Genomic DNA, 55781 nt, shown 5'->3' on the forward strand with positions numbered 1-55781 from the left:
AGACGACGCAGGTGACGCTTCACCGCGGCAGCGCGCTTGCGCTTGCGCTCCTGGGTCGGCTTCTCATAGAACTCACGCTTGCGCGTTTCAGCCAGGACGCCGGCCTTCTCGCAGGTACGCTTGAAACGACGCAGTGCAATCTCGAACGGCTCGTTCTCGCGAACTTTTACGTTGGGCATGGAAACTCCGAGTGGTAATCTGCCCGCATGTACGGGACTGTCAAATAGGGCGAGCCGCGAATTATACCGTGGATATCACAGAATTTTCAAAGGTGGCGAACAAGTCGGTAACCGGCCCGGTGCTGGGCATCGAGACTTCGTGCGATGAAACCGGGGTAGCCCTGCTGCGCTGGGAGCCGGATGCGCCGGGCCGTGGGCTGCTGGCGCACACCTTATATAGCCAGATCAAGCTGCACGCCGACTACGGCGGGGTGGTGCCGGAACTGGCCAGCCGCGACCACGTACGCAAGCTGCTGCCGCTGATCCGCGAGGCGCTGGCCGAGGCCGGCCTGACCGTGCAGGACCTGGCCGGGGTGGCCTATACCGCCGGTCCCGGCCTGGTCGGTGCCTTGTTGGTGGGTGCTTCGGCCGGGCGCGCGCTGGCCTGGGCGCTGGGTGTCCCGGCGATCGGGGTGCACCACATGGAGGGTCACTTGCTGGCGCCGCTGCTGGAGGAAAACCCGCCGGAGCCGCCGTTTGTGGCGCTGTTGGTGTCCGGCGGCCATTCCATGCTGGTCGAGGTCAAGGCGATCGGCCAGTACACCATCCTCGGCGATACGCTGGATGATGCCGCCGGCGAGGCGTTCGACAAGACCGCCAAGCTGATGGGATTGCCGTATCCCGGCGGCCCGGCGCTGGCCAAATTGGCCGAACAGGGTCGGCTCGGGGCGTTCCGCTTCTCGCGTCCGATGACTGACCGGCCGGGACTGGATTTCAGCTTCTCCGGCCTGAAGACCCAAGTGCTGCTGGCCTGGCAAAAATCGGATAAAAGCGATCAGACCCGTGCCGACATCGCCCGCGCGTTCGAGGAAGCGATCGTCGACACGCTGATCATCAAATGCAGACGCGCCCTGCAGGCCAGTGGTGCGCACCGGCTGGTGATTGCCGGCGGCGTCGGCGCCAACCGAAGGCTGCGCAGCGAACTGGCTGCGGCCGGTGCGAAGGATGGTTTTCAGGTGTATTTCCCGCGGTTCGACTTCTGCACCGACAACGGCGCGATGATCGCCTTGGCCGGCGCGATCCGGCTGGCCAGCGGCCAGCACCAGGACGCCTCGGTGCAGGTTTATCCGCGCTGGGACCTGCAGAGCCTGCCGGCGGCATAAGGCCACCGGGTCACACTCACCACTGCGTGCGGCCGGGCAACAGTCCTTTCAGCTCCGCTTCGGTGAGATTGCGCCACTGGCCGACCTTCAGGTGGGCGAGCTTCACGTTGACGATGCGCACGCGGCGCAGCTGGGTCACGCGATAGCCGAACGCGGCGGCCATCAGGCGGATCTGCCGGTTCAGGCCCTGGGTCAGCACGATCGAGAAGCCGAACTTGGCGATGCGGCGTACTCGGCACGGCTGGGTCATCTGGCCGTGGATGCGCACGCCCTTGGCCATGCCGGCGAGGAATTCGTCGGTGACGGACTTGTTCACCGCGACCAGGTATTCCTTCTCGTGGTGGTTCTCCGAGCGCAGGATCTCGTTGACGATATCGCCGTTGCTGGTCAGCAGGATCAGCCCTTCCGAATCCTTGTCCAGCCTCCCGATCGGGAAGATCCGCTGCGGATGGTCGACGAAGTCCACGATATTGCCGTCGACGCCGTGATCGGTGGTGCAGGTGATGCCGACCGGCTTGTTCAGCGCGATATACACCGCCTTCTTCGCCGCCGGTGTGGCAGCGAGGATGCGTGCACGCACGATCTCGCCATCGACGCGCACTTCATCGCCTTCCAGCGCCTTGGCGCCGGTCGAGACCACCTCACCGTTGATGGTGACGCGGCCGGCGAGCAACAGCTCATCCGCCTCGCGGCGCGAGCACAGGCCGGCTTCGCTGATGTATTTGTTGACGCGCATGCGTTACGAACGCAGCCCGACGCCGCGCTTCAGCAACTGCAGCGCCACGATCGACAGCCCGACCACGAAGCCCAGCATCACCACGAACGCGACGCCCACATCCACGTCACTGATGCCGAGCACACCGAAGCGGAATGCATTGACCATGTACAGGATCGGATTGGCGTGCGAGATCGCCTGCCACGGCTCGCTGAGCATCTTCACCGAGTAGAACACGCCGCCCAGATAGGTCAGCGGGGTCAGGATGAAGGTCGGTACCAGCGCGATGTCGTCGAACTTCTTCGCGTACACCGCATTGACGAAGCCGGCCAGCGAGAAAATCGTGGCGCCGAGCAGCACCGACAGGAAGGTGATGAAAGGGTGTGCCACATGCAGCGAAGTGAACAGCAACGCGATGCCCAGCACCATCGCGCCGACCACCAGTCCACGCGCCACCGCGCCGGTGACATAGCCGAGCAGGATCACCCAGTTCGGCATTGGCGACACCAGCATCTCTTCCACCGCGCGGCTGAACTTGGCGCCGAAGAACGAGCTGGAAATATTCGCGTAGCAGTTGTTGATCACGCTCATCATGACCAGGCCGGGCACGATGTACTGCATGTAGCTGAAGCCGCCCTGGATCGTGCCGATGCGGCTGCCGATCAGTTTGCCGAAGATCACGAAGTACAGCGTCATGGTGATCGCCGGCGGGATCAGCGTCTGCGTCCAGATCCGCACGATGCGCACGATCTCGCGACGAACGATGGTGTTGAGGGCGACCAGGTTGGCGGCGGTATTGCTCATGCTGCCTGCTCCTTGCCGTTGCGGCCGCCTTCGACGAGGCGCACGAACAACTCCTCGAGCCGGTTGGTCTTGTTGCGCATCGAGGTCACCATGATGCCGTGCGTGGACAATGCCGCGAACAGCGAATTGAGGTCATGCGAGCGGGCCATCTCGGCCTCCAGCATGTGTTCGTCGCGGCGACGCAAAGTAACGCCGGGCAGGCTGGGCAGTTCGTCGGGCATGGCGGTGACATCGAGCACGAACGTCTCCACGTCCAGCGTCGCCAGCAGGCGCTTCATGCTGGTGTTCTCGATGATCGTGCCGTGGTCGATGATCGCGATATTGCGACACAGCGACTCGGCTTCCTCCAGGTAATGCGTGGTGAGGATCACCGTGGTGCCGGCCGCGTTGATGGCGCTGACGAACTGCCACATCGAGCGGCGGATCTCGATGTCCACGCCGGCGGTCGGCTCGTCGAGGATCAGCAGCTTCGGCTCGTTCATCATCGCGCGGGCGATCATCAGGCGCCGCTTCATGCCGCCGGATAGTGTTCGCGCCTGCATCTGCGCCTTGTCCCACAGGCGCAGTTCCTTCAGGTATTTCTCCGCGCGCTCGGCGGCGATCTTGCGCGGAATGCCGTAGAAACCGGCTTCGTTCACGCAGATGTCGAACGGCTTCTCGAACTGGTTGAAGTTGATTTCCTGCGGCACCAGGCCGATCAGCCGCATCGCCTCGCTGCGCTGCTTGTTCACCGACACGCCGAACACCTGTGCATCGCCGCCGCTGGAGTTCACCAGCGAGGACAGGATGCCGATCAGGGTGGATTTGCCGGCGCCGTTGGGGCCGAGCAGGGCAAAGAAATCGCCGGGCTGCACCGTCAGCGAGATGCCCTTGAGGGCCTCCACGCCGTTGCTGTAGGTCTTGCGCAGGTTGTCGACAACGAGTGCAGGTGTGGAGGTCATGGATGGCGCCGGGTGAGGGAAAGCCGAGGAAAACCAGCTGCATGGGCAGGTCTGGCACCGGCAAAACAGGTACTCGAGCGTGCCTTGCAGCTTGGTCGGTGGCTCGCAGCCACCTATTATAGCGGGCTTGATGCCACCGCCCGGTCCCTGCCGGTGCACTCACTGTCCCGGAATCCGTTACATGGCCGACCACTTCCAGCTCCGCCTCGTCGACAGCCGCATGCTTGTCCCCACGGTGCGCCACCTCGTGTTCGAGCGCGCCGACGGCCAGCCGCTGGCTTTCGTCCCGGGCCAGTTCCTGCAGGTGCACTTTCACTACGACGACGGTACCGCGACCAAACGCAGCTACTCGGTGGCCACCGTAGGCGATGGCAGTTCACCGGTGCAACGCATCGAGATCGCGGTGAGCTATGTCGAAGGTGGCGCGGCCACCAAATTGCTGGGCGAGCTCGAAAACGGGGGCGTCATCGACGCCAGCGGCCCGTACGGCCGATTCTGCCTGCAGGACGCCGACAGCCATCCGCGCTACCTGCTGCTCGCCACCGGCACCGGCGTCACGCCGTACCGCGCGATGCTGCCGCAGATCGAGAAACTGCTGGCGAAAGGTGGTCGTGAAGTAGTGCTGCTGTACGGCGCACGCACCGAAGCCGAGCTGCTCTACGGCGAAGAATTCGAGGCGTTCGCGCAGCAACATCCCGGCTTCATCTTCCACGGCTGCCTCAGCCGCCAACCGCGCGCCACGCCGCGCAGCACCGACCGCAGCGGCCACGTGCAGAACGTGCTCGCCGAACTCGGTCCCAGTGCCGAGCGCGACATCGCTTACCTGTGCGGGAACCCGAACATGGTCGATGCAGCGTTTACGGTGTTGAAGGAATTTGGCCTGCCAGTGCCACAGATCCGGCGCGAGAAGTACATCAGCTCGCGTTGATGTGAGGTACGCGTGGGTGTGCTCGCCACGGGCGGAATAGCGAGCTTGTCGTAGGCCAATGGGCCGCATGAAGACGATCGCGTGCGTTGACAAGCAAGGTATGCAATCGCCTGAACAAGAAGCGCGCCTGCTCCGTAGTTCTCGACCAACCGAGCAATCAGCGACTTTTCCTTGTCGCTCAACGTAGGTGGCTCGATATAGCGCGAGTTCCGTTCTTATAAAGCCAGCGCTTCCTCTTCGTCGACGACATCATCGTCGCGCCGATTCCATGTGATTCGATACAACTGAGGATGGTCGGCCAGCCGCACGCCCTGCGTGCGAGGGGACGCGCGAGGTACACATGCCTTGGGCTGGGTGTCTTGCTGGGTGTTTCCGTTTGAGGGGCCGGGAGCAGGGTTTGCCGGCCATCCAGTCGGTCGAGTTGGCGCAACAGACGAATCAGATTCGCCACCGTGGCTTGCCCGAGTGACTGCCGCCGCCGCACGGTCGGCGGCGATACCTCGGCTGTCCTGGCCAACGCCTCTTGCGACATGCCTCGCTCAAGCCGGACCGCCTTGAGGCAATGGCCAATATCGACAAGCACTTGGGCGTCAGCGAAGCCTTTCCGCATGGAAAGGCGCTCCCAGCCCGATCGCAGGCGACCGATCACACCTTATATGGCGTGGCATGTCTGCTTTTCCGGCCATCGCGTGGCTGGAGTTGGATCGGACAGGCCGGATCGTGAATCGACGCCAGATCGCCTTGGCTTTCGCCAGTGGTGCAAGACAGATGACACGGCCAAGGCAGCTTGGACCTGTCCTTCGTCCTGTGGCAGCGGGCACAGATTCCTGGGTTGAAGCACCTACCCTGTCAGGGTCTCGTGTTTGATGGTGTGCAGGTCAGCCGGCCAAGTCCACGTAATGAGCGCAATCCCATCCCTGGCCGAAGCCAAGGCAAATCCGTCAAGGCATTCCTCAGCCTGTGGGCCGGTGCTCGATCTCGTCGGGCTAACACATGTCAGTCTGATAGTCACCTGTGGGAAGTATGTAATTTTGCCGACACAATGTGACGTAGTATGCAAATGTGCTTGCCTAATTTGGTCACTCGAGCCTGATACACCGCGGCAGGCTTTCGTTGTCGGGGGTTTTCAATCCTGTCGTCCGTAACTGTCCATCGCTTGGCATGGAAGCTGCTTAACGCCCTGTAATCAAGAATTTCCAAGGGTTCCGCTCCCATAACCACGCCGCCATGACTATTGACGCAATCTCCACCATGAAAGTGAAAACCGCCCGTCGGCATATCGCTGCGGTGTGCGTCATGGCGAGCTTTCTCTGCGCGTCGTTCTTGCAGGGTGCATTTGCAGGGAGCGTGAGCGGGACTCTGGACGTGCGGCTGCAGTTGACGCCGAGTTGTGATTTCGCGATCGGCAATATCGATGATGGCTTGCTGGATTTCGGCCGTGCGGCTGGTGGCGGGCAGTTACCGGTTGACGGCATGTCCGACTCGAGAAAAAGCGCCGCGTCCTTGAGTATCGCTTGTTCCAGCTCCTACACGGGCGCGAATGCGCCGGTTCTGACCGTCAACAATGGCCTGCATGCCATAGGTTCACAGCGCTACCTGATGGGGCCAGGTAGCGAGCGGATTGCCTATGACCTGTATGCCGATCCCGCGCATCGCGTGCAGTTGGATGCCATTGCACCACTGCAGCTTGTGATACCGAATGCCGGAGTGACGACGGTTATACCCATCTATGGACGGATCCCCCGCATCGGAAATCCCGTCGCGGGGCATTACTCCGATGTTGTTTGGCTAACCCTGTCCTATTGACCGAGTCGGAATACTGATCATGAAGAAATCCATGCCGCTGCTGGCACTCGTACTGGGACTGCTGGGTGCTTTGGCGCAACAGGCTGAGGCCGCTTCATTGCGGATCTCGCCCATTGGCATCGACATGTCAGCCGCCGAACGTGCATCTTCGATGACACTGGTGAACACGGGCACGGACCCGGTCAACTTGCAACTGCGCATTTTCAAGTGGAGTCAGGTAAACGGCGAGGAAGTGCTGGTGCCTGCCACGGACATGCTGGTCAGCCCGCCTGCTGCGACCATTCCTGCAGGCGTGTCGTATACGGTGCGGATTGCCCGGCAGTCAGTCACCTCTGTTCAGAATGAACTTAGCTATCGTGTTTTCATCGACGAGCTGCCCAAGCCGGTCGATCCCCGCACGCTGGGCCAGGGCGTTTCCATGGTGTTGCGCACTTCTCTGCCGGTATTCGTGGTCGACCCCAAGGCATTCGCCAAGCTCTCTTGGAAGGTTTGGCAGGACGGCAGCGGCCTGCATGCCGAAGCCACCAACAGCGGACAACGTCATGCCAAGATCATCGGCTTGGCCGTGCAGCCTGAGGGCGGCTCTCCGCTGGTCTTTGGGAATGGGCTGAACGGCTATGTGCTGACCGGCGCGCATAAACGCTTCGATCTGAAAATGGATCCAAAGGCCAAGCCACTGGTTCCTGGAATGGTCGTGAAGCTCACCGCGCACGATGGTAGCGAAGCGATCCAGGAAAGCTTGCATGTCGAGAACCACTAACCGACGTGCATGCCGCCTCGTACGCGCTGTCGTTACCTTCAACTTCAGCGTCGTCGCGTTTTCTGCGATGGGGCATGCTGCGCTTCTCCAATCGACGCCGCCTGAGCCTCCGTCAGTTGCCAGTGCTTCTAGCACCGGGCAGCTCATGGTGCTGGAAGTGGTACTCAACAACACCGATACCCACGAGCTCCTAAATGTCGAGCGCGCCTCCGATGGTGGTTTCAGCGCCAAGGCCGACGATCTGCGTCATCTGCGCCTGAAGATCGATCCGTCCGTCGCCGCGGAAGCGATGGTGCGTCTGCAAGACCTGCCCGGCTTGGTGATTCATTATGACGAGGCCGGCCAATCGCTGACCCTGCAGGCGCCGGCATCCATGCTGGAAAGCTATGGGGTGGATCTGGCCGGCGAACCACAGCTCACCGACCTCAAGGCCATGCGGCCGATTTCCTCGGCGATCCTCAACTACGGGCTGTACGACACCTGGCAGGGCGGCAGGAACTACATGTCCGGCAATTTCGAAGGGCTGCTGAGCAACCGTGCCGGCATCTTCTCGACGACTGCGTTATACAACCAGAACGCAATGACCGGCTACAGCAAAAGCGTGCGCCTGGACAGCAGCTGGCGCTACATCGATCCCGAGAAAATCCGCTCATACACCATTGGTGACTTCGTCAGCAACGCGCTGTCGTGGAACAACAGCGTGCGCCTCGCCGGCTTTCAGATCTCCAGCGCATTCGACCAACGCCCTGACATAGTGACCGCCGCATTGCCGCAGTTCTCCGGCTCGGCGGCGCTGCCGTCCACGTTGGATCTTTATGTGAACCAGCAGCAGGTTTTTTCCGGCAGCGTGCCGTCCGGCCCGTACCAGCTCAAGTCGCTGCCCTACGTATCGGGTGGCGACGTGACCCTCGTCGCCACGGACGCGACTGGTCGCCAGGTCACCACAACCCAAGCGTATTACTACAACGGGCAGCAGCTGCGGCAGGGACTGTTTGAGTACTCGCTGGACGTTGGTGCGCCGCGGCTGAACTACGGCGCAAAATCGTCCGATTACGACGATACGGTTTTTGCTGCCGGATCGTTGCGCTATGGCTTCACCAACAGCACCACCCTCGAAGGCCATACTGAGTCTTCGGCCGATGGTCTGGTCAACTTTGGCGGCGGCATCGTGCAGGGTCTGGGCGGCTACGGCACCGTCACTGCCTCGCTGGCTGGCAGCCACTACAAAAGCTGGTCCGGTGGCCAAGCGGCGCTCCAGGTGGAAGGACTCGTCGATGGCATCCACCTGTATGCAGGCACCCAGCGCACCATCGACGACTATTTCGACTTGGCGCGCGTATCCAGCTACCGCTACCTGCAGCACAACCCGCTGCTCAGTGCTGCTAATGCCGACTACCCACTCTCCACGGCCCAGGCAAGCGCGATCGATCGCGCCGGTATCAGTTTCCAACCATGGTTCGACAAGACGACGGTGGACATCAGCTACAACCGCATCAAGTACGCCGACAACACGATGCGCACGGTCAACTTGTCGCTTTCCCGTTCGCTCTCCAAGCGGGTCAGCCTGTTCGCCAACGCCTTCACCGACTTAGACAACCACGACGACCGTGGCGTCTATCTGTCGGTGAACATCAACCTGGATCACAACATCACGGCTCAGGCCACCGTTACAAGCGACGACGGCCACATCGGCTTCACCCAGCAAGTCAACGGTCTGGCGGGACAGAAGCAGGGCGATGTCGGCTGGGGTGTTTCCAATACCGTCTACGCCGATGCGCCCGATCAGGGTGGCGCCTATCTCAGCTGGCGCACCCCCGAGGCTCAGCTACGCGCGCAGGTCTACCAATACGGCAGCAGCATCAGCACCAACCTGTCAGCCGAAGGTTCGCTGGTGGCGGCTGGCGGTGGTGTCTTCGCCGCAGACCAGATCGGCAACGCCTACGCGATTGTCACCAACGCAGGTCCCGGCGCGGAAGTGATGCAGGGCGGTGTGCTCATCGGCCAGGCGAACAGCAGCGGGCGAGCCTTGCTGCCTAACATCACGCCGTACTACGAGCAGCATGTGTACCTCGATCCTTCCACCCTGGCCGACGGCTGGGTGCCTGCGGTCACCGAGCGCGTCGCCATTGCCGGCTACCGCCAAGGCACGATCATCGACTTCGGCGCCAAGTTGGTCCACGGCGCCGTGCTGATCCTGCGCGGCAGGGACGGCAAGCCCATCGCTCCGGGCTACACCGCCCAGTTGCAGGGCGGCGAGAGCTTCGTGGTCGGTTACGACGGCGAGGCCTATGTAAGCGGGTTGAAGCCACATAACCGCATCAGCGTTGATCTCGGTCCCGCAGGTACCTGCTCGGCGAGCTTCGACTACGACATGAAAGGCCCGGCACAACCGCAGATAGGACCACTGACATGCCAGTGAAAACACAAATTCTGATGGCTGTCGGCTTGGGGCTGCTGGCGCCGGTGCTGTCTGCGTATGCGCAGAACCTGATACCGGACAACACCGGTGCCCTGTACCCGCTCGGCTCGACGGCGCGTGGTGCACTGGGCCGGCCGCATACCCTCGGGCGACTGTTCGTGCAACTGGACGTAGTGCCCACCTGCACGTTCGAGACCGGCGAGATCACGCAGCAGGTCCTGATCCGCTGCACGCGCGGCGTGCCCTACCGCATGCAGATCCGCAACGATGCTGACGCGGCTTTCGGCTTGACCCGGGTGTTCGCACCGAGCCTGCATGGTAGGCCTGGCGAACTCGTGCGCATCGAAGCGCAACGCCTGGACGTGGAGTTCTGATCATGACGACACGTTCATCATCGTTGTTGCGTCGTTGCCGCCAAGGGCTGCTGACCCTGCTGACCTGCGGCAGCGTCTTGAGCAGTTTGCTGATGGCGGGAATGGTCGGTGTGCCGTTGGCGCTGGTCTCGCCGGCTGTCATGGCGACCTGCACCGAGTCGGGCGCTACCAACCTGACCTACAACTACACCGCTGCCAACATAACCCAGGCTGCTCCGTTGCAATTCCCAAACACTTGGCAGTGCAAAGACGGCACCACCAAAAGCAATAGTGCGAACATCTGCTACGAGTCGGTATTCGATGGTACGGCCGCCAAAGGCGCCACCACGATGACGTATACGGTAGGACTCAACGATACCAGCAACAACATACCGAGCATGACCAGCGGCACCGTATATGGCCTCTATACCAACCCGGTGGGTGGAACCGCAAACCCGCTGGCAGTGACGCTCACTGTCACGGTTCCTGCCGGGCAGGCCACCACCATGGCCCCTGGCACCTACATCGATAACAACATCCTGTTCGAGTTTGACGAGCAGGGAAATGGCGGCGCTTGCGAACACAACTTTGTCCCTAGCACCAGCAATTGGGACGCCGCAACCGTGACCTATTCCGTCAACTATGTCATCCCTTCCGTGTGCACCCTGGTTTCAACCTCAACGGTCAACTTCGGCAACATTTCGGGCAGTACCGTCGTTGCCGCGGGGGGAGTGCCCGCTACGGGGGCAGTCACCGTGAATTGCACCTCGACTACGGCATATACGGTGTATCTGGGCGACGGCAACCAGCGGCTTACCGGCGGCGGCAATCGCCAGATGGCGAACGGCACGGCCCTGCTTCCGTACCAGCTGTACAAGGACAGTGGCTACACCAAGATATGGGATGCCACAGGCGGCACCAGCGCTACAGGCGGCTCGGGTGGCCAGAACGGAACCGGTAGCGGTGTTAATCAAAGCCTGACCGTATACGCCCGAATTCCGGGTGGCGCGGCCGTTCCCGCAACTATCGGCAACTACACCGACACCGTCGTCGTGACGGTGACGTATTGAGGATGGCTGTCATGTCGACAAACTGCCAGGAATTCAAACTGTCGCATCACCAGCCATCTTCGACTGGACCGCCTCCCGTCGGCGGCCGCTGTCGTCCGGACGGGGTCACCGGACGAGGCAATCTGTGCCCCGGCTATCTGCGTGTCATTGCAATCAATTCATGCTTCATCTAACGCTCCATCATCAATCATCAGAGGACATCATCATGCGTAAGACAACTCTCAGCCTGGGCTTGGGCCTGCTCGCCAGCGTGCTGGCCGTGCCGGCTTTCGCCGCCACCACCATTACCGGCAACCTGACCGTTCAGGCAACGGTCGTATCCACCTGCACGCTCAACTCGGCCGCTGCCGCTGGTGCTGGTAACGGCCTGCTCAACTTTGGCAACGTCACCTCTACCCTCGCCAATGTGGATGTCGACACGACCGCGGGCGGCAACTATGGCGTGTCGGTCATCTGCACCAACACCACGCCGTACACGGTGTTCGCAAATAACGGTGCGAATGCCGCTGGCAGCCAGAACAACATGAAGCTCGGCGCAGCGCTGTTGCCGTACAACCTATATACGACGGCGGGTCGGACGATTCCGTTCCCCACCACCAGCGGTGCGGCGCTCAGCTTCACCGGTAACGGTACGGCCCAGACCATCCCGTTTTATGGCCGGATTCCTTCAGGCACCACCTTGCCGGCAGCGGGTCTCTATACCGACACCGTGGTCGTGTCGATCACTTACTAATCGGCCGCGCCGCATCGCTCAAAACCGGTCTGCCTGCATGTCGTTCGCAATGAACGTCATGCAGGCGGCGGCTGCGAGCCATGCAGCTCATTCCATGTCGTGTATCGGAAGCCCGCCATGATGCGATCCGCCATAGTCTTGGCCCTGTTTGTAGGTGTCCTGAGTTGTCAGGGCACCTTGCTCGACGGCGCCCATGCCGGTGAGGCTCACAGCAGGCTTTCCATCGAGGCGAGCGTGTCCGATTTCTGCGATATCGGAGGCGGTCCTTCGCTGAAAGTGGCGCGCGGCCTGCTGGATTTCGGCAGCCACAGACTGGTGGATACTGCGACGGGTCTGAACGATCTTGATCTCTCGCAGCCGGTCAAGGGGACGATGCCTTTGCTGTGCAGTGAAGGCAGTGTTTTTCCGGAGGTTTCCTTTAGCAACGGTCTTCATGCGACCGGCAAGCAGCGCAATCTGCAAGGCCCTGGAGGTACGCTGATTCCCTACGAACTTCTGCGTGGAAGCAGTCCCAGCCAAGGACTGTGGGATGACAACGCCTATCCGGTACACCTCATCGGAGGCAAGCTCGGCGATATCCCCTTGTACGGTTACATTCCAGCATTGCCTGCTGGTGCCAAGGATGGGTTTTATACCGATACTGTTACTGTGCGAGTCGATTTCTAGGCATGTCTGTTTCGGTCAATGCCGCGCGCTGGCATGCGCCGGACGTTCACGATCCGATACGCCATTTCTCGACGCGTGCCTATCATCTGATTTCGTGCGCGGGCGTTTATGTAAAGCTTGCTTGACATGCAAATGATCATTACTCTACGCTGCACTTGTCAAGGATGCTTGACATTGATTGGCACGGGAGAGTGGTCATGGCAAGGCATTGTTGGTTCTTTCGGGTGGTCGCACTGCCGCTGGCGTTGACGCCGCCATGAGCCGTCAAATTTACCGCCGCTATCAGCGTGAGTTCTGGCCGGCGATGCTGGCCTATATCGCAATCATGTTCCTGCTGTGGCCGTTGCTGCCGCGGGTGCACAACGAACTGCTGAAGATTGCACTGGCGCTTCTGCCGGTGCTGCCGGTGCTGTTCGTGGTGCGCGCGATGGTGCGGCTGGTGCTGGGCAGCGACGAGCTGGAGCAACGCATCCATCTGATCGGTCTGGCGATAGCGGCCACCGTGGTGAGCACACTCAGCCTGGCCGGCGGCTTTCTCGCCGCGGCCGGCGTGGTCAAGCTGGATGGCACGATCCTGATCTGGGTGTGGCCGACCCTGGTAGTGGTCTACACCGCCGGGCGTGGCTGGGCCAGCCGCCGTTACGGCGGCGCTTCAGATGTGTTGTGCGACAACAGTGTGGCGCTGTATTGGCGCGTGCTGCTTGTGGCACTGGCGATTGCCGCGCTCACCGCGCTCGGACGCCATCAGCTGAGTGACCACCAGTTGGGCATGCTATGCGGCATGAGCTCCGCGCTGGCGGCATGGGGGCTGGTGCTGGCGATCCTGCATTGGCGCAGGCGGCAACGCGGCGACCGCGAGGCATCGTGATGCCGAGCCGGTGCCGGATATCGGCAGACGCCCATGAATAACCACGTACGCGAGTTGCGTGGCGAACAAGGCTGGTCGCAGGCCGATCTGGCCGAGCGGCTGGAGGTGTCGCGGCAGACCATCAACGCGATCGAGACCGGCAAGTACGATCCCAGCCTGCCGCTGGCATTCAAGATCGCGCATTTGTTTGGCCGTCCGATCGAATCGATTTTTGACCCAGGGAGCAACATGTGAGCATGAAACCCAGAGCACGCATGGGCGTGGTGGTCGCCATCGCGGTCGCGATCTACGTGGCCAACCAGAGCGCCCATCATCGCGGGCAAGAAAAAGACCAGGTAGCAGCATCCGCGACGGTGGCTTCGCCGGCTGCTGCCACGAAGGTGACACCGAGCAAGCCGGCCACGTGGAAACTCGGCACCGTGACGTTGACCGCGTGCCAGCTGGGCCAGCCAAACAGCGGGTTGAGCACGGCGGCGTGGTGCACGATGTTTCCGGTGCCGGAGAACCGCGCCGATCCGCACAGCCGCACGATCAAGCTGAAGCTGGCGCTGCTGCGCTCCAGTGCGCAGGTGCCGAGCAAGGACATGCTGGTGTTTCTCGCCGGCGGCCCGGGCCAGGCAGCGACCGATTCGGCTGGCGCGATCGCCGCGATGCTGGAACCGTTGCGAGCTCACCGCGATGTATTGCTGCTCGACCAGCGCGGCACCGGTGGTTCCAATGGGCTGAGCTGCAAGCCGTCCGATGTAGCGGCTGCGCCGGACGACGAGAACAGCTTCGATGCCGACAAGATGCGCGCGGCGGCGGCGGACTGCATGAAGCAGCTGGCCAGCCATGCTGACCCACGGTTCTACACCACCACGATCGCCGCGCAGGATCTGGAGGATGTGCGCAAGGCACTCGGTTCGCCGCAGTTCGATCTGATCGGCGTGTCGTACGGCACGCGGATGGCTCAGCAGTATCTGATGCGTTATCCCGATGCGGTGCGCAGTGTGGTGCTGGACAGCGTGGTGCCGAATTCGTTGGCGTTGGGCGAGGACTTTGCACGCAACCTGGATGATGCCTTGAAGGCGCAGTTCGCCCGCTGCACTGCCGAGCCGGCATGCCGGAAGCAGTTCGGCGATCCGGACCAGACGCTGTATCAGCTGCGCGATGCGTTGCGCGCGAATCCGCATGAGGTCAGCTTCCGCGATCCGCAGAGCTACCAGACCGTCAAGCGGGTGCTGAACGAAAATTCGCTGGCCAGCGTGGTACGCATGTTCGCCTATACGCCGGCGACCGCGGCGTTGTTGCCGTTGTCGATCGACGCGGCCGCGCATGGCGATGTCGGCCCGCTGCTGGGCCAGGCAAAGATCCTGTCCGGCGATCTATCCGAGCTGATGGGCAGCGGCATGCAGTACTCGGTGATCTGCAGCGAGGACGCTGACCTGCTCACGCCACGCCCGCAGGATGCCGAGACCATCCTGGGGACGCACATGATCGACGCATTGAAGGCGGTCTGCTCGGTGTGGCCCAAGGGCACGCGCCCGGCGGATTTCCATCAGCCACTGAAGACCGACAAACCGATGCTGCTGCTGGCCGGCCAGTACGACCCGGTGACGCCACCGCGCTATGCCGACGAGGTGGCGAAAGGCTTGCCGAATGCGCGCGTGCTGATGCTCAAGGGGCAGGCACACAGCGTGATGTCGGCCGGCTGCACGCCGGAGCTGGTCCAGCATTTTGTCGAGAAGCTCGAACCAAAGACGCTGGATGCCAGCTGTCTGGACCGGCTGCAGCCCACGCCGATCTTCATCGATTTCAACGGAGCCACTCCATGAAAGATCACTTCGTGAAAAATCCGTACGTGCTGGCCAACGCCATGCTGTGGGCTGCAGCCATCGTCGCCGCCGCGATGCTCGGCGCGCCGAAATTCCTTTTCCTGGTACTGCTTCCGCTGCTGGCCACGCTGTCCGTGGTGACCTTCGGCCGGCGCGCTGCTTCAAACGGAGTGACTTGTCGTGATTGAAGTCAGAAACCTGCATAAGGCATTCGGCGCGGTGAAAGCCGTCGATGGCGTCAGCTTCGTCGCCCGCGATGGCGAGATCACCGGCCTGCTCGGCCCCAACGGGGCCGGCAAGACCACCACGTTGCGCATGCTCTACACATTGATGAAGCCGGACAGTGGCCAGGTGCTGGTCGATGGCATCGACGCGGCCGTCGACCCGCTCGGCGTGCGCCGCGAGCTCGGCGTACTGCCGGATGCGCGTGGTCTGTACAAGCGGCTCACTGCGCGCGAAAACATCGAATACTTCGGACGCCTGCATGGCCTGCCGGAGGATCTGCTCGCCAGCCGTCGCGATGCATTGATCAAGGCGCTGGAGATGGGCGAGATCGCCGAGCGCCGCACCGAAGGGTTCTCGCAGGGCCAGCGGGTGAAGACCGCGATCGCGCGTGCGCTGGTGCATGACCCGCGCAACGTGATCCTCGACGAGCCGACCAATGGCCTCGACGTGATGGCCACACGTGCATTGCGTCAGTTCATGACCGGCCTGAAAGCGGAAGGTCGTTGCGTGCTGTTCTCCAGCCACATCATGCAGGAGGTCGCCGCGCTGTGCGACCGCATCGTGGTGATCGCGCACGGTCGCGTGGTCGCCGACGAATCGCCGGATGCGCTGCGTGCGCAGACCGGCGAGAACAATCTGGAGGATGCGTTCGTGAAGATCATTGGCACCGACGAGGGCCTCGCTGCATGAATAACGTCACGGGAAAAACTCCGCGCAGCCGCGCCTTCCTCACCGTGTTCCTGAAGGAGGTCAAGGAAAACCTGCGCGATCGCCGCACCCTGATCAGCGCCTTCCTCACCGGTCCGCTGCTGGGACCGCTGATGTTCGTGATGCTGATCAACTTCACCCTCAACCGCGAACTGGACAAGGCCGAGAAGCCGTTGCCGGTACCGGTGATTGGCGCCGAGTACGCACCGAACCTGCTCGACGCGCTGAAAGCCGGTGGCGTGGTGCCGGGTCCGGCGGTGGCCGATCCGGAGCAGACGGTGCGCAAGCAGGATGCCGACGTGGTGCTGCGCATTGCCTCCAACTACGGCAATGCCTGGCGCAAGGGTGAGCCGGTGCAGGTGGAGCTGTTCTACGACTCCTCGCAGCGCGATGCGAACACCTCGGTGGAGCGGGTGAGCAAGCTGGTCGAGAACTACGCGCGACAGCAGGGCGCGATGCGGCTGGTCGCGCGCGGGATGTCGCCGAGCACTGCGTGGCCGCTGCAGGTGGCGCGGCGTGACCAGGCCACGCCGCAGTCGCGGGCGGTACTGATGTTCGCGATACTGCCGTACTTCTTCGTGATCACCATCTTCATGGGTGGCATGTATCTGGCGATCGACCTGACCGCCGGCGAACGCGAGCGGCAATCACTGGAGCCGCTGTTCGCCAATCCAGTGGCGCGCTGGAAGATCCTGTGCGGCAAGCTCGCGGCGATCAGCGTGTTCTCCACCGCCAGCTTGCTGATCACCCTGCTCGCGTTCGCCGTGGTGGGGCAGTTCATCCCTGCCGAGAAGATCGGCATGGAACTGGATCTCGGGTTGCACTTCGCGGCCAACGTATTGCTGCTGATGCTGCCGCTGGTGCTGTTGCTTTCCGCACTGCAGTCGATGGTGGCGGCGTTCGCGAAGAGCTATCGCGAGGCGCAGACCTATATCTCGCTGCTGATGCTGGTGCCGATCATCCCCAGTGCGCTGCTGTCGTTCATGCCGATCAAGGCGCAGGCGTGGATGTATGCGATCCCGCTGCTGGGTCAGAATCTCGGCATCATGCAGTTGCTGCGCGGCGCTGGTGTCAGCGCGGAGCAGATCGGGCTGTGCCTGCTGGGCAGCCTGGCGGCGGCGTTGATCGCATTGTTGGCCACGATCCAGCTGTATCGCTCCGAGCGGCTGGCGATTTCGGCTTAAGGCAGCGGCGTCTCAATCCGCGTAGGAGCGCACCCTGTGCGCGAATGCTCTTGGCTGGTTCTCGGCGAAAGCATTCGCGCACAGGGTGCGCTCCTGCAAGTGGCGGCTAGCCTGGCGGCGCAGTCAGTTCCATCGCGTTGAGGTAGCCATGGTGATGGCGATCGAGCTTGTGGAACTGGCGGCGCAGGTTGTCCTGGTATTCCTTCAGCGTGATCGGCTTGCCGCGGCTGCCGGGTAGTTCGCTGGTTTCCAGTACACCGTCGTGGTTGGTGTCCATGCGCTCGAAACCCTGGCTCATATAGGCCACGTATTCGGCCTCGCTCACCTTGCCGTCGCCATTCGTGTCGAACAACTTGAGGTAGTCCGCGCGCGAGTCCTGCGCAAATGCGGCCAGCGGCATGAGCAATGCCATGGCGATGACCAGGCGACGCATCAGCGGCTGCCGCCGTGGATGCCGATGAACTGCAGGAACTCTGCGCGGGTGCGCGCATCGTCGCGGAAGGTGCCGAGCATCTGGCTGGTCACCATCGAGACGCCACGCTTGTGCACGCCGCGAGTGGTCATGCATTCGTGGCTGGCGTCGATCACCACCGCCACGCCGGCCGGGTGCAGGGTTTCCTGGATGCACTGGGCGATCTGTGCGGTGAGTTTTTCCTGCACCTGGAAGCGGCGCGCGTAACCTTCCACCACGCGGGCCAGCTTGCTGATGCCGACGACCCGGTTGGTCGGCATGTAACCGACGTGCGCACGGCCGATGATCGGCGCCATGTGGTGTTCGCAATGGCTCTCGAACTCGATGTCGCGCAGCACCACCATCTCGTCGTAGCCGGCCACTTCCTTGAAGGTGCGGCGCAGATAGTCCGCCGGGTCCGTCTCATAGCCGGAGAACCAGTCGCGGTAGGCCTTGACCACTCGCTTGGGCGTGTCGAGCAGGCCCTCGCGCTGCGGGTCCTCCCCGGACCAGCGCAGCAGTACGCGCACGGCATCCTCGGCCTGTTGCTGGGTGACGCCGGTGTCCGGTGGCTGCTTGCTCATGGGGTGTCCTTGGGGATCAGGCGGGTTTCGTATTGTAACGGCCGTGCCCGTCGAGGGTTCGCCGCGGTCTTCACGAGGAAGCGTGATCGCCGAACAGGCGCCGCGCCAGCACACCGAACACGAGGGTTACCAGCAGGGCGGCGATGGCGCCCAGGGTGACTTCACCGAGCCGGAACAGGGCGAATTGCCAGAACGCGCCGCTGTGCGGCACCAGCATGATGATCGTGGTGGTGATACCGCTGATGCGTCCGGCCGCGCCGAGGTTGAGCACCGAGCACAGCAGCATGCCGGCGATCACCGCCAGCACATAGGCCAGGTAATGCTCGTGCCCGAGCATCGCGGCACCCAGTCCGATCAGGCCGCCGATCATCGCGCCGGTGAACTGGTCGCGCGAGGAGCTGCGTACCTCCGCATAGCTGTTCTGGCTGACCGAGATCGCGGTGATCGCGGCCCAGAAACCTTGCCCGAGGCCCAGTTCGAGGGCGATGAAATAACCCAGGGTCGCGGCCAGCACGGCGCGCAGTGCTTGAACCAGGCCGGCGATGAGGCGCTCGCGTGGAGGCAACGCCTGCCGCAGCCGCAACATTTCATCGCTCAGTCGGTCGAGCCGGCGATGGTGTTCGGCCAGCGGTCGGCGCGGTTCGGTCATGCGTCTTCGTCAGCTTGGTTGCCGGTGTCGCTGCTGTCGCCGTCGATCAATTCACTGCCGAGCAGCTCGGTGGTGTCTTCGCTGGACAGAGACTCCACGCCGCGAAGCTTCCTTTCAATCGTGCGGGTCTTCTTGCCGGCATCGCTGATGCTCTTGCTCACCGTGTTGAGCTGGCGCTCGGCTTTTTCCAGCACCAGTCCGAACTTGCCGAATTCGTTCTTCACCGCACCGAGCAGCTTCCACACCTCGCTGCTGCGCTTGGCGATCGCCAGGGTGCGGAAGCCCATCTGCAGGCTGTTGAGCAGGGCGCTCAGCGTTGTGGGGCCAGCCACCGTGACGCGGTGGTCGCGCTGCAGGCTTTCGAACAGGCCAGGGCGTCGCAATACCTCGGCATACAGCCCTTCGGTCGGCAGAAACAACACGGCGAAATCCGTGGTGTGCGGTGGCGCCACGTATTTGGAACGGATGCGTTTGGCTTCTTCGCGCACGCGGACTTCCAGCGCGCGGCCTGCAGCCGCCGCCGCGTCGGCGTCTGCCGCATCCTGGGCTTCGAGCAGGCGCTGGTAGTCCTCGACCGGGAACTTCGAATCGATTGGCAGATAGACGTTTTCGCCATCACTCTGGCCCGGCATGCGAATCGCGTACTCGACCCGTTCGTTGCTGCCGGGTACGGTGACGACGTTGGCGGCGTACTGCTCATTGGTGAGCAAGTCTTCCAGCAAGCCGCCGAGCTGCACTTCGCCGAGGATGCCGCGGCGCTTCACGTTGGTCAGCACGCGCTTCAGGTCACCCACACCGATCGCGAGGTTCTGCATCTCGCCGAGACCGCGCTGGACCGCCTCCAGTCGCTCGGAGACCAGCTGGAACGACTGACCCAGTCGCGTCTCCAGCGTGCTCTGCAGCTTCTCGTCGACGGTGGCGCGCATCTGTTCGAGCTTGGCCGCATTGTCCTGCTGGATCGCGCCGAGCTTGGCTTCCAGCGTGGCGCGCACTTCGCCCATGCGCTTCTCGTGGTCGGCGGTGAGCGCGGCGAGGCGTTGCTGTTGCTGCTCGCCGAAGCGGTTGAGCGAAAGCGTGACTTCCTCGCGACTCTTGCGCGCGTCCTCGGCGAGACGCTGCGCCAGCGTCTGCAGGCCGGTGTCGGTACGCTCGGTGAGCAGGTTCAGGCGTTGGCCGAAGCCGTCGATGCGTTCGATCTGCTGCTGCGACATGCCGCCGAGTTGTTCAACGACATGGCCGCGAAAACGGTCGAAGCCCTGCTGCAGCTCCTCGCGACCGCTGCGTTGTTCGTCGCGCAGGCTGCGCTGCAGCCGTTCGCCATCATCCTTCAGCGCATCCAGCCGCGGAGCCAGTCCCGCATCACCGTGTCGGCGCAACAGCATGATCACCTGCAGCACGATGACCAGCAGTACGGCGATGACAAGAACGATCAACAGTATTTCAGTGGCAGGCATGGGACGTTCCGCAGGAGACTGGCCGCCAGTTTACGCGCTGGCGTATCAATCGCTGCGACGGGCTGCCTTACGCAGGCGTCCGCGCAGGTAGCGCAAGGTGAACTGCTCGAGCTGGCGCGGATGGCTGGCGGCACCGGCAGGGATGCACCGTTGCAGGCTGCCGTCCTGCCAGCCGTTGAGAATCATCGGGTGGATATAGGAGGCGCGGCATACGGCTGGCGTATTGCCGAGAATGGCGGCGACTTCCTTTACCGCCGAGGCGAGGACGTTGCGCTGCGCGCGCTCGCCACCTTTCTCCGGCAACGGGGTGCGCGCGAGTACGCCGGCAGCCTGCACGGTGCCGCCCCAGGTGCGGAAATCCTTGGCGCTGAATGAGCCAATGTCTTTGCCACAGGCCTCGCGCAGGTACTCGTTAACCTCGCCGGAGTCGATGGGCTGGCGCTGGCCAGCGTCGTCCACGTACTGGAACAGGCGCTGGCCCGGCAGTTGCTGCATCCAATGCACGATGCGCGCGAGGCGCCGGTCGTCCAGCTCCACCTCGCGCTCCTGGCCGCTCTTGCCGCGGAATGCGAAGCGCAGGCGGCCGCGTTCGGCGTGCACGTGACGCGAGCGCAACGTGGTGAGGCCGTAACTCTGGTTGTCGCGGGTATAGCTTTCGTTGCCGATGCGGATGAGCGTTTCGTCGAGCAGGCGCACCAGCAGCGCCAACACTTTCTCGCGTGGCAATCCGGGAAGGGCGAGGTCGCGACGCACATGGCGGCGCAGGGCCGGCAACGCTTCGCCAAAGGCCAGCACGCGGTCGAACTTGCCGTGATCGCGCAACTCGCGCCAACGCGGGTGATAACGATATTGCTTGCGCTGCCGCGCATCCCGACCGGTGGCCTGCAGATGCCCGCGGGGATCGGCGCAGATCCACACGTCGACATAGGCCGGCGGGATCGCCAGTGCACGAATGCGCTGCAATTCTTCGCGATCATTGATGCGCCGGCCATCGACATCGCGATAGCCGAAGCCCTTGCCATGACGCAGGCGCCGGATGCCGGGCTGTGCATCATTGACATAGATCAACCCGACCGCGCGCACCTCGCCGCGCAGAACAGGATCGGAATCGTTCGAAGTGGTGGCCATGCGCGGAGTGTGCGCAGTGCAAGTCAAATCGGCGTGCAGATCAGTCCACGCGGCAGAACACGGCCTTGAGGTAGCGTCCTTCGGGTACGTCGGTGCGGAACGGATGATCGGTGCCGGCGCCACGCACCTCCAGCACCTGGATCTCGCGGCCGGCATTCAGCGCCACCCGACGCAGCATTTCCAGGAATTCGCCTTCGCCGACCAGACCGGTGCATGAGCAGGTCAGCAGCAGGCCGCCGGGCGGGATGATGTCGAGCGCCATGCGGTTCATCGCGAAGTATTTCTTCAGCGCGTCCATCACCTTGCTGCGATCACGGGTGAGCTTGGCCGGATCGAGGATCACCGCGTCGTATTGTTCGCCGCGCGCCACGGCGGCGCGCACCCAGTCGAAGATATCGGATTGCTCGAAGCTCACGGCGACGTTGTTCGCTGCGGCGTTGGCGCGGGCGATCTCCAGGATGCCCGCATCCAGATCGACGCCGACCGCTTCGCGCGCACCGGCGGCCATCGCATGCACGGCGAAACCGCCGGCGTTGCAGCACAGGTCGAGCACGCGGCGACCCTTGGCGAGTTCGGCGAAGCGCTTGCGGTTGTCACGCTGGTCGGCGAAGAAGCCGGTCTTGTGGCCGGAACCGGGCGCGGCGTGGAAGCGCAGGCCATGTTCATGCACTTCCACGGCCTCGGGTACGTCGCCGCTGCGGCAATCGAACGACTCCTGCTTCTGCACATGCGATTCGGCGAACCAGTACAGCCGTGCGCCAGGGAAGTGCTTGAGCAGCGCGGCGTGGATCGCTTCACGGAAACGCCACATGCCGGCGGCGAAATATTCGATGACGAGAATGTCGGCGTAGCGGTCGACGATCAGCCCGGACAGGCCGTCGCCTTCACTGTGCACCACGCGCCAGGCATCGCTGACGCTGTCGAGCTGCAGCCAGTCGCGGCGTAGCTGCACGGCACGATCGATATGTGCGGCGATCCAGTCCGCGTCGATCGCCTGATCCGGATGACTGTCGAGCAGACGCAAGGCAATCCGCGCATGACCGTTCCAGAACGCGCGGCCGACGAAACGGCCCTTCGCATCCTGTACCTCGACCACGCTGCCCGGCGGCAGCTTCGATTCCGGCTTGTAGATCTGCGCCGACCACACCCACGGGTGGCCCGGGTTGCGATCGGACTTCAGGCGAATGACGGGCAGGGTCGGGGCCGGTGGCAGCTGGACAGGAGAGTTCATCCGCCCATGATAGCGTGCGCGCCCCTTTGAACGGGCTCTCAGTCGGCCTGCATCACCGCCAGTTCGTTGCCGTGCGGATCGAGAAACTGGAAGCGGCGTCCCCCGGGGAATGCGAAGATCGGCCGCGCGATGCGGGCACCGGCTGCGGTGACTGCGGCCAGCGCGGCCTCCAGATCGTCCACCGCGATCACCGGCAGCGGCGCGCGAGTGGCTTCGGCCGGGTCGCCCTGCAGGCCGATATCGACGTCGCCGGTCAGGGTGCAGGCGTAGGTCGGGCCGAAATCGGTCAGTTCCCAGCCGAACGCCTGAGTGTAGAAGGCTCGGGCCGCGGCGATATCGCTGGCCGGCAGTTCGATGTAGTTGGGACGTGCCATGGTGGCTCCGTTGCGTGGTCGATTAAAGCGGGTGAATGGCTCAGCGTAGCCTGAGTGCCAGCCATGACAGCAGCGCCAGCAGGTTGATGCCGAGTCGCGATACCGCCGGGCCGCCCACCGCCAGCACGAAGCCCTGGCTGCCGAAGCGCCAGTCGATGCCCAGCCGCGGCGCGGCCTGCAGCGTGGCGAACACATTCACGAAGGCGCCGCAGTGCAGCGCATAGCTGAATACCGGCAGCGCGATCAGCGGCAGCTGCAGCAGTTGCGCCCAGCCGGACATGCGCACGCCACGATCGCTGCCGTCGAGCAGTTGCACGCCGGCGGCCAGCACAAAGCCGTACAGCGCCAGGCCGAGCAGGGCGATCAGGCTTTCATGGGCCGTACCGAACGGCAGCAGCCGATGCAGCATCGCTGCCACGCCATACAGGCCTCCGGCGATTTCGAGGATGCCGATCAGGCGGAACAGGATGATGCGCATGCAGGACTCCGGAAAAGTGGGAGATTGTAGGAGCGACTTCAGTTGCGATGCTCTTTGTCACGCAGCCAAAAGCATCGCGGCTGAAGCCGCTCCTACAGGGGTGGGGAATTATTCGAGCTCGTCGGCCAGCTCGTGTAGGTCTGCGATGTGCTGCTCCCACCAGCGCGATTCGGCGGCGAACGGGAATGCGGCGGGGAACGCCGGGTCATGCCAGCGCGCGGCGATCCAGCCGGCGTAGTGCAGCTGGCGCATCGCCCGCAGGGCGGGGACCAGCAGCAACTCGCCGTCGTCGAAATCTCGGAACTGGCGGTAGCCGTCGAGCACGGCATTCATCGCGCGCTTGTCACTGGCGAGCATCCACAGGTCCTGCACCGCCGGGCCGGTGCGTGCGTCGTCGAGGTCGACGAAGTGCGGACCCTCGTCCGTCCACAGCACGTTGCCGGGATGGCAGTCGCCATGCAGGCGCAGTTGCCGCACCGGGCCGACCGCTTCAAGGCGAGAAGCGATGGCGGCATCGAGCCGCGTCGCTGCCGCGCGGTAATTCGTCTGCAGCGATGCTGGAAGCAGCGATGAATCGAGCACTGCCTGCATCGGCTGCTGCACCATGGTGTCGCGATCAAGCCGACCACGATGGGCGAACGGTTGGCGCGCGCCGACCACGTGCATGCGCGCGATCAGCCGGCCCAGCCATTGCAGTTGATCAAGCGCTTCCAGTTCCGGCGCACGGCCGCCGCGGCGCGGAGTCAGCGCATAGCGGAAGCCCTCGTGGAACAGCAGGGTGCGACCGCCGAACACGAGCGGCGCGACCACCGGCAACTCGGCCGCTGCCAGTTCCTGCGCAAACGTGTGTTCTTCGATGATCGCCGCGTCGCTCCAGCGGCCGGGTCGGTAGAACTTCGCGATCACTGGCGTCGTATCTTCCAGCCCCACCTGCCACACCCGGTTCTCGTAACTGTTCAGCGCGAGCAGTCGGCCATCCGGCCACAAGCCGCAAGCGGCGACCGCATCGAGCACCAGGTCGGGGCTGAGGTTGGCGTATGGCGTGTCGTTCAACGCGGGCCCACGACGCGTGCCGGCACCACCGCCATGGTGATGCGCGAGATGCAGACCAGTGCACCTTCCTCGCTCTCGATGCGGATTTCCCACACCTGGGTGGAACGCCCGATATGCAGCATCCTCGCGGTGCCGGTGACGATGCCGCTGCGCACGCCGCGGATATGGTTGGCGTTGATGTCGAGGCCGACCGCGAGTTCCTTCTCCGGGTCGAGCGTGAGCATCGCCGCGCTGCTGCCCAGCGTCTCGGCCAGCACCACCGAAGCGCCGCCGTGCAGCAGGCCGTACGGTTGGTGGGTGCGATGGTCGACCGGCATGGTGCCCTGCAGCCAGTCATCGCCGATCGCGCTGATGCGAATGCCCAGCGTCTCCATCATCGTATTCGTGCTCCAGGCGTTGATCCGCGCCAGATCGGTGGGCTGTTTCCAGAGGCTCATCGTTGATTCCTGTGTGTCGACCCGGCATTGTTGTCCGCAGTCATCGCCGCGACAATGTGCCTGATGCATACCGTTACCCTTAAATCTTCCGGCCGCCGGTTTCCGGTGGCTGCTGGCGAAACCGTACTGGAAGCGGCGCAACGCGCGGGCGTGGCGTTGTCGTATTCCTGTCGCTTCGGCGCCTGCGGCAGCTGCAAGGCGACCCTGCTGGAAGGCCGTTGCGAGTATCCACGCAATCCGCCACTGGCGTTGAACGCCAGTGCGCTGGCGCAACACGCGGTGTTGCCTTGCCAGGCGGTACCGGCCAGCGACCTGCTGCTGGAGGCGCGCGAGGTGACCTCGCTGGAAGATATCGCGCGGCGCCAGCAAGGCGTCGTGGTGACCGAAAAGTGGTGGCTGGCGCCGGACGTGATCGGTCTGCGCCTGCTGCCGGATCTGGGCGAGTCACGGCTCAAACGGCTGCCGGGCCAGTACCTGGACGTGCTGCTGGAGGACGGCAAGCGGCGCCCGTTCTCGATCGCCAACGGCCCGCAGGCGGACGGCATGATCGAGCTGCACGTGCGGCATTTCGCCGGCGGCGGCTTCGGCTCATGGGTGAATGGCACGCTGCAGATCGGCGATCGGCTGCGTGTCGAGGGTCCGCTGGGTACCTTCGTGCCGCGCGAGGATTCCGAACGACCGATGCTGTTCATGGCCGGCGGCACCGGTTTCGCGCCGGTCAAGGCGATCGTCGAGCACTTCATTGCATTGGGCACGCGCCGTCCGATGCAGGTTTACTGGGGTGCGCGCAGTGCGGCGGATCTGTACCTGCGCCCGCTGGCCGAGCACTGGGCGCGCGAGGTACCAAACCTGCAGTTCCACGCCGTGGTGTCCGATCCGGCGCATGCCGTTGAGCAGGCCGCGGGTCTGCGCACGGGGCTGGTGCATGAGGCGGTGCTGCAGGACCAGCCGGATCTGTCCGGCCACGATCTGTACATGAGCGGGCCGCCGCCGATGATTGATGCAGCTCACGCGCTGTTCCTCGACGCCGGCCTGCCGGAAGATCGGCTGTATTACGATTCGTTCGACTACGCGCCCGATGTGCTGGCACAGATCATTGCCGGGCGCGCCGGCATCCACGATCGCTGATTCCGCATTTCTTGCAGAAGCCGCTCCTGCAGATGGGACTATTTGTTGCCTTTGGCAACCGGCAGCTGCGCCGCGTGCCATGCCAGCACACCGCCGCCGAGGGTATGCACCTTGACGAAGCCGGCCTTGACCAGCCGTTGCGCGGCTTTGACCGAGTTGCCGCGGCCGTCCTTGTCCATCACCACGACCGGCAATTCCTTCGCCTTGGCCAGATCCTTGTTCTCCGGATCGAACTGGCTCATCACCACGTGCCTGGCGCCGGGGACATGCATCTTCTCGAAATCTGCAATCGATGACAGGTCGATCAGCAACGGCGTTTCGCGGTTGATCAGCAGGGTCAGGCCGGCCGGAGTCAGCTCCTTGGTCTTGCTGAACAGTTCGGCGATCTGCGTGGCAATCAGCGCCAGCAGCAGGATCGCGAACAGGGTCGCCAGGGCCGCGTGATTGCCGATAAATTCGGGCAGCTTGTGCAGGATGTCGTTCATCGTCAGTCCACAGGCGCGCTGGGCGCACCGATCCGGGTAAACCGATGATTATACGGGTACGGCGTGATCGGCAGGCGTCCCGCCGGTCCGAGTCAGCGCACCCAGTTCAGTCCTGCGTGATGTCCGGCAGCCCGCTGGTGAGCCACCAGTGCTTGGCTTTCTCGTCGTAGTGCCAGGTCTGGTGGTCGACGATGCTGCGCTCGGTCTGGGTATGCACATTGATCAGGCCGATGTGCACGGTCTGTTGCACGCTGCCTTCGCCGGCGGGAACCGGACCGTTGCCGTCGTCGTATTCACTGACCCGCACCTGCTTGTAGCGCGCGATATCCAGATCGCTCAGGGGATGCGCGGCGCGGATCTTGGGATCGAGGAACTGCGCCGCGCTCTGGAAATCGCCCCAGCGCACCGTGCTGGCGTAAGCGGTGAGCGTGGTGGTCAGGGTGTCGCTGCGCTGCTGGGTGGCGCAGCCGGTCAGCAAGAGCATGGTGAGCAGGGCAAACAGACTCAGGATGCGGCGCATGAAGTTTCCTCCCGATGAAGACTTGCCCATTCTGCCTCAACCGGCCTGCCGCGGCTCAGTCGCACCTGATTCAACCCCGTCTCTTGGCGACGAATCGTGCGCTCAGCGTGGCGGCCGGTTTGCCATCGTCGCCAGGCACCACGCAGGCGACTTCGATGCGCGCCCTGCCGCGTGCATTGAGTGTGTTGAAGAACGTCGCCCATTCCGCATCCACGGCCAGCCGTGCCTCGCTGCGAAAGTCCTGCCACAGCGGCGCCAGGTAGCGCACTGTGGATTCGGCCACGAACACATCGCAATCGTGACCTTGCCGGCGCAGCGCCAGCTCCACCAGCGCCCAGCCGCTCAGCGTCATCAGGCTGACCAGGCTGCCGCCGAACGCGCAGCCCTTGTCGTTGACATTGGGGGCAAGCGGCGCGAGCAGGCTGAGCATGTCGTCGCTGCATTCGCCGAGCTGCAGATCCATGGTGTGGGCCAGCGGAATCTCGTCGCGGATGAACTGGATCAGCGCCGGTGCTTGTGCAGTTGTGTCGTCGGTCGTGCTCACGTTGATCGGGGGTCCATGGGGAAGGGAAGACCTCCCAGTGTAGGGCGGCCGTTACACTGCGGCCATGGCAGTAACCGGATGCGGTGCGCGGATGCAGCGACAATCTCCAGCGATCGACGAAGATTTGCACGGCCGGATCGTGGTGATTACCCGCCCCGCCGGTACCGCATCCGCGTTGGTGCGCCGGGTGCGCGTGCTGGGCGGCGTACCCTTGCTGCTGCCAGGATTGGCGCTGCGCAGTGTCATCGATGAGGCCGTGGCGCACTCGGCTTTGCTGGCAGTACTGCGGGACGACGTGCTGGTTTTCACCAGCCCCGCCGCCGTGCGCTTCGCCGCGGCGCTGGCGCCGTTGCAGACTGCGGCCACCGTGCTGGCCGTAGGCCAGGGCACGGCGCGGGCCTTGCGCCGGCATGGCATCCATGCCCATGCACCGCTGGCGCCGACGCGGCAGGACAGCGAGGGCCTGCTGGATCACCCGGCGCTGCACGCCCTGCGTGGTCGCCGCGTCGGCCTGATTGGCGCCTCGGGCGGTCGTGGCCTGTTGCGCGAGCAACTCGCCGCGCGCGGTGCCCAACTGCATGAGCTGCATGTGTATCGGCGGGTCGCGCCACGACTGGATCGCCGGCATGTGGGTGCATTGCTGCAGCTGCCGGCTTCAGCGCAGGTGCTGCTGTCCAGTAACGAAGCATTGCAGAACCTGCGACGGCTGTTGCCGGCGCAGGCATGGCGGCAGTTGTGCGCGGCGACTGCGGTGGTCAGCAGCGAGCGACTGGCTGGTGCGGCGCGCGCCGCCGGTTTCAGCCGCATCGTGCTGGCCGCCTCGGCACTGTCGGCAGATTTGCTCGAAGCAGCGCAACGCGCGAGCTGATTCTTCACGTCATCGTGCTACGAACGCGGCCGTATGGGCTGTTAGCATGCGCACATGAGCAACGTCGACAAGCCCAACGAGTCCGTCGCGCCCGAGGGCGCCCGTCCCGATGCGATGCCGGTGCGTCCTGCGCGAACCGTGCCCGCCGCGCGCGAACCGCGTCCAGGTGGTGGCAGTCTCGCGCTGGCGCTGCTGCTGGCGCTGCTCGCACTGGGTGCCGCCGGCTATGTCGGCTGGCGTCAGTGGCAACAGGAGCAGGGCAACATCGCCGACAGCCAGAATGTGAGCAGCCTGCAGCAGCGCGTGACCAGCCTGGAGACCACGCTGTCCGGTGTCAGCGGCGAGCGCACCAGCCTCAATCAGCGCCTCAATGATGCGGCCGCGGTCAACCGTTCGCTGCGCGAGGAGCTGCTCGGCCAGGCTGCGCGCACACGCAATCTCGAGGACGCGGTGGCCAAGCTCGCCGAGAAGAGTCTGTCCGGCCACGACGCGATGCTGCTGGATGAAACCGAGTCGCTGCTGCGCATGGCCGGCGAACGCTACGCGCTGTTCCACGATGGGCAGGGCGCGGCCGCCGCTTATACGTTGGCCGACCAGACCCTGGCCGCGGTCAGCGATGCTGCTTTCTCACCGGTGCGGCAGAGCATCGAGGCTGAGCGCGATGCACTGGCGAAGAGTCAGCCGGCCAGCCAGTCCAGCGCCTTGCAGCAACTGGCCGAGTTGCGTGGCGCACTCGCCACGCTGCCGCTGAAGCCGCTGGATACGCCGAACACCACGCAGACGCCGGATGCCTGGTCGCGCATCAGCCATGCGCTGGCTGGCGTGATCAGCGTGCAGCGCGACAACGGCGCGCCGCTGGCGGTGGCCGATGCACGCTTTGCGCGTGAACTGGCGGAACTTGACCTGGCACAGGCGCAGGCCGCCTTGCTGGCTTATGACAGCAAGGACTATGCGGCCGCACTGCAACGGGTGGATGCCGCGTTGTCGACCCAGTTCGATGGTGCTGCACCGGCGGTGCTGCAGATGCACGGCACGCTCAAGCAGCTGGCCGCCGTGCTGCCGGTGACGGCGCCGGTCCAGCTGGGTGCCGCGCTGGGCGAATTGCGCAACCTGCGCACCGTGCATGCACTGAAACCTGAGGCTGATGTATCCGCTCCGGCGCCAACCGCCAGCGCGGCAGCGGCGGCGCGTGGGGCCAAGCCATGAAGGTATGGCGCTGGATCCTGTTGCTGGTGATCGTCGCCGCACTGGCGGCGTTCGGCTGGCACTGGGTGGCGGCGGATCCCGGCTATGTGCTGCTGCGTCTGCGCGGCTGGCGGGTGGAAACCACCGTGGTCGCCGCCGTGCTGATCCTGCTGCTGGCCTGGGCACTCCTCACTGCGCTGTGGCGTCTGCTGCGCTGGCCGTTCGGCGCGTTCTCGCGGCGGCATCGGCGGCTCAGCCAGCAGCGCATGGGCGATGGCCTGATCGCCCTGATCGAAGGCCGTCACGGCGATGCGGAGCGCGACCTCAACCGCGCTTCACGCCTGGACAGCCTGCACGGGCCGGCCCTGCTGGCTGCCGCCGAAGCGGCCTCGCGTCGCGGTGAACACGGTCGCGCGCTGGAAGCCTTGAACCAGGCCTCGCAATCCGCGCCGCAGGCGGCCCGAGTACTGCGCGCCCGCGTGTTGCGCCGCGACGGCAAGCCGGCCGAAGCACTGGCGCTGCTGGCACCGGAAGCCGACAAGGGCACGTTGACACCAGGCGGCTGGCGCGAGCTGGCGCTGGCTGCGCTGGCCAGTGGCGATCTACGGCGCGCCCGCGAGGCGCTCGATCCGCTGCAGAAGAGCGGCGCCCTCGGCAGCCGTCCGTACGCCGCGCTGGAAGCAAAGATACTCACCGCGACGATCAACGCCGCACCGGATGGCGCGGCACTGAACACACTGTGGTCGCAACTGCCCAAGGCGCAGCGTCGGGTCCCTGCCGTGATCGATGCGTATGCGCGGCGCGCAGCCGGCTTCGGCCTGATCCTGCCGGCGATGGATGAAGTCGAATCCGCCCTGCGCCGCGAATGGTCGCCATTGTTGATCGAAACCTACGGCACGCTCGGCGGCGACGATATCGAGGCGCGCCTGCGCCGCGCCGAAGGCTGGTACGACGGCCATCCGAACGACGCCGCGTTGTTGCTCACGCTCGGTCGCATGTGCGTGCGGCTCAAGCTGTGGGGCAAGGCGCAGCAGCATCTGCAGCGTTCATTGGCTTTGGCCCCCAGCGCCGGCGCGTGGGAAGCGCTCGGCGACAGTTTTGCCGGCCAGGACAACACGGAGCAGGCGCAACGCTGCTATCGCAATGCACTGGCGTTCATTCGTGGCGAGGTGGTCGATGCGCTGCCGCCAGACGGTCGCGGAGTGCGCCTCGATACCCAGTCGATCGCGGTCGAGGAACGCGATCAGCATGGGGTGCCGCGGCTCAGGAAATGAGCGCCGCTTCTCCGCAAAGATCGAGTTGGGGGTGATGGCATCCGATCGCTTCGCGGTCATCCCGTTTCGACGATACGAAGGAAGTGTTTTTCGTAGTGGTACAGAAGCCGATCGAGCTCCCAAGCCTCAAGATCGCAATCGCGTGCGATGTCTCGGAAGAAATGCTCACGCGAGTCATAACTGGTTTCGGTGTGGCCCAAGCCAACCGCCAAGTTTCGCAGCCTCACATCGACCGCGATCGTGTCTCGGAAGTGAGGATCGTAAATATCCATCCAGATGTTCCGGCCATACTTCTCGCCGATGCCGGCAAACGAGGTCATGAAGTCAAACTTCGAGTGGCGATCAGGAAGGTTGAGCATGTGTATGGATGCCGCCTCGACACCGCCCAATCCTGATATGAGTTCAAAGTTGAAGGCAAGTCGTGGGGCCTTGACGGTGGGCATGCGTACCTTGGCGGTTTGCAACGACGCCAGTATCCGGCCTATTCGTTCGGGTCGGTTCAGCGGTGCAAGTGCGTGATAAGAGACTAATTCCCTGAACGCATCATCATCGCGGAATCTGTTCCATCCGCTGGATTTTCCATGTGTGGCCGAGCTGCGCAGTAACAAGAACCATAAAAGGTCAGGTCGAGCCCGATCCGTTTCGCCTTCGGCCTTCAGCTCAGCCAATTTGTCGCGCATGTGCGGCGGCAGGTTCACCAGCGCGACGGTTAGTTTCTTGCGCTTGTCTTGAGGGGACATCCTTGCTCCTGTTGTCGATCCAATCGGAAAGATATTTCTACAGTGGCGTCAGGTTCGCATACGCCGCCACCAGCCACTTGCTACCGGCCCCTTCGAAATTCACCTGTAGCCGTGTATGCGCCCCGCTGCCTTCGGCGCTGAGCACCACGCCTTCGCCGAAGCTGGGGTGGCTGACGCGCTGGCCGAGTTTCACCGGCAGGGTTTCCTCGAGCGATGACGAGATTTCGCGCGGGCGACCGGCATACATCGGCCGGGTGACCTGCACGCGCGGGCGCACTTCGTCGATCAGCTCGGCCGGTATTTCACCGAGGAAGCGCGAGGGCCGCGCCAGCATTTCGGTGCCGTGCATGCGGCGCGATTCGGCGTGGGTGACGAACAGTTTTTCGCGGGCGCGGGTGATGCCGACGTAGGCGAGCCGGCGTTCCTCTTCCAGCCGGCCTTCGTCATCGACCGAGCGTTGGCTGGGGAACAGGCCTTCTTCCATGCCGACCAGGAACACCACCGGAAACTCCAACCCCTTGGCCGAGTGCAGGGTCATCAGCTGCACGCAGTCGTCCCATGCCTCGCCCTGGTTCTCGCCGGCTTCCAGCGTGGCGTGTGACAGGAATGCGGACAGTTCGCTCAAGCCGGCGTCGATATCTTCCTGCGTCGGCTCGAAGCGGCTGGCGACGTTGACCAGTTCGTCGAGGTTTTCCACGCGCGACTCGGCGTTGCCGCGCGAGTCCTTCTCATAGAAGTCGCGCAGGCCGGTGTGGGTGATCGCGTGGTCGATCTGTTCGGCGAGGGTGAGCGCTTCGCCACTGCCATGCCCGACGAAGGTCTGCGCCATCTCGTCGATCAAGGTGAGAAACGCCTTCACCGCATTCTTCGCGCGGCCGGCCAGTTCGCTGCCGCTGCTCAATTCGGACAGCACCGCTTCCCACATCGAGGTGTTGTCGCCACGCGCGCGTCGGCGCAGTGCGTCCAGCGTGCGATCGCCGATGCCGCGTGGCGGCGTGTTCACCGCGCGCTCGAACGCCGCATCGTCGTGGCGATTCGCACTGAGGCGCAGATAGGCCAGTGCGTCCTTGACCTCGGCGCGCTCGAAGAAGCGCTGGCCGCCGTAGACGCGGTACTTGATGCTGCGTTGGGTCAGCTGCTCCTCGAAGTTGCGCGACTGCGCGTTCGAGCGATACAGGATCGCGCAGTCCTTCGCATGGCCATGTTCGGCGATATATTCGCGGATGCGCTCGATCACGAAGCGCGCTTCGTCCTGCTCGTTGTAGGCGGCGTAAAGCGCGATGCGTTCGCCGTCCTCACCTGCCGTCCACAGCTGCTTGCCGAGGCGGCTGCCGTTGCGCGCGATCACGCTGTTGGCGGCTTTCAGGATGGTCGAGGTGGAGCGGTAGTTCTGTTCCAGCTTGATTGTCTTCGCGTCGGGAAAGTCGCGCAGGAACTGCTGCACGTTCTCCACCTTGGCGCCGCGCCAGCCATAGATTGCCTGGTCGTCGTCGCCCACCACGAATACTTGCCCGGTACTGCCGGCGAGTACGCGGATCCACGCGTACTGCAGCGTGTTGGTGTCCTGGAATTCGTCGATCAGCAGGTAGCGCCAGCGTTGCTGGTAATGCTCCAGCACGGCCGGGTTCTTCAGCCACAGTTCGTGCGCGCGCAGCAGCAGTTCGGCGAAATCGACCAGGCCGGCGCGGCGGCAGGCGTCTTCGTAGGCTTTGTAGATGTTGACGAAGGTGTGCGTGACCGGGTGATCGCGATGCTCGATGCTGTCCGGGCGCTTGCCTTCGTCCTTCCAGTTGTTGATCTGCCAACTGGCTTGGCGCGGCGGATACTTCGCATCGTCCAGTCCCAGTCCGGCGACCACGCGTTTGACCAGCCGCAGCTGATCGTCGGCATCGAGAATCTGGAACGTTTCCGGCAGGCCCGCTTCACGCCAGTGTCGCCGCAGCAGCCGATGCGCGATGCCGTGGAAGGTGCCGACGGTGAGGCCCTGGGTGCCGCCGGGAATCAACGCATCGAGCCGCGCGCGCATTTCGCCGGCGGCCTTGTTGGTGAAGGTGACGGCGAGGATCGCCCACGGCGGCACGCCTTCGACCTGGTTGAGCCAGCCAATGCGGTGGGTGAGGACACGGGTCTTGCCGGAGCCGGCACCGGCCAGCACCAGGTAGTGGCTTGGCGGTGCACAGACCGCTTCGCGCTGCGCATCGTTGAGCGGGTCGATCAGGTACGAGACATCCATCCTGTCCATTGTAGCGGGCCGCAAATGAAAACCGCCGCGAAGGCGGCGGTTTTCCATGAGGCCAGCGAGCGCATTCAGCGCTTGCTGATAAAGCCACCGACCGCCAGCAGTCCACCGACCACGATGCCGGCGATGCCGATCCATTGCGGCACGCCCTTGTCATGCGTGGCAGTGATCTTGGCCGAGCCGACCTGCAGCAACGTATCGGTGTCCTGGTAACTGGCATGTCCGGCGACGATCCAGATGCCGGCCGCCAGCAAGATGATGCCGACGATGATCAGTCCTGCGCGCATGGTGTTTCCCCTTGATGGATGTGGCCCGAGTATGCCGGCTGCCGGTGTGCACAAAAAGTACACGCTGAAGGTACCGACCTAAAGCGCAGGCAAAAAAAGGCCCCGAAGGTTAGGGGGAACCTTCGGGGCCGGGCGGACGCGAGGGACCCAGGGGAGAGGTTCGCGTCCGTGGCGGCTCAGGGAGGTGAGCCAGCCGTGGATGCCGTTGCGTGCATCCGATAACTTAGATGCCGATTCATCAGGAAAGTTTCAACGGCTGACGGAAAAAATTTATCGCCGGTTCAGTTGATGAAACCTTAACGCGCAAGCCGTTGTTGTATATGCCGGCCTGAATGTTCTGGCATGAGTGCGTAGCCTCAATGTGCCTCATCCCAGTTCGCGCCGACCCCAACATCGACCAGCAACGGCACCGCCAGTTCCGCTGCACCGGACATCCGTTCGATCACGGCGGCACGCACCTCGTCGACCGCATCGGCGCGCACCTCGAACACCAGTTCATCGTGCACCTGCATCAGCATGTGAACGTCGTCGCGCCCGGCAATCCAGCCGGCCACCGCGATCATCGCGCGCTTGATGATGTCGGCCGCGCTACCCTGCATCGGCGCGTTCACCGCGGCGCGTTCGGCGCCTTGGCGCAGGCCCTGGTTGCGTGAGGTGAGGTTTTCCAGATACAGCCGGCGACCGAAGATGGTCTCGACGTAGCCGTCGCGATGGGCCTGCTCGCGGGTCGCGTCCATGAAAGCGCGCACGCCCGGATAGCGCGAGAAATAGCGTGCCATGTAGTCACTGGCCTCGCCGCGATCGACGCCGAGCTGACGTGCCAGCCCGAACGCGCTCATGCCGTACATCAGACCGAAGTTGATCGCCTTGGCGGCGCGGCGCTGGTTGGTGCTGACTTCTTCCGGTTTGAGCCCGAAAACTTCCGCCGCCGTGGCGCGATGCACATCGCCGCCTTCATGGAATGCACGCAGCAGGCCTTCGTCGCCGGACAGGTGCGCCATGATGCGCAACTCGATCTGCGAGTAATCCGCTGCCAGCACTCTCCATCCGGGTGGCGCGATGAACGCCTGGCGGATGCGTCGGCCTTCTTCAGTGCGTACCGGGATGTTCTGCAGGTTCGGATCGGACGAGGAGATCCTGCCGGTCGCCACCGCGCCCTGGTGATAGCTGGTGTGCACGCGGCCGGTGCGCGGATTGACGATGCCGGACAGCTTGTCGGTATAGGTGGAGCGCAGCTTGGCCAGTCCGCGGTAATCGAGGATCAGCCGTGGCAATTCGTGCGTATCGGCAATCGCCTCCAGCGCTTCCTCGTTGGTGGACGGCTGCCCGGTCGGCGTTTTCAGCTTGGCCTGCAAGCCGAGTTCGTCGAACAGGATCGCCTGCAGTTGTTTCGGCGAATCGAGGTTGAATTCACGTCCGGCCAGAGCGTAGGACTGCCGTTGCAGTTCCAGCATGCGTTTGCCGAGCTGCTGACTCTGCCGGCGCAGCTCGTCACCGTCGATCAGCACGCCGCGACGTTCCATCGCGGCCAGCACCGGCACCAGCGGGATCTCGATGTCCTGATAGACCTTGCGCAGCGTCGGCACGCTTTCGAGTTTCGGCCACAGCGCATGATGCAGGCGCAGGGTGATATCGGCGTCCTCGGCGGCGTAGCGGCAGGCCGTGTCCAGATCCACCTGCGAGAACGAAATCTGCTTCACGCCCTTGCCGGCGACCTGTTCGTACTTGATCGTCTCGTAACCGAGGTACAGCCGTGCCAGCGAGTCCATGTCGTGGCGCGTCGCGGTGGCGTTCCACACGTAGGATTCCAGCATCGAGTCGTGCTTCAGCCCCTGCACGGCGATGCCGTGGTGCGACAGGATGTTGATGTCGTATTTCGCGTGCTGGCCGAGCTTGGGTTTGCCGGCATCCTCGAATAGCGGTTTCAGCGCGGCCAGCACGCTGTCGCGATCGAGCTGCGTCGGTACGCCCGGGTAATCGTGACCCAAGGGGATGTAGCAGGCTTTGCCAAGTTCGATGGAGAGACTGAGGCCGACGATGTCCGCGCGCATCGCATCGATGCTGGTGGTCTCGGTGTCGAACGCGATCAATTCGGCGTGACGCAGCTTTTCCAGCCAGACGTCGAGTTGCGGCTGGGTGGTGACAAGTTCGTATTCGCCGGGAGCCGAAAATTCCGAAGTCTCTGTAGGAGCGGCTTCAGCCGCGATGCTCTTGCCGGCAATCGGAGCAGGAACATCGCGACTGAAGTCGCTCCCACCCGCCGTTGCTGCGGCATCGAGGTCCTTCAACGCTGCCTTGAACCCATAACGGGTATACAGCTCGCGCAATTGGACGATGTCGGCCTCGCGCTGGGCCAGCTCGGTGGGGACGAACTCAAGTGGTACATCGGTCTTGATCGTCACCAGTTCGCGCGACAGCGGCAGTTGCGGCAGGGCCGCGCGCAGGCTTTCGCCGATCTTGCCGCCGATCTTGTCGGCGTTCGCGACCACGCCGTCCAACGTGGTGTATTCAGCCAGCCATTTGGCGGCGGTCTTCGGGCCGCACTTGGGTACGCCGGGCACGTTGTCGACGGTGTCGCCGGTGAGCGCGAGGAAATCGATGATCTGCTCCGGTCGTACACCGAACTTCTCCATCACGCCGTCACTGTCCATCACCGTGTTGGTCATGGTGTTGACCAGGGTGACGTGCGGGTTCACCAGCTGCGCCATGTCCTTGTCGCCGGTGGAGATCTCGACCTCGATGCCGAGTGCCTGCGCCTGCACGGCCAGTGTGCCGATCACGTCGTCGGCCTCCACGCCGGGCACGCGCAGGATCGGAAAACCCAGCGCGCCGACGATCGCCAGCATCGGCTCGACCTGCGCGCGCAGGTCGTCCGGCATCGACGGTCGGTTCGCCTTGTACTGGTCGTACAACGCATCGCGGAAGGTCGGGCCGGGCGCGTCGCTGACGAAAGCCAGGTAGTCCGGCTTCGCCTTCAGCGTGGCGCGCAGCATGTTGACCACGCCGAACAGTGCGCCGGTGGGCTCGCCGTGGGCATTGCTCAGCGGCGGCAGCGCGTGGAACGCGCGGTACAGGTAGGAGGAGCCGTCGATCAGGATTAATTTGGCCATGCGGCATTCTCGCATGCAGGGAACGTCATGCTTCACGGAAGGTCTGCCGGTGCGCTGCTATGCTCTCGCCATTCGATCGAGGTCGCCGCCATGAAAAACGCTGTCCTGCTGGCTGCCGCCAGCGTCCTGCTCGCTTCGCACGCCTTTGCCCAATCCGCGCCGACCAATGTACCGCCGCCACCGGGCATCAATGACCCGGGCGTGAAGGCGGTGGCGCCAGCGGCTGCTGCATCGCAGGGAGGCAATCCGATGACCCGGAAGTCGCCGACGTTGCCGGCGATGCAGGATGCCGGCACCGGCAAGGATGCGTCGCTGCCGCAGATCAGGGTGCGCCAAGAAGGCGATAACACGATCCAGGAATACAGCCACAGTGGCCAAGTTTACATGGTGGTGGTCACCCCCAAGCACGGTATACAGCAGACCTATATGGTCGATCCGCAGGGACGACTGCTCGATGAGCACGGCCAGAAGCCGGTGGGCCCGGCGATGTACAAGGTGCTGGAGTGGGGCAAGAGCAAGCCGGCCGCCGAGGATTCGTCGCAGACGAATCCGGATGAGAACAGTCACTGATCCTTGAGTGTCTCCGTCGGTGCGCTGCGTAGCAGTGCACAACGGGGTGAATGTCGGACGGAGATCCGCGCGATGCAACTGCGTGAAAGCTGGCTGCTGTTCGCCCTCGGCTCGGCGCTGTTTGCCGCGCTGACGGCACTGTTCGGCAAGCTCGGTGTGGTCGGCATCAATTCCAACCTCGCCACCTTCATCCGCACCATCGTGATCCTGATCGTCACCGCCGGCATCCTAAGCCTGCGCCAGGAATGGGCGAAGCCGACCGGATTGCCGCTGCACAGCTGGCTGTTCCTGGTGCTCTCCGGCATCGCCACGGGCCTCTCGTGGCTTTGCTACTACCGCGCGCTGCAACTGGGGCCGGTGAGCAAGGTCGCGCCGATCGACAAGCTCAGCGTGGCAATCGCGATCGTGCTGGCGCTGGTTTTCCTGGGTGAAAAGCCGAGCCTGCCACTGCTGATCGGTGGCGGATTGATCGTGGCCGGCGCCATGGTGATCGCGCTGTTCTGAAGAGCCTTGGTATCGCGTTCAGCGTGCGGCATCCAGTTCGGGGTAATGGCGGAAGATGCCGTCCTCGTTGAAGGCCAGCCTGCGTGGTGACGCCAGATAGGCGGCGATCCGCGGCCGTTCGGCGACGTGCCCGGCCAGCCTGCACAGGTGCGGCAGCTTGCGGCGCAGCGGACGCATCGCGTGCGGAAAGGCGTAAGCAAGCCCGCTCATGATCTGGAACAGCGAGAGATCGACGTAGGAGTGCGTGGACAACGCATGCCGGCCATCGCTGCGCACCAGCACTTCCTCGAAATAGCCGAGGTACTTGGGTAATCGGTGCTGGCGGAAATCTTCTGCACGCTGTCTGGCGGCAACGCGCTGATCCTTGTAGTACAGGCTGCTGGCGATCGGGTGATGGGTATCGTGTACTTCGGCGACCAGGTCGGCGATGGTCAGCTGCAACTGGTGCGCATACAGCCGCATGGCGGCTCCCGCCGGTACCAGTTTCAGCCGCGGCGCCAGGTAAAGAAGAATGGCGGCGGTCTGCGCGATCACGGTGCGGCCGGCCTTGAGGAAGGGCGGCGCAAGCGGCAGTCCGCCAGCTCGTTCACCTGCAAGGAACGGCATGATGACGTCGTCGCCCTGTTCCCTGGCGATATCGACGTAGCCTGCGCCGGCGTCTTCCAACGCCAGCCGCACGAATTCACCGCGGCCCTGGATGCCGGACCAGTAATACAGCCGGTAGCGCATGGCAGTCTCCGATGGGTGCCCCCGAGGTTAGGTGTGCAGGGTTCAAGACTGTGTGAGCGATCGACTCCCGGCAAGTTTGTGGGTCTGTGTCAGGACACGAGATAAAACGATTTGATTTATCAGGGAAGGAGCGGTGCAATAGCCGCTCCTATTCGCCGCACCATCGCCCCGACGGTAACCCGATTGCCGATGCTTCGCCGCTTCCTTCCCGATCGTTTCACGAGTGCGTTGCTTCTCACCGTGTTGCTGGCCAGCGTGCTGCCGTGCCGTGGCGCGGCAGCACAGGTGTTCGGCGTGCTCACCGATGTTGCAATCGCGCTGTTGTTCTTCCTGCACGGGGCCAAGCTGTCGCGCGCTGCGGTGATTGCCGGCGTCACCAACTGGCGGCTGCACCTGACCGTGTTGGCCAGCACCTTTGTGCTGTTTCCGTTGCTGGGGCTGCTGCTGCGGCCGGTGCTGTCGTCGCTGGTGACGCCGGACCTGTATCTGGGCGTGCTGTTCCTGTGCATGTTGCCGTCGACGGTGCAGTCGTCGATCGCGTTCACGTCGATCGCGCGCGGCAATGTTTCCGCCGCCGTGTGCTCGGCGTCCGCTTCCAGCCTGCTCGGCATCTTCATCACTCCGCTGCTGGTGGGCGCGTTGCTGGAGTCGCATGGACACGGTGGCATGTCGTGGGATGCGGTGGGGGGCATCGTGCTGCAACTGCTGGCGCCATTCGTGGCGGGGCAGCTGGCGCAGCGCTGGATCGGCGGCTGGGTGCAACGCCACAAGCCGCTGGTCGGCGTGGTCGATCAGGGTTCGATCCTGCTGGTGGTGTACACGGCGTTCAGTGCGGCCGTGCTGGAGGGCCTGTGGAAACAGGCGCCGTTACCGGCGCTGGTTGGCCTGCTGCTGATCAATATCGTGCTGCTGACGCTGGCGTTGCTGATCACACGTTACGGTGCGCGTGCGCTGGGCTTCGGCAAGGAAGACGAGATCACCATCGTGTTCTGCGGTTCCAAGAAGAGCCTGGCCAGCGGCATACCGATGGCCAAGGTACTGTTCGCCGGCCACCCATTGGGCATGATCGTGCTGCCGATCATGCTGTTCCACCAGATCCAGCTGATGACCTGCGCCGTATTGGCGCGACGCTATGCACGGCGCGCCAATACGGACGCAGTCGTGCCGCTGGCCGAGACGGACATCGCGCCGGCGGATTGAATCAACGCCGGACTTGCCTGATTGACTTCCGTCACTTTCAGTGACGGAAGTGACGCATCCCGGTGAACACCATCGCCATGTCGTGCTCGTCGGCGGCGGCGATCACCTCGGCGTCGCGCATCGAGCCGCCCGGCTGGATCACTGCGCTGATGCCGGCGGCGGCCGCGGCATCGATGCCGTCGCGGAACGGGAAGAACGCGTCGGAGGCCATCACCGAGCCACGTACCTCCAGCTTCTCGTCAGCCGCCTTGATGCCGGCGATCTTCGCGCTGTAGACGCGGCTCATCTGGCCGGCGCCGATGCCGATGGTCTGGCGGTCGCGGGCATACACGATGGCATTGCTCTTGACGAACTTGGCCACCTTCCAGGCGAAGATCAGGTCGTGGATCTGTGCCTCGGTCGGCGCACGGCGGGTAACGATTTTGAGATCATTCGCGCTGATCATGCCGGTGTCGGCGCTCTGGATCAGCAGGCCCGAACCCACGCGTTTGGAGTTGTTGCCGGGATGGGCGTGAGCGAAATCACCATCGGCTGGCAGCGGAATCACCAGCACGCGCACGTTGCCTTTCTTGGCGAACGCCTTTAGCGCCTCGTCCGCATAGCCCGGCGCCAGCACCACCTCGACAAACTGGCGCGCCACGATGGCCTGCGCGGTGGCGTCGTCCACCTCGCGGTTGAACGCGATGATGCCGCCGAAGGCCGAAGTAGGGTCGGTCTGGTAGGCGAGGTCGTAGGCGCGGCCGATGCCATCCAGGCTCACCGCGACACCGCACGGGTTGGCGTGCTTGACGATCACGCAGGCCGGCTTGGTGAAGCTGCGCACGCACTCCCACGCCGCGTCGGCGTCGGCAATGTTATTGAACGACAGCTCCTTGCCCTGCAGCTGGCGGAACGTGGCCAAGGTGCCGGGCGATGGATACAGATCGCGGTAGAACGCTGCTTGCTGGTGAGGGTTCTCGCCATAACGCAGGTCCATCAGCTTCACGAAGCGGCCGTTGACCTGGCCCGGGAACGCATCATGCCCGGTGACGGCGTCCTGCGCCTCGTTGAGCTGCAGCGCCGATAGATAGTCGCTGATCGCGCCGTCGTAGCTGGATACATTGTTGAATGCGGCCACCGCCAGTTTGAAGCGGGTGGCGCGGCAGAGGCCGCCGTGTTGTTCGATCTCGACCAGCGCATCGGCGTACTGATCCGGCGAGGTCAGCACACCGACATCGTTCCAGTTTTTCGCCGCCGAGCGCAGCATTGCCGGACCGCCGATGTCGATGTTCTCGATGGCGTCTTCCAGCGTGCAGCCGGGCTTCGCCACGGTGCTTTCGAACGGATACAGGTTCAGTACCAGCAGGTCGATCGGCGCGATGCCAAGCTCGGCCATGATCTTGTCGTCGGTGCCGCGTCGACCGAGCAGGCCGCCATGGACCTTCGGGTGCAGCGTCTTGACACGACCGTCCATGATTTCGGGGAAACCGGTGACGTCGCTGACATCGGTAACCGCAATGCCAGCCTCGCGCAGCGCCTTGGCGCTGCCGCCGGTGGAGAGCAGGTCAACGCCCCTGGCCGCCAACCGCCGGGCCAGCTCGATCAGGCCAGTCTTGTCGGAGACGCTGAGCAGGGCGCGTCGAACCGGGACGAGCTGGGGCGTGGGCATGAGCGGGTTTCCAGGAGGGGAAAGCCGCTCATTATAGCCGTCCGGATGGTCGGCGGTTTCCCTCGGAGTTACAGCAGGCCGTGGGCGGCAAGCTTCTTGCGCAGGGTGGCGCGGTTGATGCCCAGTGCGCTTGCCGCGCGGCTCTGATTGCCGTCATGGAAGGCCAGCACTTCGCGCAGCATGGGCAGTTCGACTTCACGCAGCACCAGCGCGTGGAGACCCTCGACGCATTCGGTGTCACCGATGTCGGCGAGATAGCGGCGTACTGTGCGGCTGACGCATTCGCTCAACGCGCTGTGAGAGCCGGCACCATGCGAACCGGTACTCTGCGAGTGGGCGCCCTGCGAATCGGCGTCCTGCGACAAGGTCTGTTTTGCGGCCTCGGCAGCAGGCAGTCTTACGGCATTCACGGACATCTTCCCTCACGGACGAGGCGGCGGCTGCATGGGCCGCTGCGTATGGTTATGACTATTGCTGCAGATCACGGTGCGTGTTGGGCACCGGTTGACGGTCTGCGCGAGGGGTCGAGTCTACCCGTGCGTGCCGAGAATTTTAAGTGCTATTCGAAACCAAATTCGAACGCCACCGCCTTGTCGCCGGGATCTTCCACCTCCAGCAACAGCACGGCGCTGGTGCCGGGAGCCAGGCCGCGGCGCCGAATCGCGGGGTCGTCGAGATACTCGTCTGGGCGCAGCCGGCGCATCGCGATGCGCTGCCCCTGCGCGTTCGACAGAGTGATCGTGAGTACCGGATACGGTTGGGTGAACGCTGCATCGTTGCGCACGCTGGCGCTGATCATCAAGGCGCCGGCGACACTGGGATGCGCCTGCACATTGCTGGCGAGCAGTTGCAGCTGTTGCGGCGCGGCGACCAGCGGAAGCTCGCAGCCAAGCACGGCGCAGCTGCTGCGCAACCAGCCGCCCACGGTCGGATTGCGCAAGATGGGATCGCGTTCGGCCCAGGCCAGTTGCACGACGAGCAGCAGTGCAAGCAGGCTGCCGGCGACGATCCATGGCCAGCGCCGCTCACCCGACGCACGGCGGCGGCGTGTGCGCGGCGACCGGGCTGGTCGTTTTACAGATGTCTCGCGTGCAAAGCGCGGGGCGAACACCAGTTGCGAAAAATCTTCCACGGCAGGCGTTTCCGCAGCCACCACTTCGTTCTCGATCACCGCCGGCGGATCGGGTCGTGGTCGGTACACCACCAGATCCACGCAGGGCGGCTCGAACGCAGGCTCGTTCACCGGCAGTTCGTGAAACGGCTCCGGTGGCAGTTGTTCGGCCAGGGTGGCGATGCTGTCAAAGTGGGCCTTGCAGTGCCCGCACATCACGTAGCCGTGCGCCTGCGCAAGCGTGTGCACATCCAGCGAAAACACGGACAGGCATTCAGGGCATTGGGTGTACATGCGGGCCGCTTTGATCGGTATGCGGCAAGCTTAGCAGGGCGACCCGGCCGCTTCGCGCACGAACGCGCCTCACGGCGCAGTGCATGTGAACCGGTGCGTGGCGCACCGTTGCGTTCAGGCGCGGCGGCGGCCGCTGATGCGGACCCAGTCTTCGTGGGTGTCCACGCGCAGGTCGTCGAACCACTCGGCGTAGCGCTGCAACAGCTCATCCTGCTGGCCATTGAGGATGCCGGAGATCGCGAACGGTGCGCCGGGTTTCGCGGCGGCGGCGAAGGTCGGTGCCAGGGCGCCGAGCGGACCGGCGAGGATGTTCGCGATGAACACGTCGGCTGCTTCGGCCTCGACGTCTTCGGGCAGGAATACGGCGAGGCGATCTGCGACGTCGTTGCGTTCGGCGTTGTCGATGGAGGCCGTGAGCGCCTGCGGGTCGTTGTCGACGCCGATCGCGCTGGCTGCGCCGAGTTTCAGCGCGGCGATCGCCAGGATGCCGGAGCCGCAGCCGTAGTCGGTGATCGTCTTGCCGGCCAAGTCGAGACCATCCAGCCACTCCAGGCACAATGCGGTGGTCGGGTGGGTGCCGCTGCCGAATGCAAGGCCCGGGTCGAGTCGCACCACCACAAGCTCTTCATCGCCGCTCTCATTGTGGGTGGGTGGCTCGATATTCCACGGATAGATCCATAACCGGCGGCCGAATGGCATCGGTTTGAACTGATCCATCCATGCGCGCTCCCAGTCCTGATCGGCGACGTCGTGGAACGTCAGCTGATCCGGCTCCAGCCACGGCAGAAGTTCACCGAGCGCTTCGGCAAGGCCACGACGATCGGTGTGCTCATCGAACAATGCATTCAGTGTGATCGTCGGCCACAACGGCAGCTCGCCCACGCCGGGCTCGAAGATCGCCTGCTCGTCCGGCGTTTCCGCATCGGCGTCCTGCAAGGTGATCGACAGCGCGCCAAGATCGTTCAGCGATTCTTCCACGTGCGGCTGCTGCTCGACGCGGATGGTGAGAGAAAGTTCGAGAAAGGGCATGGTGATCGGTTACGTCGAGGGTAGGCCGGGGTAAGCGAAACTAACCCCGGCATAGCGTTAATGCCTGGTGCTGCGTTGGGGTTCGCGTCGCTCACCCCAACCTGCTTCGCCATCAGTGAGCGGGCGGATGTTCCTTCTGCTCCGCCATGCGCTTTTCCAGATAGTGGATGTTCTGGCCACCATGCTGGAAGCCGACGTCGGCCATGATGCGCTGCTGCAACGGGATGTTGCACTTGACGCCTTCGATCACCGTCTCGGCCAGCGCCAGGCGCATGCGCGCAATCGCGGTCTCGCGATCGGGGCCGTGCACGATCAGCTTGCCGATCATCGAGTCGTAGTTCGGCGGAATCTTGTAGCCGTCGTACAGATGCGTGTCGACGCGCACGCCGGGACCGCCCGGTGCCTCGAAGCGCTTCACCGTGCCGGGACTCGGCATGAAGGTGTCGGGATCCTCGGCGTTGATGCGGCATTCGATCGCGTGGCCGCGGATCACGATGTCTTCCTGCTTGATCGACAGCTTCTCGCCACCGGCGATCAGCAGCTGCTCGCGCACCAGATCGACGCCGGTGATCAGCTCGGTCACCGGGTGCTCGACCTGGATGCGGGTGTTCATCTCGATGAAGTAGAAGCGGCCATTCTCGTATAGGAACTCGAACGTACCGGCGCCGCGGTAGTTGATGCGGATGCAGGCGTCGACGCAGACCTTGCCGATCTGTTCGCGTTGCTCCGGCGTAATGCCCGGTGCCGGCGCTTCCTCGACCACTTTCTGGTGGCGGCGCTGCATCGAGCAGTCGCGCTCGCCCAGATGGATCGCGTTGCCCTGACCATCGGCGAGCACCTGGATCTCCACGTGGCGCGGATTCTCCAGGAACTTCTCCATGTACACCTGCTCGTTGCCGAACGCGGCCTTGGCCTCGGCCTTGGTCATGGTGATCGCGTTGCCCAGGTGTGCCTCGGTGCGCACCACGCGCATGCCGCGACCGCCGCCACCGCCGGCGGCCTTGATGATCACCGGGTAGCCGATCTCGCGGGCGATCTTGATATTGGTGTCGACGTCCTCGCCAAGCGGGCCACCGGAGCCGGGCACGCACGGCACACCGGCCGCCTTCATCGCGCGGATCGCCTCGACCTTGTCGCCCATCAGGCGGATCACGTCGGCGGTCGGGCCGATGAAGATAAAGCCGGACTGTTCCACCTGCTCGGCGAAGTCGGCGCGCTCGGACAGGAAGCCGTAACCCGGATGGATCGCCTGGGCGTCGGTGATTTCCGCCGCCGCGATGATGCGCGGGATGTTGAGGTAGCTGTCGACCGACGGGCCGGGGCCTATGCAGATCGACTCGTCGGCGAGGCCGACATGCTTCAGATTGCGATCCACGGTGGAGTGCACCGCCACGGTCTTGATACCCAGACTGTGGCAGGCGCGCAACACGCGCAACGCGATTTCGCCGCGGTTGGCGATGACGACCTTCTCGAGCATCCGGGCGGCCTCAGGCAATCACGAACATGGGTTCGTCGAATTCCACCGGCTGGCCGTTCTCGACCAGGATCGCCTGCACGGTGCCGGCCACGTCGGCCTCGATCTGGTTGAACATCTTCATCGCCTCGATGATGCCCAGCGTCTCGCCGGCCTTGACCTGCTGGCCGACCTTGGCGAAAGCCGGGGTACCCGGCGTGGCCGACGCGTAGAACGTGCCGACCATCGGCGCCTTCACCACGTGGCCGGCCGGCAGCGCGTCGGCGGCCGGGGCCTCGACGACGGCAGCAGCAACCGGGGCGACGGCGACTGGCGCGGCCGCCACAGCGACTGGCGCGGCGGCGATCGGTGCGGTGCTCTTGGGCACGCGTGACAGGCGGACGACTTCCTCGCCCTCCTTGATCTCCAGTTCGGCGAGGTTGGATTCCTCGAGCAGGTCGATCAGTTTCTTGATTTTGCGCAAATCCATCGGATCAGCCTTTTTCAGTCATGCCACCAGGAACGTGGCTGGAAGGGAATGGGGTTGGCCGTATGGCCAGGTTCTTATGCGCCGCTGGGCGCGGGTGCCTGCAGCCGATGGATCGCCGCGTCCAACGCCAGCCGGTAGCTGTCCCCGCCGAAGCCGCAGATCACGCCGATCGCGAGATCCGACAGGTATGAGTGATGGCGGAACGCTTCGCGTGCGAACACGTTGGACAGGTGCACTTCGATGAACGGAATCGCCACCGAGGCCAACGCATCGCGCAGGGCAATGCTGGTGTGGGTGAAGGCACCGGCGTTGATCAGGATCAAGGCGGTCTGGTCGTCGCGGCCTTGGTGGATGCGACTGATCAGCTCATGCTCGGCGTTGGACTGGCACCAAGCCAGCTCATGCCCGGCGGCCTGGGCACGCTCGGCCAGCTGCTGATTGATGTCGGTCAGCGTCTCGCGGCCGTATATTTGCGGTTCGCGCACACCCAGCAGGTTGAGGTTGGGTCCGTGCAGGACCAGGATCTTCGCCACAGTATCGTCCAGCTTGCGTCCGGAGGCTCCGGAACCCGACGCAGTGTGCGCGCAGTCGCGAATGTTGTCCAGTTCACCGCAGATCGACGATGTTTGACGGAGAAGGGCGGGATTCCGTGCGTAAGCGTATGTCAACTGTGGTTCAGGGCTGGCCCGGCGTCGACGCCAGCCACTGTTCCAGTTGCGGAGTGGACATGGCGCCAGCATGTGTTGCCAAGATGCGCCCATCAGCGCCTATCAGTACGCTATATGGCAGCGTTTCAGGCATATCGCCCAACTGCAGCGAGGTGCTCGGTGAGGCGAGCTGGCCCAGCAAGATCGGGTAACTCACCGGATGTATGGCCAAAAATGAGCGCACACGATCGGGCTCGTCCATGGCAATTCCGACGACGATCGCCCCCTTTTCGCCGAACTTTTCTTGCGCTCGATTCAGAGCCGGCATCTCTTCCAGGCACGGGCCGCACCAGCTGGCCCAGAAATTCAGCAGCAGCCGGCGGCCATGATAGTCAGTCAGTGGATGCGTTTTGCCGTCGAGGCCGGGCAGGCTGAGGGTGGGCAGTGGCTGGCCAAGGAGCGCCTGCTTCGCTGCGGGGGCAGCTTGCTGGTTTCGATGTTGCGTGTAGCCACCGATGGTGGCTACCAGCACTGCCAGTCCAAGGATCAGCCAGTTGCTTCGATCCATCATCAGCGCGCCGCTTCCGTCAGTGCCTGCTCGACCATCGAGGAAGTCAGCACCGTCGACAACTGCCTGCCGGGGCCGCCATGTTTGGGAAACACCACGTAGAGCGGTACGCCGGGTGAGTGGTATTGCTGCAGGAAGGCGCTGATGGTCGGGTTGACGTCGGTCCAGTCGCCTTTCATGTAAACCGCGCCGGTGCGCTGGAGCAGGTCGTGAAAAGCCTGGGTGTCGAGCACGGTGTGCTCGTTCGCCTTGCAGGTGACGCACCAGTCGGCGGTCATGTCGACGAACACCGGCGTACCGGCGGCGCGCAGTGCGGCCAGTTTTTCCGGGCTGTACGCGACAACGCCGTCCTCGCTCGCGGCAACCCTGGACGGCGCTGGCACGTGAGCGAGTAGATACATCGGAACCAAGGTGGCCAGCGCGAGTAGCGCAACCAGTGCTTGGCTGATCGCACCGCGCGAACGGCTGCGTTCGAACCACCACAGCGTCATCGCCATCAGCACCATCGCCACCAGCACCAGGCCCACCGCATCGGCGCCGCGCTGGTTGGCTAGGACCCAGACCAGCCACACCGCGGTGAGATACATCGGGAACGCCAGCACCTGCTTCAACGTTTCCATCCAGCGTCCGGGCCGCGGCAGCAGACGCGCCAGCGCCGGCACGAAACCGATCAACAGGAACGGCAATGCCAAACCAAGGCCCAATGCCAGGAACACCAGCAGCGCCGACAACATCGGCGCGGCAAACGCGTACGCCAGTGCGCTGCCCATGAACGGTGCAGTGCACGGACTGGCCACCACCACCGCCAGCACGCCGGTGAAGAAGTCGCCGGCCGGGCCCGAGCGGTTGGCCAGGCTGGCGCCGGTATTGCCCAGTGCGGCGCCGAACTGCACCACGCCGGACATCGACAGTCCGACCGCCAGCATCACCAGCGCCAGTGCGCCGACCACGAGTGGTTGTTGCAGTTGCGTACCCCAACCCAGCGCATGGCCGGCCGAACGCAAGGCGAGAATGCCCAGGCCCAGCGCGGCAAAGCTGACCAGTACACCGGCGGTATAGAACAAGGCATGTCGACGCGCGGTGGCGCGGTTCTCGCCGCTCTCGAGCACGCTGACTGCCTTGATCGACAGCACCGGCAGTACGCACGGCATCAGGTTCAGCACCAGGCCACCGCCAAGCGCGAGCAGCAGTGCGGCGATCAGGCTTACCTGCAGCGGGCCTTCGCCGGCATTGGCCGGCGGTAATTCCGGCGCCGTCTCGATGGTCTGGCCGGCAGCAGCGACAGCGCTGCCGAGATCGATGCTTACCGCGCGGGTCATCAGCGGATAGCACAGGCCGCCATCCTGGCAACCCTGGAAGCTGGCCTGAAGCGTCAGTTGTTTGCGCCCGGTGAGATCGCCATTGACCGTCACTGGCAATTCGACCTGATCGAAGTACACGGTGACATCGCCGTAATGTGCGTCGTGATGGGCGGTGCCGGCCGGCCACGCCGGTGTCAGGCTGAGCCCCGCGGCATCCTTGAGCTTCAATGCGGTCTGGTCGCGATACAGGTAATAGCCCTTCGGCATCGTCCAGCGCAGCAGTAGTTGATGCGGGTTCTGCGCTAGCGCTTCGAAGCGGAATGCCTGTTCGGCCGGCAGCGGCGCACTGTCCATGCCGGTGGTCGCGCTGTTGGTACGGCTTCCCAGCTGCCCGAGCGCGGCGCCGAGCGGATTGTTGCCGGCAGGTGCGCTGGTGCTGCCGAGACTCGTCGGCAGCGGTAGATCCAGTTGTTCGGTATGCGGCGGATAGCAGATCTTCGGATCGACTTCGTGGCAACCCTGATATTGCACGCTCAGCTTCAATCGCGTGGTGCCGGCGGCAACGGTGTACGGCAAGCTGGCGTCGATGCCGTGGTGGTACGTCTCGACATCGCCCAGGTATTCGTCGTGGTGCTTCTCGCCGTCGGGCAGTTGCGCCTCACCCAGGGTCACACCGTCCCCGCCCTTGAACTTCATGCGGCCGCGGTAGAGGTAATAGTCCGGCGCGATCGTCCAGTGCAGCTTCAATACCCCGGACGAAGAAGCGTCGGCGCTGAGCTTGTAGGCCTCGGTGACGGGCAGCAGATCGGCGGTGTCTTGCGCAAGAACGGCCTGCGCACCCGCTAACAGGGCGAGCAGGAGCAACAACAGCGTGGCCCGGCGGCCGTGGAAAATCGAGCGCATTGCAACTCCGCGTTCTGGATCGTGTTTCAACATGAAAGCGGATTATGGCCCAGCTTTGGATCAGCGCCCGGGCGTGCGGCATTAGAGCCTGTCTACGATCAGGCCTGCGTGGCCTGATCGAGCGGGGTGGCGCTGTCCGTCCCGAAACGCAGCATGCCCGTGGTCAGTGCCACGCCGAGCAGGATCACCACGCAGCCGCCGGCCATGGCGACGGTGATGCTCTCGCCGAGGAACAGCGCGCCCCATAGCACGCCGAATACCGGAATCAGGTACAGCACCGCCATCGAGCGGGTCGAGCCGATGCGCGCCATCAGCCGGTAGAACAGTACGTACGCGAGCGAGGTGCAGGCCGCGGCGAGGCCGAACATGGCGAACCACGCTTGCGCCGTCGGCGCTTTTGCCGGCCACAGCCAGACGGTGAAGGGCAGCAGCAGGAGCGCGGCGGCGAACTGGCTGCCGATCGCCACGGTCATCGGTGTCACCACCTGCAATCGGCGATGACTGTAATGGGCGCCGAAGGTGTAGCAGAGATTGGCGCCGACACAGGCGGCCATCGCCCAGCCGACCGCGCTGCCGCCATGCCCGAAACCCAGGCTGCCTCCGATCAGCCACACCACCCCGGCCAAACCGATCAGCAAGCCGCTGGCCCGTGGAAGGTCGAGCCTTTCGCCCAGCCACAGCCAGCCGGAGGCTGCCACCAGCAACGGCGCTATCGCGTCGAAGATCGCCGAGAGGTCAGCCGGCAGGCTTTGCGCGGCGTAGGAGAACAGGATGAACGGTAGCGCCGAGTTGGCGATGCCGACGATGAGCACCGAGCGCCAATGCGTGCGCAGCTCGGCCAGGCGCTCACGCGAGTTCAGCAACGGGATGGAGCATATGGCCGCGCCAATCGCGCGCATGCCGGCCAGCGCCATGCCGCCGAACTGGTTGGCGCCCATGCGCATGAACAAGAACGAGGCGCCCCACAAGGCGCCAAGCAGCAACAGGGCGGCGGCGTCAGACTTTTTCATGGGACCAGCTTGAAGGTGGCGGAGGACACAGGCTAATTCCGTGCACTGACAGAATCTGTCAGCAGTCTTGCCCGGACGCATGCCGCATGGATGGGTGTCAGGCGTGCGGGGCGAAGGTCGCGTCAGCCGCTGACGGATTGCCGTACCCAGTCCAGATAGGCGGGGTGACCGAACTCCACCGGTACGGCAATCAGCTCCGGCAGTTCGTAGGGGTGCATTGCCAGCAGGCGTGTTTTCAGCGCATCGAAGCGGCCGGCCGTGGTCTTGATCAGCAGCAGTTCTTCGCGGTCGGTGGTTACCGCACCTTGCCAGCGATAGGTGGAACTGATGCCGGACAGCCGGTTGACGCAAGCGGCCAGCTGTTCGTTGACCAGCGCCTCGGCGATCGTCTGCGCGCAGGCGCTGTCGGGGCAGCTGCAGTAACAAAGCAGGACGGTGTCGGGACTTGTTTGTGGGACCATCGGCCAAGCGTAGAGGGAAACGGGCCAGCCATGCGCGGAGCAGGCGCCGGTATGGGTGATTTCACCGATCGCCCTTGAAACCCGTCCCCGTCCACCCAATTAGCTGTCCATCCCCAGTTCAAATGTTCTTGCAGCGGCGTCTCATACCCGTAAAATTGGCACTCATTTACTCCGAGTGCTAACAAGACTGCCGATCCGGGTCTTCAAAGCCTTGTCCCACCTCAATAGTCAGCTGGAGTTGTCCATGAGCACACTGCGTCCGTTGCACGACCGCGTCATCGTCAAGCGTCTCGAAGAAGAGCGCGTCTCCGCCGGCGGCATCGTCATCCCCGATAGCGCCACCGAAAAGCCCACCCGCGGCAAGGTCGTCGCCGCCGGCACTGGCCTGATCATGGCTGACGGCAAGGTGCGCCCGATGTCGCTGAAGGCTGGCGACACCGTGCTGTTCGGCAAGTACGCCGGTCAGGAAATCAAGATCGACGGTGAAGATCTGGTGTTCCTGAAGGAAGACGACATCGTGGCTGTGATCGAAGGCTGATTACCTTCGGGATCAGGATTCGCGATTCGTTAGAGCGCGTACATCCGCGCACGCCGACCTCCCTGGTTCCTGATCCTTCGCGCTACCGCTCTAGAAGCAAACCCCATTCCTATTCAAAATTTTTGAGGCAAAAATTTTATGGCAGCTAAAGAAGTCCGTTTTGGCGAAGACGCTCGCGCCCGCATGCTCAAGGGCGTGAACACCCTGGCTAATGCAGTCAAGGTCACCCTGGGCCCGAAGGGCCGCAACGTCGTGCTCGAGAAGAGCTTCGGCGCGCCGACGATCACCAAGGACGGCGTGTCCGTCGCGAAAGAGATCGAACTGGCCGACCGTTACGAGAACCTCGGCGCGCAGATCGTCAAGGAAGCCGCTTCCAAGACTTCCGACGTTGCCGGTGACGGCACCACCACCGCAACCGTGCTGGCACAGGCGTTCATCCAGGAAGGCCTCAAGGCTGTTGCCGCCGGCATCAACCCGATGGATCTGAAGCGCGGCATCGACAAGGCCGTTGCGGCTGCGGTCGGCGAGCTGAAGAAGCTCTCCAACCCGACGGCGAACGACAAGGAAATCGCCCAGGTCGGTACGATCTCGGCCAACTCCGACACCAACATCGGCGACATCATCGCCACCGCGATGAAGAAAGTCGGCAAGGAAGGCGTGATCACGGTCGAGGAAGGTTCGGGTCTCGAGAACGAGCTCGACGTCGTCGAAGGCATGCAGTTCGATCGCGGCTACCTGTCGCCGTACTTCATCAACAACCAGGCTTCGCAGCAGGTTGAGCTGGACGACCCGTACATCCTGATCCACGACAAGAAGGTCTCCAACGTTCGCGAGCTGCTGCCGGTGCTGGAAGCCGTTGCCAAGGCGGGCAAGCCGTTGCTGATCGTCGCCGAGGAAGTCGAAGGCGAGGCGCTGGCCACCCTGGTGGTCAACACCATTCGCGGCATCGTCAAGGTTGCCGCCGTCAAGGCGCCGGGCTTCGGTGACCGTCGCAAGGCGATCCTGGAAGACATCGCGGTGCTGACCAACGGTCAGGTCGTGTCCGAGGAAGTGGGCCTGTCGCTGGAGAAGACCACGCTCGCCGATCTGGGTCGTGCCAAGCGCATCGTCATCACCAAGGAAAACACCACGATCATCGATGGTGCCGGTGAAGCCGAAAAAATCCAGTCGCGCATCGGCCAGATCAAGGCGCAGATCGAGGAGACATCCTCCGACTACGATCGCGAGAAGCTGCAGGAGCGCGTGGCCAAGCTGGCCGGCGGCGTTGCGGTCATCAAGGTCGGTGCCGGCACCGAGATCGAAATGAAGGAAAAGAAGGCCCGCGTCGAAGACGCCCTGCACGCCACGCGCGCAGCCGTCGAAGAAGGCGTGGTTCCGGGCGGTGGCGTTGCGCTGATCCGTGCACTGAAGGCCGTCGAAGGCCTGAAGGGCGACAACACCGACCAGGATCTGGGCATCGCGATCACCCGTCGCGCGCTGGAAGCGCCGCTGCGTGCGATCGTTTCCAACGCCGGCGAAGAGCCGTCAGTCATCGTCAACCGCGTCAAGGAAGGCACCGGCAACTTCGGCTACAACGCCGCGACCGGTGAGTTCGGCGACATGGTGGCGATGGGCATCCTGGATCCGACCAAGGTCACCCGCACCGCGCTGCAGCACGCTTCGTCGGTTGCCGGCCTGGCGATCACCACCGAGGCGATCGTTGCCGAGCTGCCGAAGAAAGACGACGGCCACAGCCATGGCGGCGGTGGCATGGGCGGCGGCATGGGCGGCATGGGTGGTATGGACTTCTAAGTCCCGCTCTCCAAGTTGCAACAAAGAAAACCCCGCCTCGGCGGGGTTTTCTTTTGGGTGCGATGTCGCAGATTTCTTAGTGACCGTGCGCGTCAGCGTTGGCGTTGACATTGGCATCGGCGCCGACGGACTGCCCGGCGGTGGCTTGGCCGGCAGTGTTGCCGACCGAGTGCACCGCATTGCCGGTGGTGTGCAGCGTCGAGTGAACGGCATTGCCGGTCTGGTTGCCGACATTCTGTCCAGCCTGACCAACCCGGTTGGCTGCTGCGCCGGCATCCACGCTGGCACCGGTATCGACACTGGCGTTCGCGGCCGTGTTGCTGCTGCCGGTGCCGGCACTCATCGCAGTGCTGCCATTCACGCTGACGTTGGCACTGCCGGTATCACTGACGGCCGAGTGGGCCTGATCGGCGGTCTTGTGCGTCACCTGCTTCGCCTTGCGGCTGGTGTGTCGCAAGGTGTCACCGGTTTGCGTACCGACCTGATCGGTCGTGTGCATGGCGTTGGGCACGACGGCGCCGGTATTCAAACCGCCACCGACCTTGGCCGCACCACCCAGGTTGACTTGGGCGAAGGCGGGGACTGTGAGTACGCTGGCACCGATGATGAGAGTGGCAAGCATGGTCTTGCGCATGTTTAGTGACTCCTGCTGAGAGAACGCCGGAAACCGCGAGGTGGAAACGGGCTTGCGGGCTGCATCGACGCTAGGGGTCGTTCCCCTGCTGGGGTATGAACACGCGCGGTTTCACTTCATTTGGCAGACAGCTCGCTGAATCGCAGTCTCTCTCGTTGACGGACTCTTCACGACGCGCTCGATTTCCGGACATCCATCTTGTGCCTACTGAGGCAGCGCGATGGTCGTCGGCGGCTGTGTCGGCGCAGTGTCGCTGTGCGCGATGCCGCCGTTGGGTGGCAGCGGGGCCCTTGGCAGCAGCTTGTCGAGTTTGCCGTTCATGCGCAGCTGATCGACGCTGGCCATCGCATCGTCGAGCTTCTGTACATCGCTGCCTTCGGTTGGTGGTGGGGCGCCGGGGGCTTCGGTCAGTGCAGCGAGTTGCGGGCCGACCACACCGGTCAGGGCGTAATAGGCATCATCGTGGATGCCAGCCTGGGCCAGCAGCTTGCCGGCCAGCAGCCAGGCGGCGGTGTCCTCATGGATCGGCTGGCCCTGCGCGTGCGGATCGACCAGAAGCCAAGTGCCGGCCTGGCTCAGCATGTCCTTGCCGTCGACGAAGCCGGTGATCTGGTAACTGTTGCTCAGCGCCGGCAGATGATCGCCATAGAACAGCACCAAGCTCGGCCGCTGGCGCTGGGCCAGCCATGCGACCAGCCGGCCCAGTTCGGCGTCGGCGTGCTGCAGGTGGTAGAGGTAGGTCTGCAGTTCCTGCTTGTCCATGCCGGTGATGCCGTCGGGTACCGGAATGGCATCGCGTTCGGCGCGATTGGTTGGTTCGACGTCGTACGGGCCGTGCGCCTCGATGCTGATCGCGAAGAGGAATTGCGGCGGCCCGCTGTCTTTCAGCTCGTGCATGATCTGGTCGGTCATCGCGCTGTCGGCCATGTACTTGCCGTCCATCGCCGCATGGACCGGGAACGACGACTGCGACACGAAGCGGTTGAAGCCGAGCGACTTGAACGCGCTCGTGCGGTTCCAGAACGCGGGGTCGTTGCCGTGCAGGGCGGTGGTTTCGTAACCATGCGCGTTCAACACGTGGACCAGACTCGGCACGGCTTTGTGGCTCATCTGCAGATAGGGGAACTGCAGGTTTTCGAAGTAGCGCAATGACAGCCCGGTGAGCACCTCGAACTCGGTGCGGATGGTGCCGCCGCCGAAGGTCGGCACGTGCAGGTCGCCGCTGATGCCGTGCTCAGCCAGTCGGCGCAGGTTCGGCGCAAAGTTGCTGTCTTCGTAACCGCGCATGCGGGTGGGATCGAAGAACGACTCACTCTGTATCACCACGATGTCGGGCAATGCGTCGCTGGCGGTCGGGGTCTGCATC

General features: G+C 64.0%; 59 protein-coding genes (2 of these 59 cut by a window edge). 24 read left to right on the plus strand and 35 right to left on the minus strand.

Translation table 11 applies throughout. The features are described from left to right. A protein-coding gene (gene rpsU / locus B0E48_RS15660; protein WP_007081639.1) for a 30S ribosomal protein S21 crosses the window boundary here: on the minus strand, positions 1–179 show its 5' portion. 37 nt of this gene lie to the left of the window's left edge; the window shows 179 of its 216 coding nt (coding positions 1–179); its start codon is at positions 177–179; the stop codon falls past the left edge of the window. Between the two features lie 68 nt (positions 180–247). Between rpsU and tsaD the strand changes: the two genes are divergently transcribed. After that, on the plus strand, positions 248–1321 hold the full coding sequence (tsaD, locus tag B0E48_RS15665; RefSeq protein ID WP_254423996.1) for a tRNA (adenosine(37)-N6)-threonylcarbamoyltransferase complex transferase subunit TsaD: 1074 nt from the start codon (positions 248–250) through the stop codon (positions 1319–1321). A 16-nt stretch (positions 1322–1337) separates the two neighbouring features. On the opposite strand, the gene B0E48_RS15670 is transcribed toward tsaD, so the two are convergent. The 3 genes from B0E48_RS15670 to B0E48_RS15680 are packed head-to-tail and all read right to left on the minus strand — an operon-like array spanning position 1338 to position 3781. Further along, a complete protein-coding gene (locus B0E48_RS15670) occupies positions 1338–2057 on the minus strand; it encodes a pseudouridine synthase (protein ID WP_077519076.1) in 720 nt (239 codons plus the stop codon). Between the two features lie 3 nt (positions 2058–2060). After that, positions 2061–2840: an ABC transporter permease gene (locus B0E48_RS15675; RefSeq protein WP_077519077.1), complete on the minus strand. Its 780-nt coding sequence runs from the start codon at positions 2838–2840 to the stop codon at positions 2061–2063. Next, the gene (locus B0E48_RS15680) at positions 2837–3781 is read right to left on the minus strand and encodes an ABC transporter ATP-binding protein (RefSeq protein WP_077519078.1); all 945 of its coding nucleotides are present in this window, start codon (positions 3779–3781) and stop codon (positions 2837–2839) included. The genes B0E48_RS15675 and B0E48_RS15680 overlap by 4 nt, the downstream gene beginning before the upstream one ends. A 181-nt stretch (positions 3782–3962) precedes the next feature. On the opposite strand from B0E48_RS15680, the gene B0E48_RS15685 reads away from it, so the two are divergent. The 14 genes from B0E48_RS15685 to B0E48_RS15755 all read left to right on the plus strand — a co-directional run bounded on the left by B0E48_RS15685 (position 3963) and on the right by B0E48_RS15755 (position 17315). Beyond that, positions 3963–4709 (plus strand): FAD-binding oxidoreductase, encoded by a 747-nt coding sequence (locus B0E48_RS15685; protein ID WP_077519079.1) that lies wholly within the window; start codon positions 3963–3965, stop codon positions 4707–4709. 1251 nt (positions 4710–5960) lie between these two features. Continuing rightward, entirely contained in the window at positions 5961–6515 is a 555-nt protein-coding gene (locus tag B0E48_RS15695) for a spore coat U domain-containing protein (RefSeq protein WP_168170386.1), read from the plus strand. Positions 6516–6534: 19 nt separating this feature from the next. After that, positions 6535–7275 (plus strand): fimbria/pilus periplasmic chaperone, encoded by a 741-nt coding sequence (locus B0E48_RS15700; RefSeq protein ID WP_077519082.1) that lies wholly within the window; start codon positions 6535–6537, stop codon positions 7273–7275. Positions 7276–7420: 145 nt separating this feature from the next. Next, positions 7421–9694 carry a fimbria/pilus outer membrane usher protein gene (locus B0E48_RS15705; protein ID WP_168170387.1) on the plus strand — a complete coding sequence of 758 codons (2274 nt, stop codon included), beginning with the start codon at positions 7421–7423 and terminating at the stop codon, positions 9692–9694. Then, on the plus strand, positions 9691–10068 hold the full coding sequence (locus B0E48_RS15710) for a hypothetical protein (protein ID WP_217318085.1): 378 nt from the start codon (positions 9691–9693) through the stop codon (positions 10066–10068). The genes B0E48_RS15705 and B0E48_RS15710 overlap by 4 nt, the downstream gene beginning before the upstream one ends. Positions 10069–10070: 2 nt before the next feature. Then, positions 10071–11117, plus strand: a complete 1047-nt coding sequence (locus tag B0E48_RS15715) for a spore coat U domain-containing protein (protein WP_077519085.1) — start codon at positions 10071–10073, stop codon at positions 11115–11117. Positions 11118–11322: 205 nt separating this feature from the next. After that, complete coding sequence (locus B0E48_RS15720) at positions 11323–11850, plus strand: spore coat U domain-containing protein (RefSeq protein WP_168170388.1); 528 nt, start codon at positions 11323–11325, stop codon at positions 11848–11850. Positions 11851–11967: 117 nt separating this feature from the next. Then, a complete protein-coding gene (locus B0E48_RS15725; RefSeq protein ID WP_077519087.1) occupies positions 11968–12516 on the plus strand; it encodes a spore coat protein U domain-containing protein in 549 nt (182 codons plus the stop codon). Between the two features lie 256 nt (positions 12517–12772). Then, entirely contained in the window at positions 12773–13384 is a 612-nt protein-coding gene (locus B0E48_RS15730) for a hypothetical protein (RefSeq protein ID WP_077519088.1), read from the plus strand. 33 nt (positions 13385–13417) lie between these two features. Then, positions 13418–13618: a helix-turn-helix transcriptional regulator gene (locus B0E48_RS15735; protein WP_077519089.1), complete on the plus strand. Its 201-nt coding sequence runs from the start codon at positions 13418–13420 to the stop codon at positions 13616–13618. A gap of 2 nt (positions 13619–13620) precedes the next feature. Continuing rightward, positions 13621–15198, plus strand: coding sequence for an alpha/beta hydrolase (locus tag B0E48_RS15740; protein ID WP_077519090.1), 1578 nt, complete (start codon positions 13621–13623; stop codon positions 15196–15198). Next, entirely contained in the window at positions 15195–15386 is a 192-nt protein-coding gene (locus B0E48_RS15745; RefSeq protein WP_077519091.1) for a hypothetical protein, read from the plus strand. Before B0E48_RS15740 ends, B0E48_RS15745 begins: the two co-directional genes overlap by 4 nt. Next, positions 15379–16113, plus strand: a complete 735-nt coding sequence (locus B0E48_RS15750) for an ATP-binding cassette domain-containing protein (protein WP_077519092.1) — start codon at positions 15379–15381, stop codon at positions 16111–16113. Before B0E48_RS15745 ends, B0E48_RS15750 begins: the two co-directional genes overlap by 8 nt. Continuing rightward, positions 16110–17315: an ABC transporter permease gene (locus B0E48_RS15755; protein ID WP_077519093.1), complete on the plus strand. Its 1206-nt coding sequence runs from the start codon at positions 16110–16112 to the stop codon at positions 17313–17315. Before B0E48_RS15750 ends, B0E48_RS15755 begins: the two co-directional genes overlap by 4 nt. A 106-nt stretch (positions 17316–17421) precedes the next feature. On the opposite strand, the gene B0E48_RS15760 is transcribed toward B0E48_RS15755, so the two are convergent. The 10 genes from B0E48_RS15760 to B0E48_RS15805 form a co-directional block, all read right to left on the minus strand. Beyond that, positions 17422–17748, minus strand: coding sequence for an EF-hand domain-containing protein (locus B0E48_RS15760; RefSeq protein WP_077519094.1), 327 nt, complete (start codon positions 17746–17748; stop codon positions 17422–17424). Further along, positions 17748–18350 (minus strand): GTP cyclohydrolase I FolE, encoded by a 603-nt coding sequence (gene folE / locus B0E48_RS15765; RefSeq protein WP_077519095.1) that lies wholly within the window; start codon positions 18348–18350, stop codon positions 17748–17750. Before folE ends, B0E48_RS15760 begins: the two co-directional genes overlap by 1 nt. 70 nt (positions 18351–18420) lie before the next feature. Beyond that, positions 18421–18999: an FUSC family protein gene (locus tag B0E48_RS15770; protein ID WP_077519096.1), complete on the minus strand. Its 579-nt coding sequence runs from the start codon at positions 18997–18999 to the stop codon at positions 18421–18423. Then, positions 18996–20453: a DNA recombination protein RmuC gene (rmuC, locus tag B0E48_RS15775; protein ID WP_077519097.1), complete on the minus strand. Its 1458-nt coding sequence runs from the start codon at positions 20451–20453 to the stop codon at positions 18996–18998. Before rmuC ends, B0E48_RS15770 begins: the two co-directional genes overlap by 4 nt. A 45-nt stretch (positions 20454–20498) precedes the next feature. Next, positions 20499–21581: a DNA topoisomerase IB gene (locus B0E48_RS15780; RefSeq protein ID WP_077519098.1), complete on the minus strand. Its 1083-nt coding sequence runs from the start codon at positions 21579–21581 to the stop codon at positions 20499–20501. Positions 21582–21621: 40 nt separating this feature from the next. Then, positions 21622–22812, minus strand: coding sequence for a class I SAM-dependent rRNA methyltransferase (locus tag B0E48_RS15785; protein ID WP_077519099.1), 1191 nt, complete (start codon positions 22810–22812; stop codon positions 21622–21624). Between the two features lie 38 nt (positions 22813–22850). Further along, positions 22851–23186 (minus strand): VOC family protein, encoded by a 336-nt coding sequence (locus B0E48_RS15790; RefSeq protein ID WP_077519100.1) that lies wholly within the window; start codon positions 23184–23186, stop codon positions 22851–22853. 40 nt (positions 23187–23226) lie between these two features. Continuing rightward, on the minus strand, positions 23227–23664 hold the full coding sequence (locus tag B0E48_RS15795) for a hypothetical protein (protein ID WP_077519101.1): 438 nt from the start codon (positions 23662–23664) through the stop codon (positions 23227–23229). 108 nt (positions 23665–23772) lie between these two features. After that, complete coding sequence (locus B0E48_RS15800) at positions 23773–24717, minus strand: serine/threonine protein kinase (RefSeq protein ID WP_077519102.1); 945 nt, start codon at positions 24715–24717, stop codon at positions 23773–23775. Continuing rightward, entirely contained in the window at positions 24714–25154 is a 441-nt protein-coding gene (locus tag B0E48_RS15805) for a hotdog fold thioesterase (RefSeq protein ID WP_077519103.1), read from the minus strand. Before B0E48_RS15805 ends, B0E48_RS15800 begins: the two co-directional genes overlap by 4 nt. Before the next feature lie 63 nt (positions 25155–25217). Between B0E48_RS15805 and B0E48_RS15810 the strand changes: the two genes are divergently transcribed. Beyond that, positions 25218–26282: a 2Fe-2S iron-sulfur cluster-binding protein gene (locus B0E48_RS15810; protein ID WP_077519190.1), complete on the plus strand. Its 1065-nt coding sequence runs from the start codon at positions 25218–25220 to the stop codon at positions 26280–26282. 38 nt (positions 26283–26320) lie between these two features. Here the strand turns inward: B0E48_RS15810 and B0E48_RS15815 are convergent, their stop codons facing one another. The 3 genes from B0E48_RS15815 to B0E48_RS15825 form a co-directional block, all read right to left on the minus strand. Beyond that, on the minus strand, positions 26321–26767 hold the full coding sequence (locus tag B0E48_RS15815; protein WP_077519104.1) for a rhodanese-like domain-containing protein: 447 nt from the start codon (positions 26765–26767) through the stop codon (positions 26321–26323). A 106-nt stretch (positions 26768–26873) separates the two neighbouring features. Next, positions 26874–27287, minus strand: coding sequence for a hypothetical protein (locus B0E48_RS15820; protein ID WP_077519105.1), 414 nt, complete (start codon positions 27285–27287; stop codon positions 26874–26876). A 70-nt stretch (positions 27288–27357) separates the two neighbouring features. Continuing rightward, positions 27358–27831 carry a YiiD C-terminal domain-containing protein gene (locus tag B0E48_RS15825; protein WP_077519106.1) on the minus strand — a complete coding sequence of 158 codons (474 nt, stop codon included), beginning with the start codon at positions 27829–27831 and terminating at the stop codon, positions 27358–27360. Positions 27832–27922: 91 nt separating this feature from the next. Between B0E48_RS15825 and B0E48_RS15830 the strand changes: the two genes are divergently transcribed. The 3 genes from B0E48_RS15830 to B0E48_RS15840 are packed head-to-tail and all read left to right on the plus strand — an operon-like array spanning position 27923 to position 31158. Further along, positions 27923–28699, plus strand: coding sequence for a uroporphyrinogen-III synthase (locus B0E48_RS15830; RefSeq protein WP_077519107.1), 777 nt, complete (start codon positions 27923–27925; stop codon positions 28697–28699). A 54-nt stretch (positions 28700–28753) separates the two neighbouring features. Next, positions 28754–29905, plus strand: a complete 1152-nt coding sequence (locus tag B0E48_RS15835) for a uroporphyrinogen-III C-methyltransferase (RefSeq protein WP_077519108.1) — start codon at positions 28754–28756, stop codon at positions 29903–29905. Continuing rightward, on the plus strand, positions 29902–31158 hold the full coding sequence (locus B0E48_RS15840) for a heme biosynthesis HemY N-terminal domain-containing protein (RefSeq protein WP_077519109.1): 1257 nt from the start codon (positions 29902–29904) through the stop codon (positions 31156–31158). The genes B0E48_RS15835 and B0E48_RS15840 overlap by 4 nt, the downstream gene beginning before the upstream one ends. A 56-nt stretch (positions 31159–31214) precedes the next feature. Here B0E48_RS15840 and B0E48_RS15845 read toward each other — a convergent pair whose 3' ends face one another. The 4 genes from B0E48_RS15845 to polA form a co-directional block, all read right to left on the minus strand. Then, entirely contained in the window at positions 31215–31898 is a 684-nt protein-coding gene (locus B0E48_RS15845; protein WP_077519110.1) for a hypothetical protein, read from the minus strand. Positions 31899–31935: 37 nt separating this feature from the next. Continuing rightward, positions 31936–34131, minus strand: a complete 2196-nt coding sequence (uvrD, locus tag B0E48_RS15850) for a DNA helicase II (RefSeq protein WP_077519111.1) — start codon at positions 34129–34131, stop codon at positions 31936–31938. 74 nt (positions 34132–34205) lie between these two features. Continuing rightward, complete coding sequence (locus B0E48_RS15855) at positions 34206–34424, minus strand: hypothetical protein (RefSeq protein WP_077519112.1); 219 nt, start codon at positions 34422–34424, stop codon at positions 34206–34208. Positions 34425–34780: 356 nt separating this feature from the next. Then, entirely contained in the window at positions 34781–37534 is a 2754-nt protein-coding gene (polA, locus tag B0E48_RS15860) for a DNA polymerase I (RefSeq protein ID WP_077519113.1), read from the minus strand. A gap of 90 nt (positions 37535–37624) precedes the next feature. Between polA and B0E48_RS15865 the strand changes: the two genes are divergently transcribed. Beyond that, positions 37625–38104 carry a DUF2782 domain-containing protein gene (locus B0E48_RS15865; RefSeq protein ID WP_077519114.1) on the plus strand — a complete coding sequence of 160 codons (480 nt, stop codon included), beginning with the start codon at positions 37625–37627 and terminating at the stop codon, positions 38102–38104. A 72-nt stretch (positions 38105–38176) separates the two neighbouring features. Further along, a complete protein-coding gene (locus B0E48_RS15870) occupies positions 38177–38608 on the plus strand; it encodes an EamA family transporter (protein WP_077519115.1) in 432 nt (143 codons plus the stop codon). 18 nt (positions 38609–38626) lie between these two features. Here the strand turns inward: B0E48_RS15870 and B0E48_RS15875 are convergent, their stop codons facing one another. Then, a complete protein-coding gene (locus tag B0E48_RS15875) occupies positions 38627–39337 on the minus strand; it encodes a glutathione S-transferase (protein ID WP_077519116.1) in 711 nt (236 codons plus the stop codon). A 189-nt stretch (positions 39338–39526) separates the two neighbouring features. On the opposite strand from B0E48_RS15875, the gene B0E48_RS15880 reads away from it, so the two are divergent. Next, complete coding sequence (locus tag B0E48_RS15880) at positions 39527–40537, plus strand: bile acid:sodium symporter family protein (protein ID WP_077519117.1); 1011 nt, start codon at positions 39527–39529, stop codon at positions 40535–40537. Positions 40538–40574: 37 nt separating this feature from the next. Here the strand turns inward: B0E48_RS15880 and purH are convergent, their stop codons facing one another. The 11 genes from purH to cutA form a co-directional block, all read right to left on the minus strand. Further along, positions 40575–42185: a bifunctional phosphoribosylaminoimidazolecarboxamide formyltransferase/IMP cyclohydrolase gene (gene purH, locus B0E48_RS15885; protein WP_077519118.1), complete on the minus strand. Its 1611-nt coding sequence runs from the start codon at positions 42183–42185 to the stop codon at positions 40575–40577. 68 nt (positions 42186–42253) lie between these two features. Then, positions 42254–42601, minus strand: a complete 348-nt coding sequence (locus B0E48_RS18120) for a helix-turn-helix domain-containing protein (RefSeq protein WP_077519119.1) — start codon at positions 42599–42601, stop codon at positions 42254–42256. 143 nt (positions 42602–42744) lie between these two features. Beyond that, a complete protein-coding gene (locus tag B0E48_RS15895) occupies positions 42745–43590 on the minus strand; it encodes a zinc-ribbon and DUF3426 domain-containing protein (RefSeq protein WP_077519120.1) in 846 nt (281 codons plus the stop codon). 114 nt (positions 43591–43704) lie between these two features. Further along, a complete protein-coding gene (gene prmA, locus B0E48_RS15900; protein WP_077519121.1) occupies positions 43705–44619 on the minus strand; it encodes a 50S ribosomal protein L11 methyltransferase in 915 nt (304 codons plus the stop codon). Positions 44620–44731: 112 nt separating this feature from the next. Then, a complete protein-coding gene (gene accC / locus B0E48_RS15905) occupies positions 44732–46096 on the minus strand; it encodes an acetyl-CoA carboxylase biotin carboxylase subunit (protein WP_077519122.1) in 1365 nt (454 codons plus the stop codon). Positions 46097–46106: 10 nt separating this feature from the next. Beyond that, entirely contained in the window at positions 46107–46562 is a 456-nt protein-coding gene (gene accB, locus B0E48_RS15910) for an acetyl-CoA carboxylase biotin carboxyl carrier protein (RefSeq protein ID WP_077519123.1), read from the minus strand. Positions 46563–46636: 74 nt separating this feature from the next. Next, positions 46637–47095 carry a type II 3-dehydroquinate dehydratase gene (aroQ, locus tag B0E48_RS15915; protein WP_077519191.1) on the minus strand — a complete coding sequence of 153 codons (459 nt, stop codon included), beginning with the start codon at positions 47093–47095 and terminating at the stop codon, positions 46637–46639. A 142-nt stretch (positions 47096–47237) separates the two neighbouring features. Beyond that, positions 47238–47780 carry a TlpA disulfide reductase family protein gene (locus B0E48_RS15920; protein ID WP_077519124.1) on the minus strand — a complete coding sequence of 181 codons (543 nt, stop codon included), beginning with the start codon at positions 47778–47780 and terminating at the stop codon, positions 47238–47240. Beyond that, entirely contained in the window at positions 47780–49981 is a 2202-nt protein-coding gene (locus B0E48_RS15925; protein WP_077519125.1) for a protein-disulfide reductase DsbD, read from the minus strand. The genes B0E48_RS15920 and B0E48_RS15925 overlap by 1 nt, the downstream gene beginning before the upstream one ends. Positions 49982–50079: 98 nt before the next feature. Then, entirely contained in the window at positions 50080–50991 is a 912-nt protein-coding gene (locus B0E48_RS15930; RefSeq protein WP_077519126.1) for a DMT family transporter, read from the minus strand. 122 nt (positions 50992–51113) lie between these two features. Next, complete coding sequence (gene cutA / locus B0E48_RS15935) at positions 51114–51452, minus strand: divalent-cation tolerance protein CutA (protein ID WP_077519127.1); 339 nt, start codon at positions 51450–51452, stop codon at positions 51114–51116. 244 nt (positions 51453–51696) lie between these two features. On the opposite strand from cutA, the gene B0E48_RS15940 reads away from it, so the two are divergent. Together B0E48_RS15940 and groL are read left to right on the plus strand one after the other, a co-directional pair. Next, positions 51697–51990 carry a co-chaperone GroES gene (locus B0E48_RS15940; protein WP_007081521.1) on the plus strand — a complete coding sequence of 98 codons (294 nt, stop codon included), beginning with the start codon at positions 51697–51699 and terminating at the stop codon, positions 51988–51990. A gap of 138 nt (positions 51991–52128) precedes the next feature. Then, a complete protein-coding gene (gene groL, locus B0E48_RS15945) occupies positions 52129–53781 on the plus strand; it encodes a chaperonin GroEL (RefSeq protein ID WP_077519128.1) in 1653 nt (550 codons plus the stop codon). 76 nt (positions 53782–53857) lie between these two features. Here the strand turns inward: groL and B0E48_RS15950 are convergent, their stop codons facing one another. Both B0E48_RS15950 and B0E48_RS15955 read right to left on the minus strand, forming a co-directional pair. Further along, the gene (locus B0E48_RS15950; RefSeq protein WP_077519129.1) at positions 53858–54415 is read right to left on the minus strand and encodes a hypothetical protein; all 558 of its coding nucleotides are present in this window, start codon (positions 54413–54415) and stop codon (positions 53858–53860) included. A 204-nt stretch (positions 54416–54619) separates the two neighbouring features. Beyond that, a protein-coding gene (locus B0E48_RS15955; RefSeq protein ID WP_077519130.1) for an LTA synthase family protein crosses the window boundary here: on the minus strand, positions 54620–55781 show its 3' portion. The gene runs 737 nt beyond the window's last position; only the last 1162 of its 1899 coding nucleotides appear in the window; its start codon lies beyond the right edge, outside the window — the gene reads right to left on this strand; its stop codon occupies positions 54620–54622.

It is taken from the genome of Rhodanobacter sp. C03 (assembly GCF_002001175.1).
Classification (GTDB): Bacteria; Pseudomonadota; Gammaproteobacteria; order Xanthomonadales; family Rhodanobacteraceae; genus Rhodanobacter.

Excerpts from the sequence above, each read along its gene's own strand:
- B0E48_RS15670 (WP_077519076.1), bottom strand. The coding sequence starts at position 2,057 with ATGCGCGTCAACAAATACATCAGCGAAGCCGGCCTGTGCTCGCGCCGC.
- B0E48_RS15675 (WP_077519077.1), bottom strand. The coding sequence starts at position 2,840 with ATGAGCAATACCGCCGCCAACCTGGTCGCCCTCAACACCATCGTTCGT.
- B0E48_RS15680 (WP_077519078.1), bottom strand. The coding sequence starts at position 3,781 with ATGACCTCCACACCTGCACTCGTTGTCGACAACCTGCGCAAGACCTAC.
- B0E48_RS15685 (WP_077519079.1), top strand. The coding sequence starts at position 3,963 with ATGGCCGACCACTTCCAGCTCCGCCTCGTCGACAGCCGCATGCTTGTC.
- B0E48_RS15695 (WP_168170386.1), top strand. The coding sequence starts at position 5,961 with ATGAAAGTGAAAACCGCCCGTCGGCATATCGCTGCGGTGTGCGTCATG.
- B0E48_RS15700 (WP_077519082.1), top strand. The coding sequence starts at position 6,535 with ATGAAGAAATCCATGCCGCTGCTGGCACTCGTACTGGGACTGCTGGGT.
- B0E48_RS15705 (WP_168170387.1), top strand. The coding sequence starts at position 7,421 with ATGGTGCTGGAAGTGGTACTCAACAACACCGATACCCACGAGCTCCTA.
- B0E48_RS15715 (WP_077519085.1), top strand. The coding sequence starts at position 10,071 with ATGACGACACGTTCATCATCGTTGTTGCGTCGTTGCCGCCAAGGGCTG.
- B0E48_RS15720 (WP_168170388.1), top strand. The coding sequence starts at position 11,323 with ATGCGTAAGACAACTCTCAGCCTGGGCTTGGGCCTGCTCGCCAGCGTG.
- B0E48_RS15725 (WP_077519087.1), top strand. The coding sequence starts at position 11,968 with ATGATGCGATCCGCCATAGTCTTGGCCCTGTTTGTAGGTGTCCTGAGT.
- B0E48_RS15730 (WP_077519088.1), top strand. The coding sequence starts at position 12,773 with ATGAGCCGTCAAATTTACCGCCGCTATCAGCGTGAGTTCTGGCCGGCG.
- B0E48_RS15735 (WP_077519089.1), top strand. The coding sequence starts at position 13,418 with ATGAATAACCACGTACGCGAGTTGCGTGGCGAACAAGGCTGGTCGCAG.
- B0E48_RS15740 (WP_077519090.1), top strand. The coding sequence starts at position 13,621 with ATGAAACCCAGAGCACGCATGGGCGTGGTGGTCGCCATCGCGGTCGCG.
- B0E48_RS15745 (WP_077519091.1), top strand. The coding sequence starts at position 15,195 with ATGAAAGATCACTTCGTGAAAAATCCGTACGTGCTGGCCAACGCCATG.
- B0E48_RS15755 (WP_077519093.1), top strand. The coding sequence starts at position 16,110 with ATGAATAACGTCACGGGAAAAACTCCGCGCAGCCGCGCCTTCCTCACC.
- B0E48_RS15760 (WP_077519094.1), bottom strand. The coding sequence starts at position 17,748 with ATGCGTCGCCTGGTCATCGCCATGGCATTGCTCATGCCGCTGGCCGCA.
- folE (WP_077519095.1), bottom strand. The coding sequence starts at position 18,350 with ATGAGCAAGCAGCCACCGGACACCGGCGTCACCCAGCAACAGGCCGAG.
- B0E48_RS15770 (WP_077519096.1), bottom strand. The coding sequence starts at position 18,999 with ATGACCGAACCGCGCCGACCGCTGGCCGAACACCATCGCCGGCTCGAC.
- rmuC (WP_077519097.1), bottom strand. The coding sequence starts at position 20,453 with ATGCCTGCCACTGAAATACTGTTGATCGTTCTTGTCATCGCCGTACTG.
- B0E48_RS15780 (WP_077519098.1), bottom strand. The coding sequence starts at position 21,581 with ATGGCCACCACTTCGAACGATTCCGATCCTGTTCTGCGCGGCGAGGTG.
- B0E48_RS15785 (WP_077519099.1), bottom strand. The coding sequence starts at position 22,812 with ATGAACTCTCCTGTCCAGCTGCCACCGGCCCCGACCCTGCCCGTCATT.
- B0E48_RS15790 (WP_077519100.1), bottom strand. The coding sequence starts at position 23,186 with ATGGCACGTCCCAACTACATCGAACTGCCGGCCAGCGATATCGCCGCG.
- B0E48_RS15795 (WP_077519101.1), bottom strand. The coding sequence starts at position 23,664 with ATGCGCATCATCCTGTTCCGCCTGATCGGCATCCTCGAAATCGCCGGA.
- B0E48_RS15805 (WP_077519103.1), bottom strand. The coding sequence starts at position 25,154 with ATGAGCCTCTGGAAACAGCCCACCGATCTGGCGCGGATCAACGCCTGG.
- B0E48_RS15810 (WP_077519190.1), top strand. The coding sequence starts at position 25,218 with ATGCATACCGTTACCCTTAAATCTTCCGGCCGCCGGTTTCCGGTGGCT.
- B0E48_RS15815 (WP_077519104.1), bottom strand. The coding sequence starts at position 26,767 with ATGAACGACATCCTGCACAAGCTGCCCGAATTTATCGGCAATCACGCG.
- B0E48_RS15820 (WP_077519105.1), bottom strand. The coding sequence starts at position 27,287 with ATGCGCCGCATCCTGAGTCTGTTTGCCCTGCTCACCATGCTCTTGCTG.
- B0E48_RS15830 (WP_077519107.1), top strand. The coding sequence starts at position 27,923 with ATGCAGCGACAATCTCCAGCGATCGACGAAGATTTGCACGGCCGGATC.
- B0E48_RS15835 (WP_077519108.1), top strand. The coding sequence starts at position 28,754 with ATGAGCAACGTCGACAAGCCCAACGAGTCCGTCGCGCCCGAGGGCGCC.
- B0E48_RS15840 (WP_077519109.1), top strand. The coding sequence starts at position 29,902 with ATGAAGGTATGGCGCTGGATCCTGTTGCTGGTGATCGTCGCCGCACTG.
- B0E48_RS15845 (WP_077519110.1), bottom strand. The coding sequence starts at position 31,898 with ATGTCCCCTCAAGACAAGCGCAAGAAACTAACCGTCGCGCTGGTGAAC.
- uvrD (WP_077519111.1), bottom strand. The coding sequence starts at position 34,131 with ATGGATGTCTCGTACCTGATCGACCCGCTCAACGATGCGCAGCGCGAA.
- B0E48_RS15855 (WP_077519112.1), bottom strand. The coding sequence starts at position 34,424 with ATGCGCGCAGGACTGATCATCGTCGGCATCATCTTGCTGGCGGCCGGC.
- polA (WP_077519113.1), bottom strand. The coding sequence starts at position 37,534 with ATGGCCAAATTAATCCTGATCGACGGCTCCTCCTACCTGTACCGCGCG.
- B0E48_RS15865 (WP_077519114.1), top strand. The coding sequence starts at position 37,625 with ATGAAAAACGCTGTCCTGCTGGCTGCCGCCAGCGTCCTGCTCGCTTCG.
- B0E48_RS15870 (WP_077519115.1), top strand. The coding sequence starts at position 38,177 with ATGCAACTGCGTGAAAGCTGGCTGCTGTTCGCCCTCGGCTCGGCGCTG.
- B0E48_RS15875 (WP_077519116.1), bottom strand. The coding sequence starts at position 39,337 with ATGCGCTACCGGCTGTATTACTGGTCCGGCATCCAGGGCCGCGGTGAA.
- B0E48_RS15880 (WP_077519117.1), top strand. The coding sequence starts at position 39,527 with ATGCTTCGCCGCTTCCTTCCCGATCGTTTCACGAGTGCGTTGCTTCTC.
- purH (WP_077519118.1), bottom strand. The coding sequence starts at position 42,185 with ATGCCCACGCCCCAGCTCGTCCCGGTTCGACGCGCCCTGCTCAGCGTC.
- B0E48_RS18120 (WP_077519119.1), bottom strand. The coding sequence starts at position 42,601 with ATGTCCGTGAATGCCGTAAGACTGCCTGCTGCCGAGGCCGCAAAACAG.
- B0E48_RS15895 (WP_077519120.1), bottom strand. The coding sequence starts at position 43,590 with ATGTACACCCAATGCCCTGAATGCCTGTCCGTGTTTTCGCTGGATGTG.
- prmA (WP_077519121.1), bottom strand. The coding sequence starts at position 44,619 with ATGCCCTTTCTCGAACTTTCTCTCACCATCCGCGTCGAGCAGCAGCCG.
- accC (WP_077519122.1), bottom strand. The coding sequence starts at position 46,096 with ATGCTCGAGAAGGTCGTCATCGCCAACCGCGGCGAAATCGCGTTGCGC.
- accB (WP_077519123.1), bottom strand. The coding sequence starts at position 46,562 with ATGGATTTGCGCAAAATCAAGAAACTGATCGACCTGCTCGAGGAATCC.
- B0E48_RS15920 (WP_077519124.1), bottom strand. The coding sequence starts at position 47,780 with ATGATGGATCGAAGCAACTGGCTGATCCTTGGACTGGCAGTGCTGGTA.
- B0E48_RS15925 (WP_077519125.1), bottom strand. The coding sequence starts at position 49,981 with ATGCGCTCGATTTTCCACGGCCGCCGGGCCACGCTGTTGTTGCTCCTG.
- B0E48_RS15930 (WP_077519126.1), bottom strand. The coding sequence starts at position 50,991 with ATGAAAAAGTCTGACGCCGCCGCCCTGTTGCTGCTTGGCGCCTTGTGG.
- cutA (WP_077519127.1), bottom strand. The coding sequence starts at position 51,452 with ATGGTCCCACAAACAAGTCCCGACACCGTCCTGCTTTGTTACTGCAGC.
- B0E48_RS15940 (WP_007081521.1), top strand. The coding sequence starts at position 51,697 with ATGAGCACACTGCGTCCGTTGCACGACCGCGTCATCGTCAAGCGTCTC.
- groL (WP_077519128.1), top strand. The coding sequence starts at position 52,129 with ATGGCAGCTAAAGAAGTCCGTTTTGGCGAAGACGCTCGCGCCCGCATG.
- B0E48_RS15950 (WP_077519129.1), bottom strand. The coding sequence starts at position 54,415 with ATGCGCAAGACCATGCTTGCCACTCTCATCATCGGTGCCAGCGTACTC.